Consider the following 43,996-nt stretch of genomic DNA (forward strand, 5'->3'; position numbering starts at 1 on the left):
TGCCGCGGCGCAGCGGCAGTCACGACCACCGGGGCCGGTGCGGCCGCCGGCGCGCTGCGCGGCTCGTCGCGCTTCGCCTCGTAGGTCGGCGAATCGAACGGCGTTGGCGCCCCACGCGGCGGCGCGACGCGGCGAATGCCGTCGAAACGCTTGGCCCAGTACGGGTTCGTCAGGTAGTCGAGTCGCACGGTGCCGCCCGTCGACGGTGCGTTGACGAAGCGCAGCTTGCCGACATAGATGCCGACGTGCGAATGCGGCCGTCCGGTCGTATTGAAGAAGATCAGGTCGCCCGGCGCGATCTGGTCGGGCTCGATCGACACGCCACGGCCGCTCATGTCGGCCGTCGTGCGCGGCAGGTTCACGTCGGCCGCCCGGCCGATCACGTAGCGCACGAGCCCGCTGCAGTCGAAGCCGCTCGTCGGCGTGTTGCCGCCCCAGCGATACGGGACGCCGACGAGGCTCATCGCCTGGATCGAGATTTCTTCCTGGCCGACGCTGTGATCGACGAATTTCGGGAAATTGGCGGGGGCGGGGAATGCGCGCGGCGTCGTGATCCTCATGCCCGAATCGGAGCGCGAGGCCGACTGCGGCGGCACGCTGGAGCAGGCCGCAAGCAGGGAAACGACGGCGACGGGGACCCAAATTCGAAGCATGGCGAGGCGGGCGAGCGCGGCGCACTCGCGAATCGTATGACAACAGACAGACCCGATGGTAGACGCTCCGGCGGGGCTTAAGCAACCATTCCTGAGAATTTACTTGAAGTTTCGCGCGTAAACTGCGTTGTTGCGTGACGAAGCGTTACTTACGTCTTCGACCCCAAATAAAAACGGCGCTCCTGAAAGGAGCGCCGCGATGCGTCGAAAACCGGCCGACGGGCCGGCCTGTCGCGTTACAGGATGTCCGACGCGTAGTCGGCGAGCCGCGAGCGTTCGCCGCGCGCGAGCGTCACGTGGCCGCTGTGGCCCCAGCCCTTGAAGCGGTCGACGACGTACGTGAGGCCCGAGCTGCCTTCGGTCAGGTAAGGCGTGTCGATCTGCGCGATGTTGCCGAGGCACACGATCTTCGTGCCCGGGCCGGCGCGCGTGACGAGCGTCTTCATCTGCTTCGGCGTCAGGTTCTGCGCCTCGTCGATGATCAGGTACTTGTCGACGAACGTACGGCCGCGCATGAAGTTCATGCTCTTCACCTTCAGGCGCGAACGGATCAGTTCCTGCGTCGCGGCACGGCCCCATTCGCCCGCAGCGTCGTCGGTCTTCTGCAGCACTTCGAGGTTGTCGTCGAATGCGCCCATCCACGGCTGCATCTTCTCTTCCTCGGTGCCCGGCAGGAAACCGATGTCCTCGCCGACCGGCACGGTCGCGCGCGTCACGATGATCTCGTTGTAGCGCTTGTCGTCGAGCACCTGCGCGAGGCCGGCCGCGAGCGCGACGAGCGTCTTGCCGGTGCCGGCCTGGCCGAGCAGCGTGACGAAGTCGATCTCGGGGTTCATCAGCAGGTTCAGCGCGAAGTTCTGCTCGCGGTTGCGCGCGGTGATGCCCCACACGTTGTTCTTGTGGTGGCTGTAGTCGCGCAGCGTCTGCAGCAGCGCCGTCTTGCCGTTCAGCTCGCGGACGATCGCATGGAACGTCGGCTCGCCGTTCTGCGGCTCGAGATAGACGAACTCGTTGACGAGCATCGACGCGACGAGCGGGCCGGTCACGCGGTAGTACGTGGTGCCCGTCTTCGTGTCCTGCCAGCTCTCCATGCCCTTCGCATGCTTGGTCCAGAAGTCCTGCGGCAGTTCGCGCACGCCGTTGTACAGGAGGTCCTTATCCTCGAGCACCTGGTCGTTGAAGTAGTCTTCCGCGGGCAGGCTGAGCGCGTGCGCCTTGATCCGCATGTTGATGTCTTTCGACACCAGCACGACCTGACGATCGGGCCGGTCGCGCTGCAGCGCGCGCACGACGCCGAGGATCTGGTTGTCGGCCTTGCCTTCGGGCAAGCCTTCGACGGGCGCGATGTCCGCCAGCTTCGTCTGGAAGTACAGGCGGCCGAGCGCCTCGCGGCTGCCGAGGCGCGACAGCGGGATGCCGGCCGTGATCGGGCCGGCATCGGCGACGAGCGCGTCGAGCGTGCGGCTGACCTGGCGTGCGTTGCGCGCGACTTCGGACATCCCCTTCTTGTGGTTGTCGAGTTCCTCGAGCGTCATCATCGGCAGATAGACGTCGTGTTCCTCGAAGCGGAAGAGGCTGCTCGGGTCGTGCATCAGCACGTTGGTGTCGAGCACGAACAGTTTCTGCAGTTCGGCTTCGGCAGGCTTGCGGCTGCGCGACTTCGTCGCGGCGCCGGTATCGCGCGCCGGTGCGGCAGCCGGTTTGTCGGCAGCCGGTTTGTCGTTGCGTGCAACGACGGGTGCCGCGGGTTCGGCGGGCGCCGGCATCGGCTGCAGCAGGGCAGCCGTCTGTTTGGTCTTGCGGCCGCGAGCGGGTGCGCTCGCGGCATCTTGCGCCGAAGACGCGACGGCGCGCAAAGGCGCGGCCGTGTTCGCGGCTTCGGTCATCGGTTGGGCCACGCTCGCCGGACCAAAGTCACCGGCTGTGGATGCGTCCCCTTCGGCGGATTTCTTCGCGGCTTTCGCGGGCCGCGCTTTCGCCTTGTATTCGTCGGGCGGCAGCAGGCTGCCGAGCTTGCTGGGGGGGGTAGGCAAAGGCATGGTGTCCCTCGGGAGGAATCGTGTCGCATGGCGTGCGCCGCTGATCGCATCCTGCGTGACGTAGACGCATGCAGTTTGCGCGCGGTGGCGCACAGGAAGTTCGTCTAGCCGGTTCGCCTAAGTGTCGATCAGCTCCTTGACGCGGTGAGGGCCGGACCGAGGCCCGGCGCGCAATCCATAAAAAAAGCCGCTGCCTCGTCGATAGAGGCATGCGGCTTGGCTGATACGGTCGTAATGCGCGTCAGGTGCCGGCAAGCATCGCAACGAGCACCGGCGCAGCTACGAGAAATATGGGGCGAACTGGCATTCATTGCGGCCCAATATAACGCGCCTCAAAGCGCTTGTACAGCACTTAGCACGTCGTCCACATGACCCGGTACCTTGATGCCGCGCCATGCCTGGCGAAGCACGCCGTCGGCATCGATCAGGAACGTGGATCGCTCGATTCCGCGCACTTCCTTGCCATACATTTTCTTCATCTTGATGACATCGAACAGCGCGCACAGCGCCTCGTCGGCATCGGAAATCAGCGGGAACGGCAGTTCGAGCTTTGCCTTGAAATTGTCATGCGAGCGCAGGCTGTCGCGCGACACGCCGATGACTTCCGCACCGGCTTTCTTGAACTTCGGATAGAGATCGCGGAACTGCAGCCCTTCGGTCGTGCAGCCTGGCGTGTTGTCCTTCGGATAGAAGTACAGCACGAGTTTCTTGCCCTTCAGGTCGGACAGCGAAATGTCGCCGCCCGTGGCCGGTGCGGTGAAATCGGGAACTTGACGGTCAACTTCGACGGACACGTGTTTCTCCTGTTGTTATGGAAAGGCGCCGCTGCGGCGGCGCGGTACGGCGGGGCGTCGCGGCAGCGCGCCGCAAGGGCGCAGCGGCGACGCCGGCTCGTGCGAACTCAGTCGGGCTGGACGATCAGTTCGCCGGAGCGGCCGGGGATTTCGCCCCACGTGACAGGGTACGATGGCAGCGAGTCGCGGTCCAGCGTCGCGTGGTAGTCGCCCATCGTCGCGAACGTATGGCCTTGCGCGCGCCAGCCGGCGAGCAGTTGCTCGAACACGGGCGCGAGCTTCTGGCCTTCCAGTTCCGCATGCAGCGTGAACACCTGGTCGTGCGGATTGGTTTCGGTGAACTTGAGGATGTGCGCGGCGACGTTGTGCGTGTCGACGCCGTCGATGCCGAGCACTTCGTCGAGCGTCGGCAACGTGGTGGGCATCTGCACGTGCGACAGCGTGCGGCCGTTGACGACGGGCAGGTACGGCGAATGGCCGCGGCCGTCGGATGCGTAGCGCATCCCCCATGCGTCGATCTGCTCGAACGCGGAATCGTTCATCTGCCAGCCGGCCGCGCCGTGCGTGACGGGCGGCGCGCCGAAGACCTCGATGAAGCGCGCGTGACTCTTCTGCATTTCACGCGCGGTCCAGTCGCGATCGCGCGCGCGGACGTTGTCCTGCCAGTACACGTGATCCCACGTGTGGATCCCGCATTCGAAGCCGGCCTCGTGAATCGCGCGCATGTCGGCGATCGCGCGGCGGCCGATGTCGGGGCCCGGCAGCAGGACGCCGTACATCAGCTGCTTCACGCCGTAGTGCTCGACCACCGACGTGCGCGACACTTTCTTCAGGAAGCCGGGGCGGAACACGCGCCGCAGCGCCCAGCCCGTGTGATCGGGCCCGAGGCTGAAGAGGAAGGTCGCGCGCGCATTGAAGCGGTCGAAGATGCGCGCGAGGTTCGGCACGCCTTCGCGCGTGCCGCGCAGCGTGTCGACGTCGATCTTGAGGACGATGCGAGCCAAGCGAACGTCCCGATCAGCCTTGCTGTTCGACGAGCGCGCGTGCGTCGGCGACGTGGCCGCGATACGCTTCGAAGATGTTGCGCAGTGCGTCGTCGAACGTCGCTTGCGGCGCCCAGCCGAGTTCCTGCATCGTGTTGTCGATCTTCGGCACGCGGTTCTGCACGTCCTGGTAGCCGTTGCCGTAGTAGGCGCCGGACGTCGTCTCGACGAGCTTCACCTGCTTGGCCGAATCGGCGTACTCGGGGAATTCCGCCGCCAGTTCGAGCATCTTGTGCGCGAGTTCGCGAACCGAGAAATTGTTCTTCGGATTCCCGATGTTGTAGATCTTGCCCGACGCGACGCCGTCCTTGTTCTCGATGATCTTCATCAGCGCGCTGATGCCGTCGCCGATGTCGGTGAACGCGCGCTTCTGCGAGCCGCCGTCGACGAGGCTGATGTTCTCGCCGCGCACGATGTGGCCGAGGAACTGCGTGACCACGCGCGAGCTGCCTTCCTTCGGCGTGTAGATCGAGTCGAGGCCTGGGCCGATCCAGTTGAACGGGCGGAACAGCGTGAAGTTCAGGCCTTCCATCCCGTAGCCCCAGATCACGCGGTCCATCAGCTGCTTCGAGCACGCGTAGATCCAGCGCGGCTTGTTGATCGGGCCGTAGGTGAGGGCCGATGCATCCGGGTCGAACTGCTCGTCCGAGCACATGCCGTAGACCTCGGAGGTCGACGGGAACACGAGGTGCTTGCCGTACTTGACGGCCGAACGCACGATCGGCAGGTTCGCCTCGAAGTCGAGTTCGAACACGCGCAGCGGTTGCTGGACGTAGGTGGCGGGCGTCGCGATCGCGACGAGCGGCAGGATCACGTCGCACTTCTTCACGTGATACTCGACCCACTCCTTGTTGATCGTGATGTCGCCTTCGAAGAAATGCATCCGCTCGTGGTTGACGAGGTCACCCAGCCGATCGGTCTGCATGTCCATGCCGAACACTTCCCAATCGGTGGTTTCAAGAATGCGCTTCGACAGGTGATGGCCGATGAAGCCGTTCACACCCAGGATCAGGACTTTTTTTGCTTTCATGAATGACGGGAAGAATGAATGAACTGCGCGAATTCCGCGGGCGTCACGACGGTTTCGCTGCCGTCGCGCTGCTGCCACAGCTCGAGAATGGATAGGGCGCGGCTGTCGCCGCAGACGCCGAATAGCGCATTATCGCTTACGTGCAGGCCGGGCGGCAAATCTGCCGCGGCGGCCGCCGCCGCGCTGCCGGGCGCCGCCAGGCGCGCGCGCGCGATCACGAAACGCGTGCCGTCGACGTCCGTGAACGCGCCCGGATAGGGGGGCGCGACCGCGCGCACCAGGTTGTAGACCTGCGCGGCCGGCTTCGACCAGTCGACGCGGCCGTCCTCGGGCTTGCGCCCGCCGTAGTAGCTGCCGGTCGAGAGATCGTTCGGCAGGTGCGGCGCCTCGCCCGCGAGCAGCGCGGGCAGCACGCGCCAGAGCGTCTGCTCGGCGGCGACCGTGACCTTGTCGAACACCTGCGTGGCCGTGTCGTCCGGCAGGATCGGCACCGCGGTCTGGCCGATGATCGCGCCGGCGTCGGGCTTCGCCGCCATCTCGTGCAGCGTCGCGCCGGTTTCGGTTTCGCCGTTCAGCACCGCCCAGTTGGTCGGTACCCGACCCCGGTATTTCGGCAGCAGCGACCCGTGCATGTTGTACGCGCCCTTCGGCGCGATCGCGAGCAGGTCCACCGGCAGCATGTGCCGGTAGTAGAACGAGAAGATGAAGTCCGGCTGCGCGTCGGATACCGCGCGGCGCAGCGCCGGATCGGCGGGATCGGCCGGCGTGACGACCGGAATGCCGTGCTCGGCCGCGACGGACGCGACGCTGCCGAACCAGATGTTCTCGTTCGGGTTGTCCTCGTGCGTGACGACGAGCGCGACGTCGACGCCGCGCGCGAGCAGCACCTGCAGGCAGCGCACGCCGACGTTGTGATACGCGAAGACGACTGCGCGCGGCTTCATTGCGCGGTACCCGTGCGGTTCGCGCCGGCCGGCACCGGCGGCACGCCGTCGTGCTGCTCGAGCACGGCCTGGATCAGGTAGCGCGGCCGTGCACGCACCTGCTGGTAGATGCGGCCGACGTATTCGCCGAGCAGGCCGAGCGCGAAGATGATCACGCCGAGCAGGAAGAACGTGATGGCGAACAGCGTGAACACGCCTTGCACTTCCGCGCCGACGATGAAGCGTCGCACGAGCAGCAGCACGAACAGCGCGGCGGAGCCGAGCGACAGGATCACGCCGATGAACGACAGCCACTGCAGCGGCACGACCGAGAAGCCCGTCACGAGGTCGAAGTTCAGCCGGATCAGGCTGTACAGCGAGTACTTCGACTCGCCGGCGAAGCGCTCCTCGTGCGCGACCTCGATTTCGGTCGGTTTCTGCGCGAACGTGTACGCGAGGGCGGGGATGAACGTGTTGACTTCGCCGCACACGTTGATCGTGTCGATGATGCGGCGGCTGTATGCGCGCAGCATGCAGCCCTGGTCGGTCATCTTGATGCGCGTGATGCGCTCGCGCAGGCGGTTCATCATCTGCGACGCCTTGCGCCGCCACAGGCTGTCCTGGCGCTGCTTGCGGATCGAGCCGACGTAGTCGTAGCCCTCGCGCATCTTCGCGATCAGCTTGCCGATTTCCTCGGGCGGGTTCTGCAGGTCGGCGTCGAGCGTGATGACGATCTCGCCGCGCGATTGCGCGAAGCCGGCGAGGATCGCCATGTGCTGGCCGTAGTTGCCGTTGAGCAGCACGATGCGCGTCGTGTCGGGACGGACGTGGAACTGATCGGCGAGCATCGCGGCCGAGCGGTCGCGGCTGCCGTCGTTGATCAGGATCACTTCGTATGACGTGTCGAGTGCGTCGAGCGCCGGATACAGCCGCGCGAACAGCGCAGCGAGGCCGTCTTCCTCGTTGTACACGGGGATGATGACCGATACTTCGGGCCGGCCGGCGTCCAGGTGCCCGGCGGCCGGATGCCCGGCGCGTGCTTCAAGGTGACTCATGTACGCTTATTTTCCGTATTGTTCACAAATCTGGTTGATGGCGTCGACCACGCGACGCACGTCGCCGTCCGTCATCTGCGTGAAGAGCGGCAGCGTGACGGTCGACGCGCCGTACCGTTCGGCGTGGGGGAACATGCCCTCCTTGAAGCCGCGTGCACGGTACAGCGTGAAAAGATGGATCGCCGGGTAGTGGATGCCCGTGCCGATGCCGCGTTCCTTCATCTGCGCCATGAACTCGGCGCGGGTGATCGTCAGGCGCTCGAGCGGCAGCGTGATCAGGAACATGTGCCAGTTGCCGTTCTCGAATTCGGCGATCGGCAGGCCGACGCCGAGCTTCACGGCTGCACTGCCGTCGAAGGCGGCGAAGTAGGCACGCGCAAGCGCGCGGCGCTGCGCGGTGAAGCGTTCGAGGTGCGGCAGCTGGCCGAGGCCGACGCGCGCGGCGACGTCGGTCAGGTTGTACTTGCCGCCGAGCACGTCGCAGTCCATCCCGTCGAAGCCCGTGCGCGTGATGCCCTGCAGCCGGTACTTCTGCGCGAGCGTCGCTTCTTCCTCGTTGTTCAGCACAAGTGCGCCGCCTTCGATCGTCGTCAGGTTCTTGTTCGCGTGGAAGCTGAACGACACGATGTCGCCGATCGCGCCGATGCGCTTGCCGTTCCACGTCGAGCCGAACGCCTGCGCCGCGTCCTCGATCACGCGCAGCTTGTGCGCGCGCGCAATGGCGTACAGGCGGTCCATGTCGACCGGCAGGCCGGACAGGAACACGGGGATGATCGCCTTCGTGCGCGGCGTGATCGCCTGCTCGAGCTTGTCGAGGTCGATGTTGCGCGTGACGGGATCGATGTCGGCGAACACGGGCGTCGCGCCCGTCTCGAGGATCACGTTGCTGGTCGAGACCCACGACGCCGGCGTCGTGATGACTTCGTCGCCGGGGCCGACGCCCGCAATGCGCAGGCCGATCTCCAGCGTGCAGGTGCCCGAATTGAACGCGCGGACCGGACGGCCGCCGCAGTACTCGGACAGCGCCGCTTCGAATTTCTGGCTCTGCGGGCCGGTGGTGATCCAGCCCGAGCGCAGCACGTCGACGACGCCCTGGATGGTTTCCTCATCGATCTCGGGGCGGGTGAACGGCAGAAACGGAGCGGTAGTCTGGCTCATGTACGCTTTTGGCCTGTAATGGCGTGTAATAAAAGGGTCGGGCGATCCCGGCCGAAACCGGCATTAAACACCGGTTGGCGGAATCGCACCGTGATTTTTTGTAGGCAGACGCTTAATGCGCGCGGCGGGCGTGCTCAGCTTCGCGCGAGCACCAGCACGCCGATCAGGATGATGCCGATGCCGACGAGCCGCTGGACCGACAGCACTTCGCCGAACAGGTACCAGGCCGCGAATGCGTTGACGACGTAGCCGAGCGACAGCATCGGGTACGCGATCGACACGTCGACCCGCGACAGCCCGACGATCCAGACCACGACGCTCAGCACGTAGCAGCCGAGGCCGCCGATGATCGGCAATTGGGTCGCGATCTTCAGGCCGACCGGGACAATGTTCGCACGGCTGAATTCGAAGTGTCCAACGGCGTTGACGCCGGCTTTCAGCAGAAGTTGCGCACAGGCGTTGAGCATCACGCCGGTGATGATGCAGACGAACGAAACGGGATTCATGCAGCGGGCGTCCTTACGATTGCGGTTTCTCGACGATCACGCGGCGGTTGTCGCGTGCAATCACGCGCATCGGCACGCCTTGCTTGACCAGGTTGTCGTACTCGCCGGGCGGCATGATCGCGAGCGCATGGGTTTCCTGCTTCCAGCGCGTGATCCACTCGTCGACGGTCGGAATCCACTTGTTCGGCTCCATCGAGATCCCGAACGCGAGCTCGTCCTGGCGCTGGACCATGATCGTCGTGTGGCCCATGTAGAACGGGAACGTGTGATCGAGCATCTCGATCGAGTAGAACGGCGTGTCGGCCGGCAGTTTCGCCAGTTCGGCGCGCACGGTGGGCGCGAGCAGCGCGCCGGAGCTGTAGCGGCCGAATTCGTCGTGACCGGTGCCGCCGATCGTGCCGAACGCGAGCCAGGCGGCGCCGAAGGCCGCGAGCGCGGCGGCCACGCCCGCGCGGCGGTTCAGCCATGCGGCCGCGAGGGTCAGCGCGGCCGCGACCGCGAGGCCCGCGTACAGCCACATCTGGAACGCGCGGTACAGCGCGTTCGGCGTGCGGGCATCGCCCTGGTACGCGAGGAAGATGATCCCGAACGCCGCGACGACGAGGAACACGAGGTAGCCGAGCAGGTGGCGGCGGAACCGGTCGGCGCTGATCAGCGGCAGGTACGCGCCGATGATCAGCGCGAGCGCCGGCGCGACCGGCAGCACGTACGAGATCAGCTTCGAATGCGACGCGCTGAAGAACAGGAAGATGAATGCGCTCCAGATCAGCAGCACGAGCATCGGAGAGAAGCCGTTCGGCTGGCGCGGCATCCGCAGCGCATGGCGGATGCTCTGCCACGCGACCGACAGCCACGGCAGGAAGCCGACCAGCAGCACGGGCACGAAGTAGTAGAGCGGGCCCGGGCGGTTCTGCTCCGGGGTCAGGTACCGGCGGAACTGCTGGACGATGAAGAAGAAGTTGAAGAACTCGGGGTTGCGCTGCTGGACGAGCACGAACCAAGGCGTGACGATCGCGAAGAAGATCACGAGGCCGCTCACCAGGTACAGGCGCTTCCATAGCGCCCAGTCGCGCGCGATCAGCGTATAGAGCACGAGCACGGCGCCGGGGAGGATCAGGCCGACGAGGCCCTTCGACAGCACCGCGAACGCCATTGCGGCCCAGCATGCCCACATCCAGCCGCGTGCCGCGGCCGGGCGCAGCCCGGGCCGCTGCGCGAGCAGCAGCGAGCACAGCGACAGCGCCATCCAGAACGCGAGCCCCATGTCGAGCGCGTTGAAGTGGCCCATCAGGTTCCAGTACGGCGACGACGCGAGCACGACGGCGGCGAGGAAGCCCGACAGCGGGTTGAACAGGCGCGCGCCGGTGTAGCCGACCAGCAGGATGCCGGCGAAGCTCGCGACGGCCGTGTAGAGGCGCGCCTGCCATTCGCCGATGCCGAACCACGCGAACGTGAGCGCGTTCAGCCAGGTCTGCAGCGGCGGCTTCTCGAAATACTTGTAGCCGTTGTAGCGCGGCGTGATCCAGTCGCCGGTGACGAACATCTCGCGCGCCATTTCCGCATAGCGGCCCTCGTCGCTCGGGATCAGGTGGCGCAGCCCGAGCGGCGCGAACCAGACGATCGCGAGCGCGATGACGAGGAGGACGAGCGTGATGCGATTGAGCGGTAGCCTCGACGGCGTATCGTTCATGGATTTTCAGCCTGTTGGTTATTGTGACGGGCCGCCGGCGGGTTGCGCCGGGGGCGGGCGGCCTGGCCGGGCCGATCCGGGGGATCGACCCGCTGCGCCGGCCCGAGTTTTACCGCATCGGGGATTAACGTTCAATTAAGAGCGCGGCGGCGACTTTGCGGCCCTCGGCCATCAGGATGTTGTAGGTGCGGCAGGCCGCCTGGAAATCCATCGTCTCGACGCCGATCCGCTTCGCCGTGAGCGCCGCGACGAGCCGCGGGTGCGGGAAGCGCAGCCGCGCGCCGCTGCCGAAGATCACGAGTTCGGGTGTCGGGTCGAGCAGCATCGCGAAATGCTCGGGCGCGAGCGCGTCGAACGACGACACGGGCCATGCCTGGACCGGCGCGCCGGGCAGCACGATGACGCTCGTTTCATGGCGTTCGAGATTGACGTCGACATAATCGGGGCCGTAGCCGGTGACGGTGTTGAGCGCGCCGCTCGTGTCCTGGTGCAGTTTCAAATCGGTATTCCGCGGTTCCGTAGGGGGAATGTATCGCAGGGCCACACGGGCCCGGATGGCCGGTTTCGCTTGCCCGAGCACACGGGACGCCTGACGGCGCGGGCCCGGCGCGGCTATGGTGCATTGCGAAAGTCAGCCAAAATCCGCTAAATTATAACTTTTTGGTCGCCCCCGGGCGCCACTTGCGTCGCGCGTCGCCACAAGCCGCGCCCGACCGCCCGCTTTTTCCCCAGTCTAGACAGCGCGCACAGACCGGCCGCTTTCCAGTTTTGATCCCGTCCCCCGGCCGCAAGGCCAACCCAGGAACCGTGTCGTCGTGAAACCGATTCAGAAGTCGAACAAGCTGCTCAACGTCTGCTACGACATCCGTGGCCCGGTGCTCGAGCACGCGAAGCGCCTCGAGGAAGAAGGCCACCGCATCATCAAGCTGAACATCGGCAACCTCGCGCCGTTCGGTTTCGACGCGCCGGACGAGATCATCCAGGACATGATCCGCAACCTGCCGACGTCGTCTGGCTATTCGGATTCGAAGGGCGTGTTCTCGGCGCGCAAGGCCGTGATGCACTACACGCAGGAAAAGGGCGTCGTGGGCGTCGGCCTCGACGACATCTACATCGGCAACGGCGCGTCCGAGCTGATCGTGATGGCCACCCAGGCGCTCTTGAACGACGGCGACGAAGTGCTGCTGCCCGCGCCCGACTACCCGCTGTGGACGGCGGCGGTCAGCCTGTCGGGCGGCACGCCGGTGCATTACGTCTGCGACGAGCAGAACGCGTGGATGCCCGATCTCGACGACATCCGCCGCAAGATCACGCCGAACACGAAGGCGCTCGTCGTGATCAACCCGAACAACCCGACGGGCGCGCTTTATTCGGACGAATTGCTGCTCGAACTGCTCGAGATCGCGCGCCAGCACGGGCTGATCGTGTTCGCCGACGAGGTGTACGACAAGATCGTCTACGACGGCCTCGAGCACACGGCCCTGGGTTCGCTGTCGGAGGACGTGATCACCGTCACGTTCAACAGCCTGTCGAAGAGCTATCGCTCGTGCGGCTATCGCGCGGGCTGGATGGCCGTGTCGGGCCTCGGCGGCGACAACCGCCGGCACGCGAAGGATTACCTCGAAGGGCTCGGCATCCTGTCGTCGATGCGCCTGTGCGCGAACGTGCCCGGGCAGTTCGCGATCCAGACGGCGCTCGGCGGCTACCAGAGCATCAACGAGCTGATCGTGCCGAGCGGGCGCCTGTACAAGCAGCGCGAGCTCGCGTACGACATGCTCACGTCGATCCCGGGCGTGACCTGCGTGAAGCCGCAGGCCGCGCTGTACATGTTCCCGCGCCTCGACCCGAAGCTCTATCCGATCCAGAACGACCAGCAGTTCATTCTCGACCTGCTGCTCGAGGAGCGCGTATTGCTCGTACAGGGCACGGGCTTCAACTGGACGACGCCGGATCACTTCCGCGTGGTCTTCCTGCCGAACCTCGACGACCTGACCGATTCGATCAACCGGATCGCACGCTTCCTCGACGGCTACCGCAAGCGCCATTCGGCCTGAGCGGCACGGCCACACGGACTCACTACTACTTACTCATTCGATCACACGCAGCATGGAACCGATCAAAGTTGGCCTGTTGGGCTTCGGCACGGTGGGCAGCGGCACCTTCACGGTGCTGGGCCGCAACCAGGAAGAAATCAAGCGACGCGCGGGGCGCGGCATCGAGGTGACGCGCATTGCGGTGCGCAACCCGGCCAAGGCGCTGGCTGCGCTCGGCGGCGACGCCGGCGCCGCGCAGATCACCGACGATTTCAATTCGGTCGTCGATGATCCGTCGATCGCGATCATCGCCGAGATGATCGGCGGCACGGGCATCGCGCGCGAGCTCGTGCTGCGCGCGATCGCGAACGGCAAGCACGTCGTGACGGCCAACAAGGCGCTGCTCGCGGTGCACGGCACCGAGATCTTCGAGGCCGCGCGCGCGAAGGGCGTGATGGTCGCGTTCGAGGCGGCCGTCGCCGGCGGCATCCCGATCATCAAGGCGCTGCGCGAAGGCCTGACCGCGAACCGCATCCAGTACATCGCGGGCATCATCAACGGCACGACCAACTACATCCTGTCGGAAATGCGCGATCGCGGGCTCGACTTCGCGACCGCGCTGAAGGCCGCGCAGGAGCTCGGCTACGCGGAAGCCGATCCGACCTTCGACATCGAAGGCGTCGACGCCGCGCACAAGGCGACGATCATGAGCGCGATCGCGTTCGGCGTGCCGGTGCAGTTCGAGCGCGCGTACGTCGAGGGCATCAGCAAGCTCGACGCGACCGACATCCGCTACGCGGAAGAACTCGGCTACCGGATCAAGCTGCTCGGCATCACGCGCCGCGCCGAAAACGGCATCGAGCTGCGCGTGCACCCGACGCTGATCCCGGAGAAGCGCCTGCTCGCGAACGTCGAAGGCGCGATGAACGCGGTCGTCGTGCACGGCGACGCGGTCGGCACGACGCTGTACTACGGCAAGGGCGCGGGCGCGGAGCCGACCGCATCGGCCGTGGTCGCCGATCTCGTCGACGTCACGCGCCTGCACACGGCGGACCCGGAGCATCGCGTGCCGCACCTCGCGTTCCAGCCCGACAGCCTGTCGAACACGCCGATCTTGCCGATCGAGGAAGTGACGAGCGGCTACTACCTGCGCCTGCGCGTTGCCGACCAGACCGGCGTGCTGGCCGCGATCACGCGCATCCTCGCCGAATCGGGCATCTCGATCGACGCGTTGCTGCAGAAGGAGTCGGAGCAGGTCGACGACGCGAAGGGCGAAACCGACATCATCCTGATCACGCACGTCACGGTCGAGAAGAACGTGAATGCGGCGATCGCGCAGATCGAGAGCCTGGCGACGGTGGTCTCGAAGGTGACGAAGCTGCGCATGGAAGCGCTGAACTGAGCTGAGGACGACATGAACTACATCTCCACGCGCGGCGCCGGCATCGGCGAGCGCCACACGTTCTCCGACATCCTGCTCGGCGGTCTCGCGAAGGACGGCGGGCTCTACCTGCCGGCCGAGTATCCGACGGTGTCCGCCGACGAGCTCGCACTCTGGCGCACGCTGTCGTACGCGGATCTCGCGTTCGAGATCCTGTCGAAGTTCTGCGACGACGTGCCGGCCGACGACCTGCGCGCGATCACGCGCCGCACGTACACGGCCGACGTGTACCGCAACACGCGCCATGGCGAGAACGCGTCCGACATCACGCCGCTGAAGACGCTCGGTACCGAGAACGGCGCGCCGATCTCGCTGCTCGAACTGTCGAACGGCCCGACGCTCGCGTTCAAGGACATGGCGATGCAGTTGCTCGGCAACCTGTTCGAGTACACGCTCGCGAAGCACGGGCAGTCGCTGAACATTCTCGGCGCGACGTCCGGCGACACGGGCAGCGCGGCCGAATACGCGATGCGCGGCAAGGCCGGCGTGCGCGTGTTCATGCTGTCGCCGCACAAGAAGATGAGCGCGTTCCAGACGGCCCAGATGTTCAGCCTGCAGGATCCGAACATCTTCAACCTCGCGGTCGAAGGCGTGTTCGACGATTGCCAGGACATCGTGAAGGCCGTGTCGAACGATCACGCGTTCAAGGCACAGCAGAAGATCGGCACGGTCAACTCGATCAACTGGGCACGTGTCGTCGCGCAGGTCGTGTACTACTTCAAGGGTTACTTCGCGGCGACCCGGTCGAATGACGAGCGCGTGTCGTTCACGGTGCCGTCGGGCAACTTCGGTAATGTCTGCGCAGGCCACATCGCGCGGATGATGGGGTTGCCGATCGCGAAGCTCGTGGTCGCGACCAACGAGAACGACGTGCTCGACGAGTTCTTCCGCACGGGCGCGTATCGCGTGCGCAGCGCCGAGAACACCTATCACACGAGCAGCCCGAGCATGGACATCTCGAAGGCGTCGAACTTCGAGCGCTTCGTGTTCGACCTGCTCGGCCGCGATCCGGCGCGCGTGATGCAGCTGTTCCGCGACGTCGAGGAGAAGGGCGGCTTCGATCTCGCGGCGAGCGGCGATTTCTCGCGCGTCGCCGAGTTCGGTTTCGTGTCGGGCCGCAGCAGCCACGCGGATCGCATCGCGACGATCCGCGACGTGTTCTCGCGCTATGACACGATGATCGACACGCATACGGCCGACGGCGTGAAAGTCGCGCGCGAGCATCTCGACGCGGGCGTGCCGATGGTCGTGCTCGAGACGGCGCAGCCGATCAAGTTCGGCGAGACGATTCGCGAAGCACTCGATCGCGAAGCCGAGCGGCCGGCCGCATTCGACGGTCTCGAGGCGCTGCCGCAGCGTTTCGAGGTCGTGAAGGCCGACGCGCAGCAGGTGAAGGACTTCATCGCCGCCCATACGGGCGCATGACGCACGGCCGGGCCTGCGGGCCCGGTTGAGCGGGACGGCCGGAACGCCGATTCGTCGAACGGATCGGGGTTCCGGCCGTTTCGTTTGACGGTGCCGCGCGGCTATCGACGCGCTACACCGAAACAAGTGTCAGACCGGCGTGCTCGCGCGAATCACAGTTTCCGCATGTCGGCCATATCGCGCGCCCGCGCGACGGCGTCGCTACAATGACGTATTGAATCCAACGATCCCCGATTCCATCGATGTCGAACCCGAATCCCGCGGCGCCGCGCGCGCCGATGCTGTCGACCGCCGAGGCACTCGCCGCGCTGCTCGATGCCGCGAAGCCGTTGCCCGGCGCCGAAACCGTCGCCACGCTCGACGCGCTCGGCCGCGTGCTGACGGCCGACGTGAGCTCGCCGCTCGACGTGCCGCCGATGCATACGAGCGCGATGGACGGCTATGCGGTGCGCGTCGCCGACCTGCTGCATGGCGAGCGGCGCTTGCCGGTGTCGCAGCGCATTCCGGCCGGTCATCCGGCCGCGCCGCTTGCTGCCGGCACGGCCGCGCGGATCTTCACCGGCGCGACGGTGCCGCCCGGCGCCGACGCCGTCGTGATGCAGGAACAGACGTCGGCCGACGGCGATGCAGTCGAGATCCTGCACACGCCGAAGGCCGGTGAATGGATCACCGCGCAGGGCGCGGATATCCGGCAGGGCTCGGTGATCCTGCCCGCCGGCACGCGGCTCACGCCGCAGGCGCTCGGCCTGGCCGCGTCGGTCGGCTGCGCGCAATTGCCGGTTGCGCGGCGGATTCGCGTCGCGGTGTTCTTCACCGGCGACGAACTGACGATGCCGGGCGAGCCGCTGAAGCCCGGCGCGATCTACAATTCGAACCGCTTCACGCTGCGCGGGCTGCTGGAGCGGCTCGGCTGCCACGTGACCGACTACGGGATCGTGCCCGATTCGCTCGCCGCGACGCGCGACACGCTGCGCGAGGCTGCACGCGATCACGACGTGATCCTGACGAGCGGCGGCGTGTCGGTTGGCGACGAGGATCACGTGAAGCCGGCCGTCGAGGCCGAAGGGCGGCTCGCGCTGTGGCAGATCGCGATGAAGCCCGGCAAGCCGCTTGCGTACGGCGCGGTGCGCCGCGGCGACGATCGCCCTGACGCGCACTTCATCGGACTGCCCGGCAACCCGGTATCGAGCTTCGTCACGTTCCTGCTGTTCGTGCGGCCGTTCCTGCTGCGCCTGTCCGGCGTGCGCGATGTCGCGCCGCGCGCGCTGTCGCTGCGTGCCGACTTTTCGCAAAACAAGGGCGACCGGCGCAACGAATTCCTGCGTGCGCGCGTCAACGCGGCCGGCGGCCTCGACCTGTTCCCGAACCAGAGCTCGGCGGTGCTGACGTCGACGGTGTGGGGCGATGGCCTGATCGACAATCCGCCGCAGCACGCGATCAGCGCCGGCGAGACCGTGCGTTTCATTCCGTTTTCCGAACTGCTGTCGTAACGCGACGGCTTCCCGAACCATGAAGATTCAACTGAAATTTTTTGCAAGCGTGCGCGAGGCACTGGGTGTCGCCGACGAGCAGGCCGACGTGCCGGACAGCGTCACGACCGTGGGCGACGTGCGCGCGTGGCTGCGCGTGCGCGGCGGTGCGTGGGCCGAGACACTCTCGGAAGGGCGCGCACTGCGCATGGCGTGCAATCACGAAATGACCGATCCCGACACGCGGCTCACCGAAGGCTGCGAAGTCGCGTTCTTTCCGCCGGTGACGGGCGGGTGAGGCGCCGGCGATGGCAACGGTACGAATCCAGACCGACGACTTCGACCTGAACGCCGAGGTCGCGGCGTTGCGTGCGCGCAACCCGAAGATCGGCGCGGTCGCGTGCTTCGTCGGCACGGTGCGCGACCTGAACGAAGGCGATTCGGTGGCCGCGATGGAGCTCGAGCACTATCCGGGGATGACCGAGAAGGCGCTCGAGAAGATTGCCGCCGAGGCCGGCCGGCGCTGGCCGGGCATCGACGTCGCGATCGTGCATCGTGTCGGCCGGCTCCTGCCGCTCGACCAGATCGTAATGGTCGCAACGGTGGCGTCGCACCGCGGCGATGCGTTCGCGTCGTGCGAGTTCGTGATGGACTACCTGAAGACCGAAGCGCCGTTCTGGAAGAAGGAAACGACGCCGGATGGCGAGCGCTGGGTCGATGCGCGCAGCACCGACGATGCCGCGCTCGCGCGCTGGGGCATCGAATCGGGGAACACACGGCGCTGAGCGTGGCGCCAGGGTAATGCGGCGCTATGCCGCATGCGCGCCAAGCGTCGCGCGTGACGGCTGCCCGTTACGCGTCCGGATCGCCGCTGCGCCCGATGATCTTCATCGGAAACGGCTCACCGCGGGCACGCGACGGCAACGCGTGCGGATCGTCGCCTGCATCGCGACGGCGCGGCGCGATCGCGTCGAGCAGCGCCTGCTGCTCGGGCGGAATCGGGTAGTCCCAGCCGAACCGGCTCAACTGGAGGCTCTGCGCGATCCGCAGCGCCGGCTCCATGAAGCGGATCGCCGCGGGCGGCGCGTAGCGCGCCTCGACGGTCTTCAGGAACAGCGACAGCCAGCGGCTGAAATGGGCCGGCTCGATCCCGTCGAGCGGCTGGTGCGCCTGCTGCACGTTGCCGCGATAGCCCTTGGTGCCGAGCACGAGGCTCGACCAGAACGTGACCATCTTCGGCAGGTGGTCGTCCCAGCGGCCGGCCAGCTTCGCGTCGAACACGGGCCCGAGCAGCGGATCGGCGCGCACGCGGTCGTAGAACGCGTAGACGAGATCGCGGATGTTCGCTTCGGTCGGCTCGGTGTCGCGTGGGCGGGCCGGTGCGGTTTCGGGCGAGGCGGGCAGGACGGTCATGGCAAAAGGGCCGGCAGAAATAGGCAACGACAGGGGCGGCGCGGGCATCGAGTAGGACACCGGCCGAATTTTGACGCAAAATAGCGTCCAACACCCCTGAAAAACGTGTAAGTGTCACGCATCTTATTGCGCGCGCGCCATCCCGGCAACCCGGGGCCGCGGAGCAGGGCCGTCAGCCGGCCTCGTGCGCATCCCGGTCGGCCCGGCTCACGTCATCGGGGCACGATCGATTTTTTCCGTATTCGCCCATGAGACTCACCGACTACACCGACTATTCGCTGCGCGTGATGCTGTACCTTGCCGTGCGCGGCGAGGGGCTCGCTACGATCCAGGAGATCTCGGACGCCTACGGCATCTCGAAGAACCATCTGATGAAAGTCGTGCAGCAGCTCGGCGAGCTGGGGTGGGTCGACACCGTCCGCGGTCGCAATGGCGGGCTGCGGCTGTTCCCGGAATCGTTGCAACTGACCGTCGGCGAGGTCGTGCGTGCGACCGAGAGCGATTTCGCGCTGGTCGGCTGCTTTTCGGCCGAGGGCGAATCGCGCGGCTGCGTGATCGAGCCGCATTGCCGGCTGAAGGGCGTGCTGGCGGCCGCGCGCGATGCATTTTTCGCCGAACTCGACCGTCACACGCTCGGCGAACTGATCGAGCCCGCTTCGCCGCTCGCCGCGTTGCTCGGCATCCACCCGGTCGTGCGCCTGCGCGCCGAGCCTTTGCCGGAAGACGCACCAGCGTCCGTCGAGCCGCCGTCGACGGCCGGCTGATACGCGCTCGCCGCGCGTCTCGATCCGGCCGTGGCCCGTGCCGGGGCCGCTTCAAGGATATCCATCGATTTTTGCGCTGAATCAACCCGAATTTCGCTTGAAAGCCGCATAACCATCCTCATCTTGGTGGTAATCGAAAATTGGAGGTCTCGACTAAATGAGAATCGACAAGCTCACCACCAAGTTCCAGGAAGCACTCGCGGACGCGCAAAGCCTCGCGGCAGGCCGCGACAATCAATACATCGAACCCGTTCACGTTCTCGCGGCGCTGGTCGCGCAGCAGGACGGTTCCGCCCGCTCGCTGATGTCGCGCGCGGGCGTTCACATTCAGGCGCTGCAAGGCGCGCTGAACGAGGCCATCTCGCGCCTGCCGCAAGTGACGGGCACGGGCGGCGACATCCAGATCGGCCGTGAACTGGCCGGGCTGCTGAACCAGGCCGACAAGGAAGCGCAGAAGCTCAACGACACGTTCATCGCGAGCGAGATGTTCCTGCTCGCCGTGTCCGACGACAAGGGCGATGCCGGCAAGCTCGCCCGCCAGCACGGCCTCACGCGCAAGGCGCTCGAAGCCGCGATCGCCGCGGTGCGCGGCGGCTCGCAGGTGCACAGCCAGGACGCGGAAAGCCAGCGCGAGGCGCTGAAGAAATACACGGTCGACCTGACCGAGCGCGCCCGTGCGGGCAAGCTCGATCCGGTGATCGGCCGCGACGACGAAATCCGCCGTTCGATCCAGATCCTGCAGCGCCGCACCAAGAACAACCCGGTGCTGATCGGCGAGCCGGGCGTCGGCAAGACGGCGATCGTCGAAGGGCTCGCGCAGCGGATCGTCAACGGCGAAGTGCCCGAGACGCTGAAGGGCAAGCGCGTGCTGTCGCTCGACATGGCCGCACTGCTCGCCGGCGCGAAATATCGCGGCGAATTCGAGGAGCGCCTGAAGGCGGTGCTCAACGACATCGCGAAGGACGAAGGCCAGACAATCGTCTTCATCGACGAAATCCACACGATGGTCGGCGCGGGCAAGGCCGAAGGCGCGATGGATGCGGGCAACATGCTGAAGCCGGCGCTGTCGCGCGGCGAGCTGCACTGCATCGGCGCGACCACGCTCGACGAATACCGCAAGTACATCGAGAAGGATGCCGCGCTCGAGCGCCGCTTCCAGAAGGTGCTCGTCGACGAGCCGAGCGTCGAGGCGACGATCGCGATCCTGCGCGGGCTGCAGGAGAAGTACGAACTGCACCACGGTGTGGACATCACCGACCCGGCGATCGTCGCCGCGGCCGAGCTGTCGCACCGCTACATCACCGACCGTTTCCTGCCGGACAAGGCCATCGACCTGATCGACGAAGCGGCTTCGAAGATCAAGATGGAAATCGATTCGAAGCCCGAAGAGATGGACAAGCTCGACCGCCGCCTGATCCAGCTGAAGATCGAACGCGAAGCCGTGAAGAAGGAGCAGGACGAAGCGTCGCAGAAGCGCCTGCAGCTGATCGAGGAAGAGATCGAGCGTCTCGGCCGCGAATATGCGGACCTCGAGGAAATCTGGACCGCCGAGAAGGCCGCGGTGCAGGGCAGCGCGCAGCTGAAGGAAGAGATCGAGAAGGTGCGGGCGGACATCGCGCGGCTGCAGCGTGACGGCAAGCTGGAGAAGGTTGCCGAGCTGCAGTACGGCAAGCTGCCGCAGCTCGAGGCGCAGCTGAAGCAGGTCACGCAGGCCGAAGAGCAGGAGCAGCACAACCCGACGCGGCCGCGCCTGTTGCGCACGCAGGTTGGCGCCGAGGAAATCGCGGAAGTCGTGTCGCGTTCGACCGGGATTCCGGTGTCGCGGATGATGCAGGGCGAACGCGAGAAGCTGCTGCACATCGAGGAAAAGCTGCACGAGCGCGTGGTCGGCCAGGACGAGGCGATCAGCGCGGTGGCCGACGCGATCCGTCGTTCGCGCGCCGGTCTCGCCGATCCGAACCGTCCGTACGGCTCGTTCCTGTTCCTCGGCCCGACCGGTGTCGGCAAGACCGAGCTGTGCAAGGCGCTGGCATCGTTCCTGTTCGACTCGGAAGAGCACCTGATCCGCATCGACATGAGCGAGTTCATGGAGAAGCACAGCGTCGCGCGGTTGATCGGCGCGCCGCCGGGCTATGTCGGCTACGAGGAAGGCGGCTACCTGACGGAAGCCGTGCGCCGCAAGCCGTACAGCGTGATCCTGCTCGACGAGATCGAGAAGGCGCATCCGGACGTGTTCAACGTGCTGCTGCAGGTGCTCGACGACGGCCGCATGACGGACGGGCAGGGACGCACGGTCGACTTCAAGAACACGGTGATCGTGATGACGTCGAACCTCGGCTCGCAGGTCATCCAGGCGATGACGGGTGCGCCGCAGGAAGAGATCAAGGACGCCGTGTGGCTCGAGGTGAAGCAGCATTTCCGCCCCGAGTTCCTGAACCGGATCGACGACGTCGTCGTGTTCCATGCGCTCGACCGCAGCAACATCGAGTCGATCGCGAAGATCCAGCTCGCACGCCTGCACGACCGGCTCGCGAAGCTCGACATGGCGCTCGACGTGTCGCCGGCGGCGCTCGAACAGATCGCGAAGGTCGGCTACGACCCGGTGTTCGGTGCGCGGCCGCTGAAGCGCGCGATCCAGCAGGAGATCGAGAACCCGGTCGCGAAGCTCATCCTCGCGGGCCGCTTCGGTCCGAAGGACGTGATCCCGGTCGACGTCAACGACGGCCAGTTCGTGTTCGACCGCGTCGTTCACTGATCGCAGGCCTTCGGCCGCCGCCCGGTTCGCGCCGGGCGCGCATAAACAAACACCCCGCCTCGGCGGGGTGTTTGTTTATGGCGCGTCGCAACGACGCAGCGCGTCAGCCCTGCTTGTTGCCGCCGAACATGCCGGCGATCTGCGACAGCGAGCCGAGCACATTCGACGGGTCGACCTGTGCCTGGCCATCGGCCGGCACTGCACCGTCCGGCGTCGCATGGTTGACGACGTGCGGCAGCACCTGCGCGAGGACGGTCGAGGCCATCGACGGATCGACACCGAACTTGCTCGCGAGCGCACCGATCGCGTCCGAGCCGAGCACGTTCTGCAGTGTGTCCGGCGAGATCGGCTGGTTCTGGCCGGTGCCGACCCACGAGCCGATGATGTCGCCGGCGCCGCCGGCCTTGAACTTCTCGATCAGGCCATTCAGGCCGCCCGGCTGGTTGTTGATGAATTCGAGCGCGGTCGTGATCAGCGCGCTTTGCGAGTTGCCGCCGGCCTGGCCGCCGAGCAGACCGCCAACGATGTCGAGGAGACCCATGGTTCTTCACCTTTACCGATAAGGGCGCCACGCCGTGGGCGCCCGTTGAACGAATGCCGCGCGCACGCCGTCGCGCGCGCGGCGCACATCAGGCGCCCGACGCCGCGGCGGCGGAGGCTGCCTTGTCCTTCTTGCTTTTCTTCTTCGAACCCTTCGTCGCTTTTGCCGACGACGCTGCGGCCGGTGCGCTCGCACCCGCATCGGCGGATGCCGCCGCTGCTGCGGCTGCTTTTTCCTTCTTCGTCATGCGCTTGGCCTTGGCCGGCTTCGCCGTATCCGGCGCGCTTGCCGCCGGTGCCGGCGCGGTGGCCGTCGTGCCGGCCGTCGCGGTCGTGGACGGCGACGCCGTGCCTGCCGACGTCGTAGCCGATGTCGTCGCGGCCGGCTTCGACAGCTTCACGCCCTTCGGCGGCGTCGATGCGCCACCGATCGTCAGGCCGTTTTCCTCGAGATGCCCGACCGACTTCGTGCCGAGGCCCTTGACGCGATTAGCGAGATCGTCCGCGTCCTTGAACGGGCCGTTCTTGGTGCGTTCGTCGATGATCGCCTTCGACTTCACGGGCCCGAGACCCTTCACGGACTCGAGCGCGGCCTGGTCAGCCGTGTTGACTTCGACGGCCGCGGCAAGGCCTGCGGCGAGCGACAGCGACAGCGCGACGAACAGCATCAGCAGCTTTTTCAGCATGGCAAAGGCTCCCTGGTTCTGACGGATGAATGGCTGTTGCAACGGACGGCGGCGTGACGCCCGGCCGGGCGTCGCCGTTAAGCATAGGACAAATGCGTGCCCTTTTTAAGACAGGCTGACCGAATCTTGCTGAAGGCTTGCGGTGCTGTAAAGACCAAAACCTGCGCCGGGCGGCGGTTTTGACCATTCTTTACGGTGTCGCCGATGATCGTCGTACTGGCTGTTCGATAGCGCTTGACTTAGAGTGAACTCTAACTCCTAACCTTGTTCCTGCCATGTCGAAAACCGTAACCCAACCTTCCTCTGCCCCCGCCGGCCCGCTGACGATCGGCCAGGTCGCCGAAATGACCGGCCTGTCGACGCATACGCTGCGGTACTACGAGCAGGCCGGCCTGCTGCGCGCGATTTCGCGCACGGCGGCCGGGCACCGGCTCTATGCACCGGCCGACCTCGACTGGCTGGCCTTCGTGATGCGCCTGAAGGCGACCGGCATGCCGATCGCGCAGATGCAGGCGTTCGCGGCGCTGCGCGCGCAAGGCGAGTCGACCTTCGGTGCGCGGCGCAGCCTGCTCGTCGCACATCACGAGGCAGTGCGCGCGCATATCGCGGAGCTGCAGGCGAGCCTCGATGTGATCAGTGACAAGATCGTGAACTATGAGGCACAGGAGCGGGAGATGGCACGACGGGCAAGACCTTCTCACTCTCTCTCGGAACAGGACGGACACAATGGAACGACTCGTTGAAGACCGCTACACGCGTGGCTGGAACAAACTGAAGGAAATCGACGGCGAAGTGGGCGAGCGCGTGATCGCGGCGCTCGCGCCGATCGCGCCGGACTTCGGGCGGCTCCTGGTCGAATTCAGTTTCGGCGACATCTACAGCCGGCCGCAGCTCGACCTGAAAGCGCGCGAGATCGCGACGATCGCGGCGCTGGCCGCGCTCGGCAATGCGCAACCGCAGCTGAAGGTGCATATCGAGGCCGCGCTGAACGTCGGCTGCACGCGCGACGAGATCGTCGAGGTGTTCATGCAGATGGCCGTGTACGCGGGGATGCCGGCCGCGCTCAACGCGCTGTTCGCCGCGCATGAAGTGTTCACGCGGCGCGATGAGGCGGCCGGTAACGCGGCAGATGCGAACGAAGCAGCCGTGCAGCCCGCATGACGAAGCGCGCGTCGGCGCGTCACGCGCGGTGCGGCGCGACGATCCGGTGCTTCGCGATGCGCCGGTACAGCGTCGCGCGCGAGATGCCGAGCGCCTGCGCGGCCGCGTCCGGCCGCCAGCGATGCGCGGTGAGCGCCGCGACGATGCGGCCGCGTTCGTCGTCGGGCAGCGTGCCGGGTACGACGCCGCCGAGTTGCGCGGCGATCTCGGCCGGCAGATCTCGCCGCGTCACGCGCGCGGCGTCGCACACCGCGCACGCATAGCGCAGCACGTTGCGCAATTGCCGCACGTTGCCGGGCCACGGATACGCGGCGAGCTGTTCGGCGAGCGTCGCATCGAGCGTCAGCACGTGGCCGGTGGCCTGCGCTTCCTCGGCGAACACGGCGGCGATCACGTCGCGCACGTCGGCACGCTCGCGCAGCGGCGGCAGTTCGAACGTCGCGCCGCTCAGCCGGTAGTACAGGTCCTCGCGGAACGTGCCGTCGGCCACCATGCGTGCGAGATCGCGGTGCGTCGCGCAGATCACGTCGAGATCGACGCGCACGGGCGTATCGCTGCCGAGCGGCACGACTTCGCCATCGGCGAGCACGCGCAACAGGCGCGTCTGCAGCGCGAGCGGCATGTCGCCGATTTCATCGAGGAACAGCGTGCCGCCGTCGGCGAGCGCGATCTTGCCGCGTGCGCCATGCTTGCGTGCGCCGGTGAACGCGCCGGCCGCATAGCCGAACAGTTCGCTCTCGATCAGCGCTTCCGGCAGCGCGCCGCAGTTGACCGCGACGAACGGCCGCGCACGCCGCGCGCCGGCATCGTGGATCGCACGCGCGAATACTTCCTTCCCCGCACCGGTTTCGCCGAGCACGAGAATCGGCAGCCGCTTGCTTGCGACACGCAGCGCGAGTTCGGCCTGCTGCGCGATATGCGCATCGCTGCTGTGCAGAAACGGCGTCAGCGCGCCGACGTGGCGTTGTGCGCTTCCCGGGCGGCGCGAGGCCGTGCCGGGTTCGCGGCCGGTGCGTCGTAGCGGCGCACGCAGCCGCGCATAGAGCGGCGCACCGGTCGCGCGCAGCCGCAGCGCGACGATCGCATCGAGCCGCGCGGCATCGCGCAGCGGCATCTCGGTCGCATCGAAGATCTCGTCGATATGGCGCGGTTCGCGCAGCGCCGGCAGCGCGTCGCGCGCCTGCCGGTTCGCGGCGACGATGTTGCCGCATTCGTCGAACGCGATCAGCCACTCGGGTTGCGCTTCGACGTAGTGACGATTCGGATGCCCGAACAGGATCCAGTGCTGCGTGGTGCTGTGCACGAAGTAGCCGTCCTCGATCAGCGCCGCGCTCTGCCGCACGAGCTGATAGACGAGACGCTGGCTGTCGCGGCCGTCGGGCGAATGAACGGCCGACGCGTCGAGCACGCCGATCAGCTCGCCGCCCGGCGAGAAGATCGGCGCCGCGCTGCAGGTGAGCGTCGTGAACGCCGCGCGAAAGTGATCCGTCTTGTGCACGGTGATCGGCGCGAGATCGGTCAGTACGTTCGCGACGCCACAGGTGCCTTCCTCGCTTTCCGACCAGCACGAGCCGATGTGCAGGCCCGCATGGCGGAAGTCGTTGCGGCGCTCGCGGTCGATCCGGTAGTCGATCGTCACGCCGTGCGCGTCGGTCAGCATCACGCAGTAGTCGGCGACGCGGATCATGTCGTGCAGCCGCGTCAGGCACTGGCCCGACGCGCGCAGGAAGGCCTCCTCCTTGTCGCGTACTTCGCGCAGCTCGGCCGCGGTCAGCACGCGCGGGCCGATCGACGAAGCGGGGTCGAGGCTGTAACGCTCCAGCGACCGCTGCCACGACGACACGAGGCGCGTGGAGTCGGCCGGCGCGGGCAGGCGTCCGGCGAGCGCGCCGAGCACGCGGTCGGCGTGCTGGGCCTGAGGGACGGCGTAGGGCATGGTCGGCTCCGGTTCCGTACGGCGGGGATGCGATGTTCTTGTAGCACATCCCGTTCGACGGATCACATTGCATCGCAGCACGCGGCGAGCCTGAGACGTTCGTCTCACGGTATCGCGGGCTGTCTCGTGTCGTTGAGACGCGTGCGTGTGCGACAGGCGGAGATCGTCCGGCATGACGCGGCCTGCGCGGCGCCGCGATATGGCGGGGTTTGCGGGCAGGGCGGTGCGCTTGCACCGGCGTCGCGGCGGCCGTTTCGTCGTATCGACGCTGTGAGACGAGCGGGCCGAATGGCCGCGCGCGCCGTGCTTCCCGCGGCGATTCCGGCACACCGGCATTCCCGTCGCGTCAGCATTCACAAGGGTTTCACGTTCATCGCACGCAGGGTGGCACGCCGCTTGCAGAGATCACGGGCAAGTCGGCGCGGTCGCGTCGACGACGATCCGCCGCCCGGCGATGGCAGCGGACGAGACAGGCAGAGCCGCGGCACGCCAACGCACCGCGGCCGGCCAACTGGATGGAGACGAACCCGTGACGATGCCCGTTACCGTCGGCGTGATCGCGAACCCCGCATCGGGGCGCGACATCCGCCGCCTCACGACGCATGCCTCCGTGTTTCCGACGGCGGAGAAGGCAAACATGATCGTGCGCCTGCTGGCCGGCCTCGGCGCGATGGGCGTCGAGCGCGTGCTGACGCTGCGCGACCGGACGGGCATCGCGACGCTGCTGCTGCGTGCGCTCGACACGCACCGTGCGGTCGCGCCGCACGAGCGCTGGCCCGAGGTCGAATTCGTCGACCTGCCGATCACCGATACCGTCGCCGACACCCAGGCCGGCGCCGCGTACCTGCACCGGATGGAAGTCGCGCTGATCGTCGTGCTCGGCGGCGACGGCACCCATCGTGCGGTTGCCGCGCACTGCGGCGCGACGCCGCTCGTCGCGCTGTCCACCGGCACCAACAACGCATTTCCCGAACATCGTGAAGCCACGGTCGCCGGCGTCGCGGCAGGACTCGCCGCGACCGGCGCGGTGCCGGCCGAAGTCGCGTTCACGCGCAACAAGCGGCTCGTCGTGCGCTGCGTGGCGGGCGCGCAGCCGGGGCGCGAGGAGATCGCGCTCGTCGACGTGTGCGCCGCGCGGCAGCGCTTCATCGGCGCCCGCGCGATCTCGGGGGCCGACGACATCGATTCGCTGTACCTGACATTCGCGGAACCGGACGGGATCGGCCTGTCCGCGCTCGGCGGCGCGTGGGCGCCGCTCGAACGCAGCGCGCCGCACGGGCTTGCGATGCGCTTCGCGGCCGAAGGCAAGACGGCCGGCACGCCGCTCGTCGCGCCGATTGCACCGGGCCGCGTGGACCGCGTCGTGATGCGCAGTTGCGAGCGGCTCGAGCCGGGTGCGTGGCAGGCGATTCCGTTCGAACACGGCACGCTCGCGTTCGACGGCGAGCGCGAGATCGAGGTCGCGCGCGGCGATCGCTACGAGATCTCGCTCGACTGGCGCGGGCCGTTGACGGTCGACGTCGGGCGCACGCTGCGCTACGCGTCGTCACGCCAGCTGCTGCGCGATGCCGGCGAGTGGCGCTATTGAGCAATGTTTTACCGAGTGACATTTCGACATCCATAACGATCGACAAGGAGACATCGCCATGACAGCCCCACTCGAAGGACAGGTCGCCATCGTCACCGGCGGCGCGCGCGGCATCGGCCGCGGCATTGCCCTGACGCTTGCCGGCGCGGGCGCCGACATCCTGCTGGCCGACCTGCTCGACGACGCACTCGACGCCACCGCGCGCGAGGTACGCGCGCTCGGCCGCCGGGCGGCGGTTGCGAAGGTCGACGTCACGCAGGCCGCGCAGGTCGACGCGATGGTTGCGCAGGCGCTCGCCGACCTCGGCCGGCTCGACATCCTCGTGAACTGCGCGGGCGTGATCAGCATTCATCCGGTCGACGAACTGACCGAGCGCGACTGGGATTTCGTGATGGACGTGAACGCGAAGGGCACGTTCCTCGGCTGCCGGGCGGCGCTCGCGCCGCTGAAGGCGCAGGGCCGCGGCCGGATCATCAACGTCGCGTCGATCGCCGGCAAGGAGGGTTTTCCGAATCTCGCGCATTACAGCGCATCGAAATTCGCGGTCGTCGGCTTCACGAACGCGCTTGCGAAGGAGGTCGCGCGCGACGGCGTGACCGTCAACGCGATCTGCCCCGGCATCGTGCGGACGTATATGTGGGACCGGCTGTCCGACGAATGGAAGACCGACGGCGAATCGGTCGAGGAATCGTGGCAGCGGCACCAGTTGACGCTGATTCCGCAGGGCCGCGCGCAGACGCCGGAGGACATGGGCCGGCTCGCGCTGTTCTTCGCGACGATGGACAACGTGACGGGCCAGGCCGTGAACGTCGACGGCGGCTTCACGTTCCACTGACGGCCGCCGGCCGTGTAATCCGTCGCCGCGGCCCGGCCGCGGCGGCATTCGCAGTCAGACCTACTCAGGAGACACACATGACCGCTTCGACACAGCTCAGCAGGGACAAACTGCTGGACGCCTACCGGCTGATGCGCACGATCCGCGAATTCGAGGAGCGCCTGCACGTCGAATTCGCGACCGGCGAGATTCCCGGCTTCGTTCACCTGTATGCGGGCGAGGAGGCGTCCGCGGTCGGCACGATACTGCACCTCGGGCTCGACGACTACGTCGCGACCACGCACCGCGGCCACGGGCATTGCATCGCGAAGGGCGTCGACGTGCACGGGATGATGGCCGAGATCTACGGCAAGAAGACGGGCGTCTGCCACGGCAAGGGCGGCTCGATGCACATCGCCGACCTGTCGATGGGGATGCTCGGCGCGAACGGGATCGTCGGCGCGGGCGGCCCGCTTGTCTGCGGCGCCGCGCTCGCCGCGAAGCACAGGAAGACCGGCGGCGTCGGCGTGTGCTTCTTCGGCGACGGCGCATCGAACCAGGGCGTGATCTTCGAATCGATGAACCTCGCGTCGGTGTGGCGGCTGCCCGCGATTTTCGTGGCCGAGAACAACGGCTATGCGGAGGCGACGTCGTCGAGCTGGTCGGTCGCGACCGACAACATCGCCGATCGCGCGAACGGGTTCGGGATGCCGGGCGTGATCGTCGACGGCTTCGACTTCTTCGCGGTACATGAAGCGCTCGGCGAAGCCGTCGAACGCGCGCGCAACGGCGGCGGCCCGACGCTCGTCGAGGTGAAATTCACACGCTATTTCGGCCACTTCGAAGGCGATGCGCAAACCTATCGCGCACCGGGGGAAGTGCAGAAGCTGCGCGACGAGAAGGACTGCCTGAAGCATTTCGAAACGCGCGTCGTGCGGGCCGAAGCGCTGACGACCGCCGACCTGCGCGCGGTCGATGCGCAGGTGAAGGCGCTGATCGACGATGCGGTCGCGCAGGCCAAGGCCGCGCCGGTACCCGACGCCGCCGACCTGCTGACCGACGTCTACGTGTCGTACCCGTGAGCGCGGCCTGATACCGCGGCCGGCACGGCGAACCGAACATTCCAGGAGACAGACATGGCAAGGAAGATCACTTATTCGCAGGCGATCAACGAAGCGCTCGCGCAGGAAATGGCGCGCGACGACAGCGTGATCGTGATGGGCGAGGATAATGCGGGCGGCGCGGGCGCGCCGGGCGAGGACGACGCGTGGGGCGGCGTGCTCGGCGTGACGAAGGGGCTGTTCCACAAGTTTCCGGGCCGCGTGCTCGATACGCCGCTGTCGGAGGGCGGCTACATCGGCGCGGCGGTCGGTGCTGCCGCGTGCGGGATGCGGCCCGTCGCGGAGCTGATGTTCATCGATTTCATGGGCGTGTGCTTCGACCAGATCTTCAACCAGGCCGCCAAGTTCCGCTACATGTTCGGCGGCAAGGCCGTGACGCCCGTCGTGATCCGCGCGATGTACGGCGCAGGCCTTCGCGCGGCCGCGCAGCATTCGCAGATGCTCACGTCGCTGTTCACGCACATTCCTGGGCTGAAGGTCGTGTGCCCGTCGACGCCGTACGACGCGAAGGGGCTGCTGATCCAGGCGATCCGCGACAACGATCCCGTGATCTTCCTCGAACACAAGCTGCTTTATACCCGCGAAGGCGACGTGCCGGAGGAGTCCTATGCGATTCCGTTCGGCGAAGCGAACGTGATGCGCGACGGCGACGACGCGACGATCGTCACGTACGGCCGGATGGTGCATCTCGCGATGGACGCGGCCGCGAAGCTCGCGAAGGACGGGATCCAGGTCGACGTGATCGACCTGCGCACGACGTCGCCGCTCGACGAGGAAACGATCCTCGAAAGCGCGGAGCGCACCGGGCGCGTGGTCGTGGTTGACGAAGCGAACCCGCGCTGCTCGATCGCGACCGATATCGCCGCGCTCGTCGCGCAGCGCGCATTCCACGCGCTGAAGGCGCCGATCGAGCTCGTGACCGCGCCGCATACGCCCGCGCCGTTCGCGAGCGTGCTGGAAGACCTGTATATCCCGTCCGCCGATGCAATTGCGCAGGCGGTCCTGAAGACGAGGAGCTGACACGATGTCGATTCACATGATCACGATGCCCAAGTGGGGGCTGTCGATGGAGCAGGGGCAGGTCAACGGCTGGCTGAAGGCGCTCGGCGAACGCGTCACGAAGGGCGACGAAGTGCTCGACGTCGAGACCGACAAGATCTCGTCGGGTGTCGAATGCGCGTTCGACGGCACGCTGCGCCGGCAGGTCGCGCAGGAAGGCGAGACGCTGCCGGTCGGCGCGCTGCTCGGCGTCGTCGCGGCCGCCGACGCGAGCGATGCCGACATCGACGCGGCGATCGCCGAATTCCAGCGCGATTTCGTGCCGAGCGCGGCGTCCGACGAAGCCGCGGGCCCGCAGCCCGAGAAGGCGCAGATCGGCGGCCGGACGGTGCGCTTCCTGAAGCTCGGCGAAGGCAGCGGCACGCCCGCCGTGCTGATCCACGGCTTCGGCGGCGATCTCAACAACTGGCTGTTCAATCACGCCGATCTCGCCGCGCACCGGCCTGTGTGGGCGCTCGACCTGCCCGGTCACGGCGAGTCGGGCAAGGCGGTCGAGACGGGCAGCCTCGATGAGCTGGCCGACGCAGTGCTCGCGCTGCTCGATGCGAACGGCATCGACCAAGCCCACCTGATCGGCCATTCGATGGGCGGTGCGGTCGCGATGGCGGCGGCCGAGCGCGCGCCGCAACGTGTCGCGTCGCTGACGCTGATCGCGAGCGCGGGGCTCGGCACCGACATCAACCGCGCTTACATCGACGGCTTCGTCGCCGGGAACAGCCGCAACACGCTGAAGCCGCATCTCGGCGCGCTGTTCGCGGACAACGCGCTGGTCACGCGGCAGCTCGTCGAGGATCTCGTCAAGTACAAGCGGCTCGAAGGCGTGCAGGCCGCACTGGAGAAGATCGCGCACGCCGCGTTCGACGGTGCCGCGCAGCGGCGCGTGTTCCGCGACCGGCTCGCGACGCTTGCGCCGCGCACGCTCGTGATCTGGGGCGAGCACGACCAGGTGATCCCGGCGCAGCACGCGCAGGGCTTGCCTGACGGCGTGCGTGCCGAGGTGATCGCCGGCAGCGGGCACATGGTGCAGATGGAGGCGGCCGCCGACGTGAACCGCCTGATCGTCGCGTTTCTCGGAGACTGACGATGGCCGCCGCGCTCGAACGACCCAGCCTTACCGCGCTCGGCCAGCCGGGCGCGAGAAGCCGTGACAAGCTCGCGCGCATTCCGGTGCGCGTCGAGCCCGCGGCCGGTGCGGCGTTGCCGAAGCCGCCGTGGCTGCGCGCGCGGCCGATGATGAGCGCGGCGGTCGCCGACATGGCGGCCGTGCTGCGCGATCATCGGCTGCATTCCGTCTGCGAGGAGGCGATGTGCCCGAACATCGGCGAATGCTTCGCGCAGCGCACGGCGACCTTCATGATCATGGGCGGCCTGTGCACGCGGCGCTGCCCGTTCTGCGACGTCGCGCACGGCCGTCCCGAACCGCTCGATGCCGACGAGCCCGCGCGGCTGGCCGATGCGGCAGCGGCGCTCGGGCTGCGCTACGTCGTGATCACGTCGGTCGATCGTGACGACCTGCGCGACGGCGGCGCCGCGCATTTCGCCGCATGCATCGCGGCGGTGCGCGCGAGCGTGCCGGGCATCGGCGTCGAAGTGCTGACACCGGACTTCCGCGGCCGCGTGGCCCGCGCACTCGATGCACTGTCGACGGCCTGGCCCGACGTGTTCAACCACAACATCGAGACGGTGCCGTCGCTGTATCGCGCGGCGCGGCCGGGCGCCGACTATCGCGGCTCGCTCGAACTGCTCGCGCAGGCGAAGCACGCACGGCCGGAGTTGGTGACGAAATCGGGGTTGATGCTGGGCCTTGGCGAGTGCGACGACGAAGTGCGCGACACGCTGCGCGACCTGCGTGCGCATGACGTCGACGTGCTGACGCTCGGCCAGTATCTCGCGCCGTCCGCGCACCATCTGCCCGTGCGGCGCTACGTGAGCCCCGACGCATTTGCCGCGTGGCGCGACGAGGCGCTGTTGCTCGGTTTCAGGGAAGTCGTCGCCGGCCCGCTGGTGCGGTCGTCGTATCACGCGGCCGACGTGCTGGAGGAGACGTAGCGGGCGGCGCGTCAGGCGGACGTGGAAGCAGCGGCGTGCGCACGACTGACGCGGCGCAGGTACAGCACGAGCCCGGCGCCCGCGAGCATCAGGCTGATCGTGTTCGCGAACCAGAAGCCGCGCGCGCCGGTCAGCCATGCGGGCGCGATGCCGCCCACGTCGAAACCGAGCGCGTAGCCGCCGCTGAGCCCGACGCCCCACAGCGCGACCGCATAGATCACGGTCGGCACGACCGCGACCTTGTAGGCGCGCAGCACGAACGCCGACGTGACCTGCAGCGCATCGAAGACGTGGTAGCACGCGACGATCGCGACGAGCGGCATCGCGGCCGCGGCGACGGCCGGGTTCGGCGTATAGCCGCCGATGATCAGCGGGCGCAGCACGAACACGAGCAGGCCGTAGGTCGCGGCGATGCCGCACGCGAAGATCACGCTGTGCCGGCCGAGCAGCCGGGCTTCCTCGGGCCGTCCGGCGCCGAGCGCGCGCGCGACCAGCGTCGACGCCGCCACGCCGATCGACAGCGGCGTCATGTACAGCACCGCGCCGATGTTGCCGGCGATCTGGTGGCCGGCGAGCGTCGTCGTGCCGAACTGCGCGATGAACAGCGCCATGCACGTGTACGACGTGACCTCGATCAGGTACGACAGGCCCATCGGCACGCCGAGTTTCAGGATCGCCTTCTGGCGCTCCCAGACCGGCCAGCAGAAGCGCGAAAAGATCGCGAGCGGCGCGAACACGTCGAGCTTCGCGAGCAGCGTGTAGCCGATCAGCGCGAGTGCCCAGTTGATCAGCGTGCTCGCGAGCCCGCAGCCGGGGCCGCCGAGGGCCGGCACGCCGAACCCGCCGAAGATGAACCACACGTTGAGCGGGAACTTGAGCAGCAGCGCGCCGATCTGCAGGATCATCGCGAGGCGCGGCTTGCCGGCCGCGTTGGTCAGCGCGTTGTAGATGCGGAAGACGAGGCTGGCGGGCAGCCCGTACGACAGGATGCGCAGATAGTCGACGGTGCGGTCGTGCAGCGCGGCAGGCGTGTGCGCGACGCGCAGCAGCGGTTCGGGAAAATGCAGCAGGAGAAAGCCGGGCACCGCGAGCAGCAGCGCGAGCCACAGCGCCTGGCGCACTTCCTCGCCGATCTCGGCATAGCGCCGCGCGCCGTACAGCTGCCCGGTGATCGGCTGCAGTGCGGACAGGATGCCCGTCAGGCCGATATAGATCGAAATGTAGATCGACGAACCGAGCCCGAGCGCGGCGAGATCGACGGCCGAGTAGCGCCCGACCATCGCGGTGTCGATCACGCCGAACGCGATGATCGCGAGCTGGCCGACGAGCACCGGCCATGCGAGACCGACGATCCGGCGGATGTCGCCAAACATCGTCAATCGGCCGGCTGGCGGCGCGGCGGACGCCGCTTGACAGGCGTCTTCGGCCGTTCGATGCGCTCGTACAGGCGGAAGCGCTCGTCACGGTCGGCGGCGCGGCGGCCTTCCCACACGAGACGCCACACGTATTGCGACATCGAGCTCGGCTCGCCGAAGTCCGAGCGGTCCTGGCGCAGGATCACGTCGCAGTCGCCGGAGAAATCGAAGCGCATGTTGCCGAAATACGCGAAGGTCGCGATCTGCGCGTCACCGAGCCGTACCGGCGAGATGCACTCGTAGTCGGACGGCAGGTGCACCGCGATCTGCTGCGCGACGTCGCGATAGGTCCGGCCGTAGTTGACGATCGGCAGCCACAGCGTCATCAGCAGCACCCACATCAGCGTGGTGCCCGCACCCGACAGCACGACGCTGCGCCACAGCACCTTCGGCTGCCGCGAGATGCGCCAGCGCACCAGGAAGCACCAGCACACGGTGGCGATCACCGCGCAGATGAACGACAGGATCTTGAAGTGCGGCTCGTAGCCGGGCACGAGGCGGGCGAGGTTGCGCGCGAGCGGATGCGGGAAGCCCGTGATCGAGGCGAGCCACACGAGCCACACGAAGGTGCCGAGGATCGTGAAGCTCAGCACCGCGAACCAGTCGATCGCGTTGATCGCGCCGCGCTTGAGGGTCGGCAGCGCGAACGTCGCGAGCACCGCGAGCGGCGGCAGCAGCAGCATGTACATGCGGTTCGACTGCTGGCTCTGCAGGATCACGAGCGCGACGAGCGGCACGGCGACCGACAGCGGAATCGCGACGTGCGCACGGCGGCGCATGCCGGCCCAGCTCCACCATGCCCAGATCGCGAGCGGCCACGCGGGCCACGTGAACAGCGGCAGGTTCTTCGCCGCATAGCCGAGCACCGCGGTCGGCGGGCCCGAAAAGCGCATCAGGCTGCCGTGGATCCACTGGTTGAAGAACCACGCGGCATCGTCGGGCGCCGCGACGAACGCGGCCAGCGGCCACAGCGCGAAGATCGCTGCCGCGAGCGGCACGCCGACCAGCGGCAGGCGCAGGTTGCGCATCTCGGGCGTGACGAGCCACAGCACGGCCGTGCCGGCGAGCAGCGCGACGACCAGCACCGGATTGCCGGACAGCGCGACGAGGCCCATCGCGAGGCCCCACCACAGCGCGCCCTGCATCGGCTTGTCGATGCCGCGCACGATCCCGTAGACGAGCATCGCGATCCACGCGAACTGCGCGAGTTGCGGCGTCGTTTCGTGCCCGCGCTCCGCGAGGCCGAAGCAGGCGACGAGCACCAGCAGCGCGCCGTCGGCGAGCGTGCGGCCGTAGTCGCGCGGCTCGGGCTCGCCGCCGAATGCGTATTTGAACGGCTGGACTTCGGCACGCCGGCCGAGCAGGTAGGCCGCGTACCAGACGAATGCACACGCGACGCAGAACAGCACGCCGGTATCGACGCGCGACGCGTTGCTTGCGTCGACCCACGGGCCGAGGCCGCGGATCGACAGCGCGCCGAGCCAGTAGCCGAGCGGGCCGTCGGTCGTGATGAACTTGCCGACCAGGTTCGGCAGCAGCCAGTCGTGCCAGCCGCCCTTGGCCATCGTCCACATCACGCCAAAGCCTGCCGCGTCCTCGTTCTTCCACGGGTCGCGGCCGAACAGGCCGAACGCGGCGTAGACGAAGCAGAGCGTGAGCAGCAGCCAGCGCGGTAGCGCGCGCGTGGCGGAGGCGGTGAGACGGACGACAGGCTTCATGCAGATGAGCGATTTGTTATGGGCGGGTGGCCGGCGCGGATGCGCGCGGTCGAGCCGGTTTCGAGCATCCGGCATTGTAGACGCGCCCGCTGTTGCGCGTCAGGTCGATGCCCGGGCGCCGGCTGGCGCCTGCCGGGCGAGCAGAGACAAAAAAGGGCAGCCTGGGCTGCCCTTTTGTGCGGTACCGGTGCAATGCAACCACCGGATGCAGTGCGAAGCTTACTTCGCCTTGCCGCTGGCGCGAACGCCGAACTTGTTCTTGAACTTCTCGACACGGCCTGCCGTGTCCATGATCTTTTGCTGACCCGTGTAGAACGAGTGCGATTCCGACGACACTTCGATCTTGGCGAGCGGGTAGGTCTTGCCGTCGAGTTCGATGTTTTCGCGCGTCTGGATCGTCGAGCGCGTGATGAACTTGAAGCCGTTCGACATGTCTTGGAAGACGACTTCGCGGTAGTTCGGGTGGATGCCTTCTTTCATGGTCTTTCCTTGGTGAGAGCGGTAGCCAACCCGCCGCTTGCCGTGCCGGAACGCGCACATTGCGCAAACCAGACGACGCCAAGCCCGGCGCGAGCCACTTGCCTAAGGTCGAAAAACGGCGATTATGCCAGAAAATCAGATGGTTGACGAATAATTTTCACGGTGCGTCGAGCGCGCCGGTGCCGGCCGGATCCTGCCGGTAGTAGCGCGCGAGCAGCCGGTACAACTCCGGAAATTCGGACTCGAACGCTTTCGGCCGGACGAACAGCGCTTCACTGCATACCGCGAAGAATTCCGACGGGTGGTCGGCGGCATAGGGATCGATCAGCGAGTCCCGCTCGAAGCGCGCCCACGCACGGTCCGGCACCGCGTCGACGCGCGCGCAGAACTGGTCGTACGCGTGCTCGAACACGTCGGCCCAGGCCTGCGCATCGAGGTGCGGCGCGTGCCAGCGGCGAAATAGGGGCGGATAGCCATCGGCCGCGCCGTTGACCATGTCGATCTTGTGCGCGAACTCGTGGATCACGACGTTGTACGCGTCGTGGCCGTCCGTCATCTGCGCGTCTTCCCAGGACAGGATCACGGGGCCGCCTTCCCAGGCCTCGCCGCTCGCATCCTGCTCGACTTCGTGCACGACCCCGTCCTCGTCCTGCACCGTCTTGCGGATCACGAATTCGCCCGGATACACGACGACGCCGACCCAGCCGTCATACAGCGACAGGTCGAGATTCAGCACGGGCAGGCAGGCCTGCGCGGCGATCGAGACGATCATCGCGTCGGTCAACTCGAGCCCGTGCGCGGTCGAGAACGATTTCTTCGCGACGAACAGGCTCGTCAGTTCGCGCAGCCGGCCGAGCGCGTCGGGCGGCAGTGCCGCGAGGAACGGCAGGCGCTCGACGGTGTCCTGCCACAGCGCGTCGGGAATCGGGTGGCTGCGCAGCGCGCGGTCGCGGCGGCGGTCGTCGAACCAGCGGGTCAGTTTCGAGAGCATGAAGGCGGCTCGCGGAAATCCAAAGCCTGTCTTTTAACTCAATCGATCTCTTTTTGCCATGCCGCAAAAAGGCCACCGACGAGCGCCACGCCCGCCAGGAAGTAAAAGCCGTCGAGCGACGCGAGGAACGACGCCTGTTGCGCGACCATGCGCGCGATCGACGCGATCGCGAGGCCGTGCGCCTCGTTCAACGCGTGGCCGGCGGCGGCATAGCTGCGCGTCAATGCATCGACGGTCTGCTGGAACAGCGGGTCGAACACGTTGGCACGCTCGACGAGCCGCGTCTGGTGCACGGCCACGCGGTGCTGTTCGACGATGATCACCGACGACGTCGCGAACGAGATCGTCAGTTGCCGCACGATGTTCTTCAGCCGGTAGCCGTGCGTATATTCGTCGATCGCGAAGATCCGGAACGTCAGGTTGGCCACCGGCAGCACGATGAAGAGCAGCAGCAATCCGCGCAGCAGCAGCGGGACGATCAGCGCGGCTTCGCCGACCTGCGGCGTCATCCGCGTCATCCACAGCGCGGCCGTGATCGCGATCGCGAACCCCGGCACGACGAACCACTTCTTGTGCGTGACGAATTTCGCGTAACGCAGGTACGCGAACAGCGCGGTGGCCGAAATCAGCGACATCGTGCCCACCAGCCGCCCGGCGTTCTCTACCGGGTAGCCGAGCCCGCTTTCGAGAAAGCGCGACGTCAGGTAACTGAAGCCCGTCGACTCGTAGTAATAGAACATGTAGAGCAGCAGCCCGACCTGGAACGTCCGTTCGCGGAACGCGTGCAGGCGCACGAGCGGCGTCGGATGATGCCACTGGTGATACGCGAACCACGCAAGCGCGCCGATCCCCGCGATCGTCAGCAGGATCAGCATCGGCGAGCCGCTGTAGAGCTGGTAATGCACCTGCTGCAGCACGATCTGCAGCGCACCTTGCGCGAGCGCGAACACGACATACGGCCAGAAGTGTCCGGAGCCGCGTTCGTCGTCGGGTGTCCGGCCCGAATCGGGCAACGTGAGCATCGCGAGGATCGCGAACGCGATGCCGGCCGGCGCCGAGCACGCGAACAGCGCGCGCCACGTCGAATGTGCGACGAGCAGGCCGCCCACAATTGGCGCGAGCGCGCTGCCGAGCAGGATCATGATCAGGAACGCCCGTGTCGCGGGCGGCCGTTCCTGCGGCTTGAAGCTGATCTGGATCAGGATCCGGCACGCGCCCATCATCGGGCCGATGAAATAGCCCTGAAAGCCGCGCGCGAACGCGAGTTCGAGCGACGTGTCGGCGAGCGCGGCCGCGATCGCGCCGAACGAGAACATCAGCATGCAGCCGGCGACGTAGCGGCGATGGCCGAGCCGGTCGACCCACCATTGCTGCTGCAGGATGCCGAGCACGGCCGTGACCGCGTAGGCGCTCGACGACCACACGAGTTCATCGGGCGATGCGTTGATGCCGCCCGCGATGTAGCTCGCGAAGAACGAGAAGATCGCGTTGTCGAAGTAGTCGATGCCGGTGACGAGCGCGAGCGCCCACGGGAACAGGTCCGCGCGCAGGTTCGCGCGGCTCCACAGCGGCGAGCGACCGGGCATCGCGCTCACTCGCGCGCCTTGCGCGTGCGCCGCGTGCCGGCTTCGGCCTGCCGCTGCGCGATCAGCGCATCGGCGTTTTCGCCGGCAAGACGCCGTTCGACGTAGTCGATGTCGTGCTGCAGTTCCTTGCGCAGTGCGACGGCTTCCTTCAGTTCGCGCTGGACGGCCGCGATCCGCCGGTCGAGCATGTCGACCTGCTCGGCCAGGCCGGTGCGGATGTCGCGCAGCGACGCGTCCGAATAGCGGCGCCGGCCGTCGCCCGTTTCTTCCAGCGGGCGCTTCAGCATCTCGGTGATGCCGTGCAGCGAGAAACCGAGCGCGCGCAGCCGCAGGATGCGTGAGAAGCGCTCGAGATCGGCCTCGTCGTAGAGGCGGTAGCGGCCTTCGCTGCGTGACGGCGTGACGAGCCCGCGCTCCTCGTAATACTTCAGCGTGCGCGGCGTGACGCCGAGCCGTGACGCCGCATCGCTCACGGTCAGCAGCGGAGTGGAGGTGTCATTCGGCATCGGGAGGAGGATGGGATTCGGGCGATGACGCGATTATAGATCAACCTGTACGTTCACGTTCAGGTTGATACCGAAAAACGGCCGCCGGGCAGGATGCGCGGGCGGCCGTCTTTTGGGTGCGGGGCGGGGCGATTATCCGCCGCGGCGCATCAGGTCGAAGAACTCGGAGTTGCTCTTCGTCTGGCGGATCTTGTCGAGCAGGAATTCCATCGCTTCGACTTCGTCCATGTCGTGGATGAACTTGCGCAGCACCCAGATCTTCTGAAGGATCTCGGGCTTGATCAGCATTTCTTCGCGACGCGTGCCCGACTTGTTCAGGTTGATCGACGGATACACGCGCTTTTCCGCGAGGCGGCGCTCGAGGTGCACTTCCATGTTGCCGGTGCCCTTGAACTCTTCGTAGATCACGTCGTCCATGCGGCTGCCGGTTTCGATCAGCGCGGTGCCGATGATCGTCAGCGAACCGCCTTCCTCGATGTTGCGCGCCGCGCCGAAGAAGCGCTTCGGACGTTGCAGTGCGTTCGCGTCGACACCACCCGTCAGCACCTTGCCCGATGCCGGGATCACGGTGTTGTACGCGCGTGCGAGACGCGTGATCGAGTCGAGCAGAATCACGACGTCGTGCTTCATTTCGACGAGGCGCTTGGCCTTCTCGATCACCATTTCGGCGACCTGGACGTGGCGCGTGGCCGGTTCGTCGAACGTCGATGCGATCACTTCGCCGGCGACCGAGCGCTGCATTTCGGTCACTTCTTCAGGGCGCTCGTCGATCAGCAGCACGAACAGGATCACGTCCGGGTGGTTCTGCTTGATCGCGTGGGCGATGTGCTGGAGCATCACGGTCTTGCCCGACTTCGGCGATGCGACGAGCAGGCCGCGCTGGCCCTTGCCGATCGGCGCGATCATGTCGATGATGCGGCCCGTGACGTTTTCCTCGCCGCGCATTTCGCGTTCGAGCGACAGCGGCTTGTTCGGGTGCAGCGGCGTGAGGTTCTCGAACATGATCTTGTGTTTCGAGGCCTCGGGCGGCTGCCCGTTGACTTTGTCGACCTTCACCAGCGCGAAGTAGCGCTCGCCGTCCTTCGGCGTGCGGACTTCACCTTCGATGGTGTCGCCGGTGTGCAGGTTGAAGCGGCGGATCTGCGACGGGCTGATGTAGATGTCGTCGGTGCTCGCGAGGTACGACATTTCCGGCGAGCGCAGGAAGCCGAAGCCGTCCGGCAGCACTTCGAGCGTACCGTCGCCGAAGATCGTCTCACCCGTCTTGGCGCGCTTTTTGAGAATGGCGAACATCAACTCCTGCTTGCGCAGGCGGTTCGCGTTTTCGATCTCCAGGCCATTGGCCATTTCGATCAGTTCGGAGACGTGCAGAGACTTGAGCTCGGATAAATGCATACGGAGAACCCGCCAGGGAGGAGACGACGAAAGAAATAAAGGGAGGAGGGCGAGCGGAAGCGCTCAGAGACTTAAATGCGTCTTGTAGACGTTTTTTAATTCTAGCATAGGCCGATTCGCGCTTGAGCGAGCGATCGGCGGCTTGTCGACGGACGTGTTGCCGGCTGACAACACGTCCGCGGAACTGCCTGTATTACAGGTGGCTGTCCAGGAATGCGGTGAGCTGCGACTTCGACAGCGCGCCGACCTTCTGCGCGGCGGCCGCGCCGTTCTTGAACAGGATCAGCGTCGGGATGCCGCGCACGCCGAACTTCGCAGGCGTTGCCTGGTTGTCGTCGACGTTGATCTTCGCGATCTGCAGCTTGTCGCCGTAGTCCTTCGCGACTTCATCCAGGATCGGGGCGATCATTTTGCACGGGCCGCACCATTCGGCCCAGAAATCGACGAGCACGGGCTTGTCGGATTTGACGACGTCCTGTTCGAACGATGCGTCGCTGATGTGTTTGATCTGTTCGCTCATTGGGTCAATACCTCTTACGGTTCGGGGACTGCCTGCTTGCGCGTTGCAGCGTACCGGCCGCCGTTGGGGGCCGGCCGCTGCGGCAGGTCACTCCACTCTCCGGAAAGGAGGCGTGTAAGCGCTGCATGCCGCGGCTCGCGGGTCGTTCGGGCGTCATATTAGCCTAAATTGCTATCTGCTGCGGGCGGCGATAGTAGCCGCTACGCGAGTAGGGGTACGACGCGGCGTTCGACCGTTGTGTCCAGCAGGTGGAGGCCGGCTCGCAAATTACAAGGGGCGGACGCGCAGGTCATTCGCGTCGGGTGGACTGCATGGCCCGATGCGCGTCGGTTTGTCGGGTCATATTCGCATTGATGCGAACAAACGGTCGCATTCATCCGGAAGCGGTGATAGAATATGCCGTGACGGGCCTCCTCGCATGGTGGGGCGGTGAACCTGGTCAGGTCGGGAACGAAGCAGCCACAATCGTTTTCCGCCAGTGCCGAGGGTTGGGCTCGTCACCTTCCATCTCGCCCCGTTCGCCGGGCGTTTTTTATTTCTGCACCCCGCTCCGTTTTACCTGCGCGTTTGCCTGTCTTCCGCACCGTTTCGCGTGTCGGCGCGACGCAGCGTTACTGATACAATTTCCCGATGACCTATCAAGTTCTCGCACGCAAGTGGCGTCCGAAGGATTTCGCTTCGCTCGTCGGCCAGGAGCACGTCGTCAGGGCGCTTACGCACGCGCTCGACGGCGGGCGTCTCCATCACGCCTATCTGTTTACCGGAACCCGCGGTGTCGGCAAGACGACGCTGTCGCGGATCTTCGCCAAGGCGCTCAATTGTGAAACCGGCATCACGTCGCAGCCGTGCGGCGTGTGTCGCGCCTGTCGCGAAATCGACGAAGGGCGTTTCGTCGATTACGTCGAGATGGATGCCGCGAGCAACCGCGGTGTCGACGAAATGGCCGCGCTGCTCGAGCGCGCGGTGTACGCGCCCGTCGATGCGCGCTTCAAGGTCTACATGATCGACGAAGTGCACATGCTGACGAATCACGCGTTCAACGCGATGCTGAAGACGCTCGAGGAGCCGCCGCCGCACGTCAAGTTCATTCTCGCGACTACCGATCCGCAGAAGATCCCCGTCACCGTGCTGTCGCGCTGCCTGCAGTTCAACCTGAAGCAGATGCCGGCCGGGCACATCGTGTCGCATCTCGAACGGATCCTCGGCGAAGAGCAGATCACGTTCGAGCCGCAGGCGCTGCGCCTGCTCGCGCGCGCCGCGCAGGGCAGCATGCGCGATGCGCTGTCGCTCACCGACCAGGCGATCGCCTATTCGGCGAACGAGGTGACCGAGTCGGCCGTGTCGGGCATGCTCGGCGCGCTCGACCAGACTTACATGGTGCGTCTGCTCGACGCGCTCGCCGCAGGCGGCGGCCCGGAAATCCTCGCGATTGCCGATGAGATGTCGCTGCGCAGCCTGTCGTTCTCGACCGCGCTGCAGGATCTCGCGAGCCTGCTGCATCGCATCGCGTGGGCGCAGTTCGCACCGGGCTCGGTGCTCGACGAATGGCCCGAAGCGGGCGACCTGCGCCGCTTCGCCGAGACGCTGAGCCCCGAGCAGGTCCAGTTGTTCTATCAGATCGCGACGGTCGGTCGCGCCGAGCTCGGCCTGGCGCCGGACGAGTACGCCGGTTTCACGATGACGCTGCTGCGGATGCTTGCGTTCGAGCCGGCGGTTGCCGCCGGCAGTGCGCCGGTCGGCCAGCCGTCCGCGCCGCGTGCGGTGCCGGGCCCGCGCGTTGCGGCGGCATCGGCCGCTGCGGCGAAGCCGGTATCGGCTGCACCTGCCGAAGCAGTGCGGTCGCAGGCTATTGCCCCGGCAGCGCCCGCGGCACCGGTTGTGCGTGCGGCGCCGGTGCAGTCCGGCGACGAAACAGACCGGCCGGCCGTGAAACCGGCTGCCGTCGAAGCTGCCGCGCCGGCCCCGGTTGACGCGCCAGTCATCGAAACGCCGCAGCCGCAGACGGCCGCAGCACCGCAAGCGGAGCCGGCCGGCGATCTCCCGACGCCTGTCCGCAAGGAACCCGAGCCGCCTGCTGCCGTTGCGCAGCGAAGTGACGAGCCGGCTGCGCCGGCCGAACCTATAGCGGTGAATTCAAGGTCCGCATTCCGCCGCAGGCTCACCGCGCGCTGGTGATCCAGGCCGCCGAACAAGGCGTCAGCCTGAACCGTCTCGCCAGCGCCAAGCTCTGCGCGTAACCA

General features: G+C 66.9%; 39 protein-coding genes, 1 other RNA gene and 3 pseudogenes. 20 read left to right on the forward strand and 23 right to left on the reverse strand.

The window, feature by feature from the left end; translation table 11 throughout:
- Positions 1-653, reverse strand: a 653-nt coding sequence (locus G3N98_RS19295) for a C40 family peptidase (RefSeq protein ID WP_206148942.1), incomplete at its 3' end; no start/stop codon positions are given.
- A 236-nt stretch (positions 654-889) separates the two neighbouring features.
- Positions 890-2,692, reverse strand: coding sequence for a PhoH family protein (locus G3N98_RS19300; protein ID WP_089425590.1), 1,803 nt, complete (start codon positions 2,690-2,692; stop codon positions 890-892).
- Between G3N98_RS19300 and G3N98_RS40350 the strand changes: the two are divergent.
- Positions 2,588-2,832: pseudogene (locus G3N98_RS40350) on the forward strand (hypothetical protein); the annotation flags it as partial. The gene G3N98_RS19300 and the pseudogene G3N98_RS40350 overlap by 105 nt on opposite strands.
- Positions 2,833-3,024: 192 nt before the next feature.
- Here G3N98_RS40350 and G3N98_RS19305 read toward each other — a convergent pair.
- The 9 genes from G3N98_RS19305 to G3N98_RS19345 all read right to left on the reverse strand — a co-directional run bounded on the left by G3N98_RS19305 (position 3,025) and on the right by G3N98_RS19345 (position 11,390).
- Positions 3,025-3,486 carry a peroxiredoxin gene (locus G3N98_RS19305; RefSeq protein WP_006756046.1) on the reverse strand — a complete coding sequence of 154 codons (462 nt, stop codon included), beginning with the start codon at positions 3,484-3,486 and terminating at the stop codon, positions 3,025-3,027.
- A gap of 107 nt (positions 3,487-3,593) precedes the next feature.
- On the reverse strand, positions 3,594-4,490 hold the full coding sequence (locus tag G3N98_RS19310) for a polysaccharide deacetylase family protein (RefSeq protein WP_089425589.1): 897 nt from the start codon (positions 4,488-4,490) through the stop codon (positions 3,594-3,596).
- A gap of 13 nt (positions 4,491-4,503) precedes the next feature.
- Complete coding sequence (locus G3N98_RS19315; protein ID WP_006482864.1) at positions 4,504-5,559, reverse strand: bifunctional UDP-4-keto-pentose/UDP-xylose synthase; 1,056 nt, start codon at positions 5,557-5,559, stop codon at positions 4,504-4,506.
- A complete protein-coding gene (locus G3N98_RS19320) occupies positions 5,556-6,503 on the reverse strand; it encodes a formyltransferase (RefSeq protein WP_089425588.1) in 948 nt (315 codons plus the stop codon). Before G3N98_RS19320 ends, G3N98_RS19315 begins: the two co-directional genes overlap by 4 nt.
- The gene (locus G3N98_RS19325; protein WP_089425587.1) at positions 6,500-7,537 is read right to left on the reverse strand and encodes a glycosyltransferase; all 1,038 of its coding nucleotides are present in this window, start codon (positions 7,535-7,537) and stop codon (positions 6,500-6,502) included. Before G3N98_RS19325 ends, G3N98_RS19320 begins: the two co-directional genes overlap by 4 nt.
- Positions 7,538-7,543: 6 nt before the next feature.
- The gene (locus G3N98_RS19330; RefSeq protein WP_089473022.1) at positions 7,544-8,695 is read right to left on the reverse strand and encodes a DegT/DnrJ/EryC1/StrS aminotransferase family protein; all 1,152 of its coding nucleotides are present in this window, start codon (positions 8,693-8,695) and stop codon (positions 7,544-7,546) included.
- A gap of 134 nt (positions 8,696-8,829) precedes the next feature.
- Complete coding sequence (locus G3N98_RS19335; RefSeq protein ID WP_089473021.1) at positions 8,830-9,201, reverse strand: EamA family transporter; 372 nt, start codon at positions 9,199-9,201, stop codon at positions 8,830-8,832.
- 13 nt (positions 9,202-9,214) lie between these two features.
- Positions 9,215-10,891 (reverse strand): glycosyltransferase family 39 protein, encoded by a 1,677-nt coding sequence (locus G3N98_RS19340; RefSeq protein ID WP_089473020.1) that lies wholly within the window; start codon positions 10,889-10,891, stop codon positions 9,215-9,217.
- A gap of 124 nt (positions 10,892-11,015) precedes the next feature.
- Positions 11,016-11,390, reverse strand: a complete 375-nt coding sequence (locus G3N98_RS19345) for an Mth938-like domain-containing protein (protein WP_012328660.1) — start codon at positions 11,388-11,390, stop codon at positions 11,016-11,018.
- 316 nt (positions 11,391-11,706) lie between these two features.
- On the opposite strand from G3N98_RS19345, the gene G3N98_RS19350 reads away from it, so the two are divergent.
- From G3N98_RS19350 to G3N98_RS19375, 6 genes are all read left to right on the forward strand, one after another.
- Complete coding sequence (locus G3N98_RS19350; protein WP_089425584.1) at positions 11,707-12,945, forward strand: pyridoxal phosphate-dependent aminotransferase; 1,239 nt, start codon at positions 11,707-11,709, stop codon at positions 12,943-12,945.
- Between the two features lie 52 nt (positions 12,946-12,997).
- A complete protein-coding gene (locus G3N98_RS19355) occupies positions 12,998-14,326 on the forward strand; it encodes a homoserine dehydrogenase (RefSeq protein ID WP_174972727.1) in 1,329 nt (442 codons plus the stop codon).
- A 12-nt stretch (positions 14,327-14,338) separates the two neighbouring features.
- Positions 14,339-15,790 (forward strand): threonine synthase, encoded by a 1,452-nt coding sequence (gene thrC, locus G3N98_RS19360; protein ID WP_206148943.1) that lies wholly within the window; start codon positions 14,339-14,341, stop codon positions 15,788-15,790.
- 242 nt (positions 15,791-16,032) lie between these two features.
- Complete coding sequence (gene glp, locus G3N98_RS19365) at positions 16,033-17,280, forward strand: gephyrin-like molybdotransferase Glp (RefSeq protein WP_089473017.1); 1,248 nt, start codon at positions 16,033-16,035, stop codon at positions 17,278-17,280.
- A 19-nt stretch (positions 17,281-17,299) separates the two neighbouring features.
- A complete protein-coding gene (moaD, locus tag G3N98_RS19370; protein ID WP_089425581.1) occupies positions 17,300-17,557 on the forward strand; it encodes a molybdopterin converting factor subunit 1 in 258 nt (85 codons plus the stop codon).
- 10 nt (positions 17,558-17,567) lie between these two features.
- Entirely contained in the window at positions 17,568-18,044 is a 477-nt protein-coding gene (locus tag G3N98_RS19375) for a molybdenum cofactor biosynthesis protein MoaE (RefSeq protein WP_043188206.1), read from the forward strand.
- Positions 18,045-18,111: 67 nt separating this feature from the next.
- On the opposite strand, the gene G3N98_RS19380 is transcribed toward G3N98_RS19375, so the two are convergent.
- Entirely contained in the window at positions 18,112-18,672 is a 561-nt protein-coding gene (locus tag G3N98_RS19380; protein WP_206148944.1) for a group III truncated hemoglobin, read from the reverse strand.
- Positions 18,673-18,920: 248 nt separating this feature from the next.
- Between G3N98_RS19380 and G3N98_RS19385 the strand changes: the two genes are divergently transcribed.
- Positions 18,921-19,436, forward strand: coding sequence for an Rrf2 family transcriptional regulator (locus G3N98_RS19385; protein ID WP_089425579.1), 516 nt, complete (start codon positions 18,921-18,923; stop codon positions 19,434-19,436).
- Positions 19,437-19,593: 157 nt separating this feature from the next.
- Complete coding sequence (clpB, locus tag G3N98_RS19390) at positions 19,594-22,191, forward strand: ATP-dependent chaperone ClpB (protein WP_089425578.1); 2,598 nt, start codon at positions 19,594-19,596, stop codon at positions 22,189-22,191.
- Between the two features lie 103 nt (positions 22,192-22,294).
- Here the strand turns inward: clpB and G3N98_RS19395 are convergent, their stop codons facing one another.
- Together G3N98_RS19395 and G3N98_RS19400 are read right to left on the reverse strand one after the other, a co-directional pair.
- Positions 22,295-22,732, reverse strand: a complete 438-nt coding sequence (locus G3N98_RS19395; RefSeq protein WP_069248127.1) for a YidB family protein — start codon at positions 22,730-22,732, stop codon at positions 22,295-22,297.
- A gap of 88 nt (positions 22,733-22,820) precedes the next feature.
- Complete coding sequence (locus tag G3N98_RS19400; protein ID WP_206148945.1) at positions 22,821-23,417, reverse strand: helix-hairpin-helix domain-containing protein; 597 nt, start codon at positions 23,415-23,417, stop codon at positions 22,821-22,823.
- A 275-nt stretch (positions 23,418-23,692) separates the two neighbouring features.
- Between G3N98_RS19400 and G3N98_RS19405 the strand changes: the two genes are divergently transcribed.
- Both G3N98_RS19405 and G3N98_RS19410 read left to right on the forward strand, forming a co-directional pair.
- Entirely contained in the window at positions 23,693-24,160 is a 468-nt protein-coding gene (locus G3N98_RS19405) for a MerR family transcriptional regulator (RefSeq protein ID WP_089473013.1), read from the forward strand.
- Positions 24,144-24,578, forward strand: coding sequence for a carboxymuconolactone decarboxylase family protein (locus tag G3N98_RS19410; protein ID WP_089473012.1), 435 nt, complete (start codon positions 24,144-24,146; stop codon positions 24,576-24,578). The genes G3N98_RS19405 and G3N98_RS19410 overlap by 17 nt, the downstream gene beginning before the upstream one ends.
- Positions 24,579-24,597: 19 nt before the next feature.
- On the opposite strand, the gene G3N98_RS19415 is transcribed toward G3N98_RS19410, so the two are convergent.
- A complete protein-coding gene (locus tag G3N98_RS19415) occupies positions 24,598-26,514 on the reverse strand; it encodes a sigma-54-dependent Fis family transcriptional regulator (protein WP_089431168.1) in 1,917 nt (638 codons plus the stop codon).
- A 529-nt stretch (positions 26,515-27,043) separates the two neighbouring features.
- Here G3N98_RS19415 and G3N98_RS19420 point away from each other — a divergent pair.
- The 6 genes from G3N98_RS19420 to lipA all read left to right on the forward strand — a co-directional run bounded on the left by G3N98_RS19420 (position 27,044) and on the right by lipA (position 33,145).
- On the forward strand, positions 27,044-28,102 hold the full coding sequence (locus G3N98_RS19420; protein WP_175237190.1) for an NAD(+)/NADH kinase: 1,059 nt from the start codon (positions 27,044-27,046) through the stop codon (positions 28,100-28,102).
- 58 nt (positions 28,103-28,160) lie between these two features.
- Complete coding sequence (locus G3N98_RS19425) at positions 28,161-28,937, forward strand: SDR family NAD(P)-dependent oxidoreductase (RefSeq protein ID WP_175237191.1); 777 nt, start codon at positions 28,161-28,163, stop codon at positions 28,935-28,937.
- 77 nt (positions 28,938-29,014) lie between these two features.
- A complete protein-coding gene (locus G3N98_RS19430) occupies positions 29,015-29,998 on the forward strand; it encodes a thiamine pyrophosphate-dependent dehydrogenase E1 component subunit alpha (protein ID WP_089440245.1) in 984 nt (327 codons plus the stop codon).
- A 54-nt stretch (positions 29,999-30,052) separates the two neighbouring features.
- A complete protein-coding gene (locus G3N98_RS19435; protein WP_048021073.1) occupies positions 30,053-31,057 on the forward strand; it encodes an alpha-ketoacid dehydrogenase subunit beta in 1,005 nt (334 codons plus the stop codon).
- A 4-nt stretch (positions 31,058-31,061) separates the two neighbouring features.
- Positions 31,062-32,177, forward strand: a complete 1,116-nt coding sequence (locus G3N98_RS19440) for an acetoin dehydrogenase dihydrolipoyllysine-residue acetyltransferase subunit (RefSeq protein WP_206148946.1) — start codon at positions 31,062-31,064, stop codon at positions 32,175-32,177.
- Between the two features lie 2 nt (positions 32,178-32,179).
- Positions 32,180-33,145 carry a lipoyl synthase gene (lipA, locus tag G3N98_RS19445; protein ID WP_206148947.1) on the forward strand — a complete coding sequence of 322 codons (966 nt, stop codon included), beginning with the start codon at positions 32,180-32,182 and terminating at the stop codon, positions 33,143-33,145.
- A gap of 11 nt (positions 33,146-33,156) precedes the next feature.
- Here lipA and G3N98_RS19450 read toward each other — a convergent pair whose 3' ends face one another.
- The 8 genes from G3N98_RS19450 to trxA all read right to left on the reverse strand — a co-directional run bounded on the left by G3N98_RS19450 (position 33,157) and on the right by trxA (position 41,756).
- The gene (locus G3N98_RS19450; RefSeq protein ID WP_089473006.1) at positions 33,157-34,518 is read right to left on the reverse strand and encodes an MATE family efflux transporter; all 1,362 of its coding nucleotides are present in this window, start codon (positions 34,516-34,518) and stop codon (positions 33,157-33,159) included.
- A 2-nt stretch (positions 34,519-34,520) separates the two neighbouring features.
- A complete protein-coding gene (locus tag G3N98_RS19455) occupies positions 34,521-36,353 on the reverse strand; it encodes a UDP phosphate-alpha-4-amino-4-deoxy-L-arabinose arabinosyl transferase (RefSeq protein WP_089425568.1) in 1,833 nt (610 codons plus the stop codon).
- A gap of 144 nt (positions 36,354-36,497) precedes the next feature.
- Positions 36,498-36,758: a type B 50S ribosomal protein L31 gene (locus G3N98_RS19460; protein WP_006753671.1), complete on the reverse strand. Its 261-nt coding sequence runs from the start codon at positions 36,756-36,758 to the stop codon at positions 36,498-36,500.
- Between the two features lie 157 nt (positions 36,759-36,915).
- A complete protein-coding gene (locus G3N98_RS19465) occupies positions 36,916-37,749 on the reverse strand; it encodes a M90 family metallopeptidase (RefSeq protein WP_089456330.1) in 834 nt (277 codons plus the stop codon).
- A gap of 38 nt (positions 37,750-37,787) precedes the next feature.
- A complete protein-coding gene (locus G3N98_RS19470; RefSeq protein ID WP_206148948.1) occupies positions 37,788-39,344 on the reverse strand; it encodes an MFS transporter in 1,557 nt (518 codons plus the stop codon).
- Entirely contained in the window at positions 39,341-39,841 is a 501-nt protein-coding gene (locus G3N98_RS19475; RefSeq protein WP_206148949.1) for a MerR family transcriptional regulator, read from the reverse strand. Before G3N98_RS19475 ends, G3N98_RS19470 begins: the two co-directional genes overlap by 4 nt.
- 132 nt (positions 39,842-39,973) lie before the next feature.
- Positions 39,974-41,236, reverse strand: a complete 1,263-nt coding sequence (gene rho, locus G3N98_RS19480; protein WP_006478662.1) for a transcription termination factor Rho — start codon at positions 41,234-41,236, stop codon at positions 39,974-39,976.
- Positions 41,237-41,429: 193 nt separating this feature from the next.
- Positions 41,430-41,756, reverse strand: coding sequence for a thioredoxin TrxA (trxA, locus tag G3N98_RS19485; RefSeq protein WP_006402348.1), 327 nt, complete (start codon positions 41,754-41,756; stop codon positions 41,430-41,432).
- 403 nt (positions 41,757-42,159) lie between these two features.
- On the opposite strand from trxA, the gene ffs reads away from it, so the two are divergent.
- From ffs to G3N98_RS19500, 3 genes and pseudogenes are all read left to right on the forward strand, one after another.
- Positions 42,160-42,258: signal recognition particle sRNA small type (gene ffs, locus G3N98_RS19490), an RNA gene on the forward strand.
- A 128-nt stretch (positions 42,259-42,386) separates the two neighbouring features.
- Positions 42,387-43,877: pseudogene (dnaX, locus tag G3N98_RS19495) on the forward strand (DNA polymerase III subunit gamma/tau); the annotation flags it as partial.
- Positions 43,865-43,993: pseudogene (locus G3N98_RS19500) on the forward strand (toxin-antitoxin system HicB family antitoxin); the annotation flags it as partial. The pseudogenes dnaX and G3N98_RS19500, both read left to right, overlap by 13 nt.
- Positions 43,994-43,996 lie beyond the last annotated feature (3 nt).

Origin of the sequence: Burkholderia sp. Tr-20390 (genome assembly GCF_017104595.1) — a bacterium.
Lineage (GTDB): Bacteria > Pseudomonadota > Gammaproteobacteria > Burkholderiales > Burkholderiaceae > Burkholderia.

Excerpts from the sequence above, each read along its gene's own strand:
- G3N98_RS19300 (WP_089425590.1), bottom strand. The coding sequence starts at position 2,692 with ATGCCTTTGCCTACCCCCCCCAGCAAGCTCGGCAGCCTGCTGCCGCCC.
- G3N98_RS19315 (WP_006482864.1), bottom strand. The coding sequence starts at position 5,559 with ATGAAAGCAAAAAAAGTCCTGATCCTGGGTGTGAACGGCTTCATCGGC.
- G3N98_RS19320 (WP_089425588.1), bottom strand. The coding sequence starts at position 6,503 with ATGAAGCCGCGCGCAGTCGTCTTCGCGTATCACAACGTCGGCGTGCGC.
- G3N98_RS19325 (WP_089425587.1), bottom strand. The coding sequence starts at position 7,537 with ATGAGTCACCTTGAAGCACGCGCCGGGCATCCGGCCGCCGGGCACCTG.
- G3N98_RS19330 (WP_089473022.1), bottom strand. The coding sequence starts at position 8,695 with ATGAGCCAGACTACCGCTCCGTTTCTGCCGTTCACCCGCCCCGAGATC.
- G3N98_RS19335 (WP_089473021.1), bottom strand. The coding sequence starts at position 9,201 with ATGAATCCCGTTTCGTTCGTCTGCATCATCACCGGCGTGATGCTCAAC.
- G3N98_RS19340 (WP_089473020.1), bottom strand. The coding sequence starts at position 10,891 with ATGAACGATACGCCGTCGAGGCTACCGCTCAATCGCATCACGCTCGTC.
- G3N98_RS19355 (WP_174972727.1), top strand. The coding sequence starts at position 12,998 with ATGGAACCGATCAAAGTTGGCCTGTTGGGCTTCGGCACGGTGGGCAGC.
- thrC (WP_206148943.1), top strand. The coding sequence starts at position 14,339 with ATGAACTACATCTCCACGCGCGGCGCCGGCATCGGCGAGCGCCACACG.
- glp (WP_089473017.1), top strand. The coding sequence starts at position 16,033 with ATGTCGAACCCGAATCCCGCGGCGCCGCGCGCGCCGATGCTGTCGACC.
- moaD (WP_089425581.1), top strand. The coding sequence starts at position 17,300 with ATGAAGATTCAACTGAAATTTTTTGCAAGCGTGCGCGAGGCACTGGGT.
- G3N98_RS19375 (WP_043188206.1), top strand. The coding sequence starts at position 17,568 with ATGGCAACGGTACGAATCCAGACCGACGACTTCGACCTGAACGCCGAG.
- G3N98_RS19380 (WP_206148944.1), bottom strand. The coding sequence starts at position 18,672 with ATGACCGTCCTGCCCGCCTCGCCCGAAACCGCACCGGCCCGCCCACGC.
- G3N98_RS19385 (WP_089425579.1), top strand. The coding sequence starts at position 18,921 with ATGAGACTCACCGACTACACCGACTATTCGCTGCGCGTGATGCTGTAC.
- clpB (WP_089425578.1), top strand. The coding sequence starts at position 19,594 with ATGAGAATCGACAAGCTCACCACCAAGTTCCAGGAAGCACTCGCGGAC.
- G3N98_RS19395 (WP_069248127.1), bottom strand. The coding sequence starts at position 22,732 with ATGGGTCTCCTCGACATCGTTGGCGGTCTGCTCGGCGGCCAGGCCGGC.
- G3N98_RS19400 (WP_206148945.1), bottom strand. The coding sequence starts at position 23,417 with ATGCTGAAAAAGCTGCTGATGCTGTTCGTCGCGCTGTCGCTGTCGCTC.
- G3N98_RS19405 (WP_089473013.1), top strand. The coding sequence starts at position 23,693 with ATGTCGAAAACCGTAACCCAACCTTCCTCTGCCCCCGCCGGCCCGCTG.
- G3N98_RS19410 (WP_089473012.1), top strand. The coding sequence starts at position 24,144 with ATGGAACGACTCGTTGAAGACCGCTACACGCGTGGCTGGAACAAACTG.
- G3N98_RS19415 (WP_089431168.1), bottom strand. The coding sequence starts at position 26,514 with ATGCCCTACGCCGTCCCTCAGGCCCAGCACGCCGACCGCGTGCTCGGC.
- G3N98_RS19425 (WP_175237191.1), top strand. The coding sequence starts at position 28,161 with ATGACAGCCCCACTCGAAGGACAGGTCGCCATCGTCACCGGCGGCGCG.
- G3N98_RS19430 (WP_089440245.1), top strand. The coding sequence starts at position 29,015 with ATGACCGCTTCGACACAGCTCAGCAGGGACAAACTGCTGGACGCCTAC.
- G3N98_RS19435 (WP_048021073.1), top strand. The coding sequence starts at position 30,053 with ATGGCAAGGAAGATCACTTATTCGCAGGCGATCAACGAAGCGCTCGCG.
- G3N98_RS19440 (WP_206148946.1), top strand. The coding sequence starts at position 31,062 with ATGTCGATTCACATGATCACGATGCCCAAGTGGGGGCTGTCGATGGAG.
- lipA (WP_206148947.1), top strand. The coding sequence starts at position 32,180 with ATGGCCGCCGCGCTCGAACGACCCAGCCTTACCGCGCTCGGCCAGCCG.
- G3N98_RS19450 (WP_089473006.1), bottom strand. The coding sequence starts at position 34,518 with ATGTTTGGCGACATCCGCCGGATCGTCGGTCTCGCATGGCCGGTGCTC.
- G3N98_RS19455 (WP_089425568.1), bottom strand. The coding sequence starts at position 36,353 with ATGCCGGATGCTCGAAACCGGCTCGACCGCGCGCATCCGCGCCGGCCA.
- G3N98_RS19460 (WP_006753671.1), bottom strand. The coding sequence starts at position 36,758 with ATGAAAGAAGGCATCCACCCGAACTACCGCGAAGTCGTCTTCCAAGAC.
- G3N98_RS19465 (WP_089456330.1), bottom strand. The coding sequence starts at position 37,749 with ATGCTCTCGAAACTGACCCGCTGGTTCGACGACCGCCGCCGCGACCGC.
- G3N98_RS19475 (WP_206148949.1), bottom strand. The coding sequence starts at position 39,841 with ATGCCGAATGACACCTCCACTCCGCTGCTGACCGTGAGCGATGCGGCG.
- rho (WP_006478662.1), bottom strand. The coding sequence starts at position 41,236 with ATGCATTTATCCGAGCTCAAGTCTCTGCACGTCTCCGAACTGATCGAA.
- trxA (WP_006402348.1), bottom strand. The coding sequence starts at position 41,756 with ATGAGCGAACAGATCAAACACATCAGCGACGCATCGTTCGAACAGGAC.